This is a genomic window from Delftia sp. PX-1 (assembly GCF_055797465.1).
Genome location: NZ_CP184763.1, coordinates 1560020 through 1616577 on the forward strand (window position 1 = coordinate 1560020; position 56558 = coordinate 1616577).

The window sequence follows — 56558 nt, forward strand, 5'->3', positions numbered from 1 at the left end:
GCGTGCTGATGGACCTGGGGGTGAGCTCTCCCCAGATCGACAACCCCGAGCGTGGCTTCAGCTTCCGCTTCGAGGGTCCGCTGGACATGCGCATGGACACCACGCGCGGTCAGAGCGTGGCGGACTGGCTGGCGGAAGCCGATGCCCAGCAGATTGCGGAGGTGATACGTGACTACGGCGAAGAACGGTTTGCTGGCCCCATTGCAAAGGCGATTGTTGCTCGGCGCGAAAGCCAGGGGCCCCTTCGCAATACCGCGGAGCTTGCCGAGCTCGTGGCTGGCGCGGTCCGGACCCGCGAGGCTGGGCAGAACCCAGCGACACGCACATTCCAGGCTCTTCGGATTTTCATCAATGCCGAGCTTGAAGAACTCGAACAGGCGCTAGAGGCCAGCCTGCGCGTGCTCGCGCCGGGCGGGCGCCTGGTGGTGATCAGCTTCCACTCGCTGGAAGACCGCATCGTCAAGCAGTTCATTGCCAGGCATTCCAAGGAAGTCTATGACCGGCGCGCACCCTTTGCCGCGCCCACACCCATGCGCCTTGAAGCCCTGGGCCGCATCAAGCCCAGCGAGGCCGAGGTCGCCGCCAATGCGCGTTCGCGCTCGGCCGTGATGCGCGTGGCCCGCCGCACCGAGGTGCCTGCATGAAGCGCACGCACCGTCTGGCGCAAGAGGAGGGCGTGGCATGCTGCGCCTGAACCTCGTGCTGCTGCTGGCGGTGATGGCCAGCGCCATCTTCCTGGTGCACAACCAGTACGAGTCGCGCCGGCTGTTCACCGAACTGGACCGCGCCGTGGCCGAATCGCGCCGCCTGGCCACCGAGCAGCAGCGCCTGCAGGTGGAAAAGCGCGCCCAGGCCACGCCGCAGCGCATCGAGGTCATGGCGCGCGAGCGTCTGCAGATGAAGCCGGCCACGCCGGCCATCGCCCAGTACGTCAATGACGATGCGCGCACGGGAGTGGCTCCATGACGCGCAGCGTGCTCTACACCTCCAGCCCCTTGCTGGCGTCCAAGACACCCCTGTGGCGCAGCAAGATGATCGTGGCCATGCTGGGCCTGGGCTTTGTCGGCCTGGGTGCACGCGCGGCCTATGTGCAGGTGTTCGGCAACGACTTCTTCCAGCGCCAGGGCCAGGTGCGCTTTGCGCGCACGTTGGAGCTGCCGGCCAACCGCGGCCGCCTGCTGGACCGCAATGGACTGATCCTGGCCTCCAGCGTGCCGGCCGCCAGCATCTGGGCCATTCCCGAAGATGTCGAGCAGGACGACCCCGAGGTCAAGGCCAAGCTCAAGCAGCTGGCCGCGCTCATGGAGATGCCGCTGCCCGCGCTGATGGAAAAGCTGGCCGACGAGGACAAGACCTTCGTCTGGATCAAGCGCCAGCTCGACTGGGACGTGGGCCAGCAGATCCATGCCCTCAACATCAAGGGCATCTACCAGCGCAAGGAATACAAGCGCCAGTACCCGGAAGGCGAATCGGCCGCCCACATCGTGGGCTTCACCAATGTGGAAGACCATGGCCAGGAAGGCATGGAGCTGGCCTTCGACAAGGAGCTGGGTGGCAAGCCCGGCTCGCGCCGCGTGATCAAGGACCGCCTGGGCCGCGTGGTCGAGGGCGTGGGCGAGGAAGTGCCGCCGCAGGACGGCCGCGACATCCAGCTGTCCGTGGACAGCAAGGTCCAGTACTTCGCCTACCAGAAGCTCAAGGAGCAGGTCATCGCGCACAAGGCCAAGGCGGGCAGCGTGGTGGTCATGGATGCGCACACCGGCGAATTGCTGGCCCTGGCCAACTACCCCAGCTACGTGCCCGACAAGCGCAAGAACCTGACGGGCGAGCAGCTGCGCAACCGCGCCATCACCGACACCTTCGAGCCCGGCTCGACCATGAAGCCCATCACCATCGGCCTGGCGCTGGAGTCGGGCCGCTTCAAGCCGGAAACGCCCATCGACACCACGCCGGGCCGCGTCAACGTCACGGGCTCGACGATTTCCGACACCCACAACTACGGCCTGCTCACCGTGGCCGGCGTGATCCAGAAGTCCAGCAACGTGGGCACGACCAAGATCGCGCTGCAGATGCCGGCCAAGGAAATGTGGGAAACCTTCTCGGCCGTGGGCTTCGGCCAGAAGCCGCAGATCTCCTTTCCCGGCGCCGCCAGCGGTCGCCTGCGTCCCTACAAGACCTGGAGGCCGGTGGAGCAGGCCACCATGGGCTATGGCTACGGCCTGTCCGCCAGCCTGCTGCAGATGACGCGCAGCTACACCGTCTTTGCCAACGGCGGGCGCGTGATCCCGGCCACCATGGTCAAGACCGACGAGCCGCCCGTGGGCGTGCCCGTGTTCTCTCCGCGCACGGCCAACGAGGTGCGCAAGATGCTGGCCCTGGCGGCCGGCCCCGGCGGCACGGGCCAGCGCGCCCAGACCATCGGCTACTCGGTGGGCGGCAAGTCGGGCACGGCCCGCAAGCAGCAGGGCAAGGGCTATGCCGCCGGCAAGTACCGCGCCTGGTTCACGGGCATGGCGCCCATCGAGAACCCGCGCATCATCGTCGCCGTGATGGTGGACGAGCCCAGTGCCGGCACCATCTACGGCGGCACCGTGGCGGCACCCGTGTTCAGCGAAGTGGTGCAGCAGACGCTGCGCCTGATGGGCGTGCAGCCCGATATGGAAGTCAAGCCCTTGATCGTCGCCAATCCCGTGGAGGAGCCCTCGCTATGAGTTCCTCCCAAGCCCTGCTGATGCTGTCGTCGGCCACCGAGGCTGTCCAATGGCTGGCCGCCCGCCTGCAAGGCAGCGGCACGCTGCAGACCGACAGTCGCAAGGTCCGGCCCGGCGATGCCTTCATTGCCTGGCCCGGCGCGGCCACCGATGGCCGCGCCCATGTGGCCTCGGCCCTGGAGCGCGGCGCCGTGGCCTGCCTGGTCGAAGCGCAGGGCGTCGAGCCCTTCGGTTTTTCCGGCGAGCACATCGCGGCCTTGCCTGGCCTCAAGGCCGCCACGGGCCTGATCGCCGACCAGTGGTTCCAGCATCCCAGCGCCCGGATCGACGTGCTGGCCGTCACCGGCACCAACGGAAAGACCACCACGGCCTGGTGGCTGGCGCATGCGCTGGCCCAGGTGAAGCTGCAGGAACGCAGCGGCTGCGCCCTGGTGGGTACGCTGGGCGTGGGTATCCCGCCCGCCCTGGAATCCACGGGCATGACCACGCCCGACCCGGTGCGGCTGCAGCGCGCATTCCGCGAGTACGCCGATGCGGGCCTGGCGGCCTGCGCCATCGAGGCCTCGTCCATCGGCATCGTCGAGCACCGGCTGGACGGCACGCGCATCCGCGTGGCGATGTTCACCAATTTCACGCAGGACCATCTCGACTACCACGGCAGCATGCAGGCCTACTGGGATGCCAAGGCCGCGCTGTTCGACTGGCCCGGCCTGCAGGCCGCCGTCGTCAATGTGGACGACGCGCACGGCGCGCGCCTGTGGGCCACGCTGCAGTCGCGCCCATCCTCTGCCGCGCTCGATGTCTGGAGCATTTCCATCGAAGGCGCGGCGCGCCTGCAGGCCAAGGACATCGCGCTGGGCGCCGAGGGCCTGAGCTTCACCGTGATCGAGGCCGGCCACAGCCTGCGCATGCACACGCGCATGGTGGGCCAGTACAACGTATCCAACCTGCTGGGTGTGCTGGCAGCGCTGCGCTGCCTGGGCCTGAGCCTGGACCAGGCCGTCGCTGCCTGCGCCCACCTGGAGCCCGTGCCCGGCCGCATGCAGCAGATCGTCCAGCCCGGCCAGCCGCTGGTGGCCGTGGACTACGCCCACACGCCTGACGCGCTGGACAAGGCCCTGCGCGCCTTGCGCCCGGCCGCCGAGCAGCGCCAGGGCCGGCTGTGGTGCGTGTTCGGCTGCGGTGGAGACCGCGATGCCACCAAGCGGCCGCTCATGGGGCAGGCCGCCCAGAAGAATGCCGACTGCGTGCTGGTCACCAGCGACAACCCGCGCAGCGAAGTGCCCGACCGCATCATCGACCAGATCCTGGCCGGCATGCAGCCGGGCGAGAACCTGCAGTCCCAGGCCGATCGCGCGGCGGCCATCGCCCAGGCGATCGCGCACGCCAGCGAACGCGACGTGGTGCTGATCGCCGGCAAGGGACATGAGGACTACCAGGAGACGGCAGGCCAGCGCCATCCGTTCTCCGACATGGCCGAGGCGCGCAAGGCGCTGGCGGCCCGTGAAGGAAAGAAGCGGTCATGATGACCTTGCAACAAGCGCTGGAGCTGATCCAGTCGCATATCCCCCAGGCACGGCTGGTCGGCAACGGCCAGACCGTGCTCACGCGCGTGCACACCGACACCCGCACGCTGCAGGCCGGGGATCTGTTCGTCGCCTTGAAGGGCGAGCGTTTCGATGCCAACCAGTTCCTGGTCCAGGCCCGCGAGGCCGGTGCCGCCGCAGCCCTGACCCATGGCGGCCTGGAGGCTGCAGGCCTGTCCGGCATCGAAGTGCCCGATTCGCTGGCCGCCCTGGGCGCGCTGGCCACGGCCTGGCGCGCGCGCTTTGCGCTGCCGCTGATCGCCGTCACCGGCAGCAACGGCAAGACCACGGTCACGCAGATGGTGGCCTCCATCCTGCGTGCCCATGCGGGCGAGGCGGCGCTGGCCACGCGCGGCAACTTCAACAACTCCATCGGCCTGCCGCTGAGCCTGATGCGCATGACCGGCCAGCACCGCGTGGCCGTGCTGGAGATGGGCATGAACCATCCCGGCGAGATTGCCGAGCTGGCCGCCATCGGCCAACCCACGGTGGCCCTGGTCAACAACGCCCAGCGCGAGCACCAGGAATTCATGCACACGGTCGAGGCCGTGGCGCGCGAAAACGGCAGCGTGCTGCTGGCCCTGCCCGCCGACGGCGTGGCCGTGTTCCCCGCAGGCGACACCTACACGCCGCTGTGGCGTGAGCTGGCGGGCGCCCGCCAATGCCTGCTGTTCGGCGAGTCTGGCGACGGCGCCCATATCCACGCGCGTGACGCGCTGTGGCTGGGCGATGCCTGGCAGTTCACCCTGGCCACGCCCGAGGGCGAGGCGCCGGTGCGCCTGCACATTGCCGGCCGCCACAACGTGCGCAATGCGCTGGCCGCAGCGGCCTGCGCCCAGGCGGCCGGTGTGCCGCTGGCCGACATCGCACGCGGCCTGAGCGTGTTCGAGCCCGTGCAGGGTCGCTCGCGCGCGCTGAGCGTTTCGGTGCAAGGTCGCCCGGTCACCGTGATCGACGACAGCTACAACGCCAATCCCGATTCGGTGGCCGCGGCCATCGAGGTACTGCGCGAACTGCCCGCTCCCCAGCTGCTGGTGCTGGGCGACATGGGCGAGGTCGGCGACCAGGGGCCGCAATTCCATGCCGAGGCGGGCGCGCTGGCGCGCAGCCTGGGCATTGCCCGGCTGTTCACGCTGGGCGCGCAAAGCACATCCGCCGCCACCGCATTCGGTGCAGGTGCCCGGCATTTCGAAGACATGGCCTCGCTGCAACAGGCAGCCTGTGCCGCGCTGCCCGAGGTGGGTAGCATTCTGGTCAAGGGTTCGAGGTTCATGAAGATGGAGCAGGTGGTTCAGGCGGTCGAGGCGGCCGGCAAGGATGACGGTTGCAAGAAGGAGGCCGCATGCTGCTGATGCTGTCCCAATGGCTGCAGGGCCTGTCCCCCGAGTTCGGCTTTCTGCGCGTCTTCCAGTACCTCACGATGCGCGCCGTGATGGCCGCGCTCACGGCCCTGGTCATCGGCCTGCTGGCCGGACCGCGCCTGATCCGCATGCTGACCTCGCTCAAGATCGGCCAGCCCGTGCGCGGCTACGGCATGGAAACCCATCTGGCCAAGAGCGGCACGCCCACCATGGGCGGGGCGCTGATCCTGCTGTCCATCGCCGTGTCCACGCTGCTGTGGTTCGACCTGTCCAACCGCTTCGTCTGGATCGTGCTGCTGGTCACCCTGGGCTTCGGCACCATCGGCTGGGTCGATGACTGGCGCAAGGTGGTCAACAAGGACCCCGAGGGCATGCGCTCGGGCGAGAAGTATTTCTGGCAGTCCGTCATCGGACTGCTGGCCGCGCTCTACCTGGTGTTTTGCATTTCGGAGAACACCAATGCCCAGGTCTTCGAGCTGTTCGTGACCTGGGTGCAGTCGGGCTTTTCGCTGGACCTGCCGCCCAAGGCCGGCCTGCTTGTTCCCTTCTTCAAGGAAGTCAGCTACCCGCTGGGCGTGCTCGGCTTCGTGGTCATGACCTACCTGGTCATCGTGGGCGCCAGCAATGCGGTGAACCTGACCGATGGCCTGGACGGCCTGGCCATCATGCCTGTGATCATGGTGGGCTCGGCCCTGGGCATCTTTGCCTACGTCACCGGCAATGCCGGCTACGCCAAGTACCTGCTGTTCCCGCACATCCCGGGCTCGGGCGAGCTGCTGGTGTATTGCGCGGCCATGGCCGGAGCGGGTCTGGCCTTTCTGTGGTTCAACGCCCATCCGGCCCAGGTCTTCATGGGCGACGTGGGCGCGCTGGCGCTGGGCGCTTCGCTGGGCACCATCGCCGTGATCGTTCGCCAGGAAATCGTGCTGGCCATCATGGGCGGCATCTTCGTGGTCGAGGCGCTGTCGGTGATGCTGCAGGTCACCTGGTTCAAGTTCACCAAGAAGCGCTATGGCGAAGGCCGTCGCCTGCTCAAGATGGCGCCGCTGCACCACCATTTCGAGAAGAGCGGCTGGAAGGAAACCCAGGTCGTGATCCGCTTCTGGATCATCACCATGCTGCTGTGCCTGCTGGGCCTGTCCACGCTGAAGCTGAGGTGAGTCCATGAACACCGAAGACTTCAAGACCGAACCTCCTGCGCTGCCGGCTGGCGAGCCCGCTGTCCCGGCGCTGCATGCCGAACTGGCCAAGGGGGCCGACTTTGCCTCGGAGTCTGCCGGCGAGCGGGCGGACGAGCCGGTCGCGGATCCGGTCCTGGACGATTCGCCGGCTGCGGCTCTGGAAGGCGCAGAGCAGCCGCTGGCTGCGGAGCCTTCGCAGGCGCTTGGGCTTGAGGCAGCCCCGGCCCCTGCGGCGATGACCGAGCCTGTGCCCGACATCTCCACGCTGACGGCAGCCAGGGATGCCGCTGCCTTCGTGGCCCAGATCTTTGCCGACCCCAGCATCTCGGATTCCTCCGACGCCGAGGTCACCCCGGTCGCCACCGAAGAGGCGGTTGAAGCCGAACAGGTACTGCCACCCGTGGCTGCCGGCTGGCCCGGCGAGCAGGCCCAGCACCTGCAGGGCCAGCGCGTGCTCATCCTGGGCCTGGGCGCCTCGGGCCTGGCCATGGCGCGCTGGTGCGTGCGCTGCGGCGCCGAAGTCATCGTGGCCGATACGCGGCAGGCGCCGCCCCAGCTGCAACAGCTGTCCGCCGAACTGCCCCAGGCGCGCTTCGTGCCCGGAGATTTCACGGCCCAGCTGGTGGACGGCCAGAGCCTGGGGCTGGTCTACCGCTCGCCCGGCCTGAGCCCGGCCGCCGTGGCGCCCGTGGTCGACACGGCCCGGGCCCAGGGCCTGCCCGTGGGCGGCGAACTCGATCTCTTCGCCATGGCGCTCAAGGCCCTGGCCGCAGCCCATGGCTACCGTCCCACCGTGCTGGGCATTACCGGAACCAATGGCAAGACCACGGTCACCTCGCTGACCGGCCAACTGCTGGAGCATGCCGGCCTGCGCGTGGCGGTGGCGGGCAATATCGGCCCCACGCTGCTGGACACGCTGACCCAGGCCATCGATGCCGAAACGCTGCCCCAGGCCTGGGTGCTGGAGTTGTCCAGCTTCCAGCTCGACGGCGTGCAGATGTTCGAGCCCACGGCCGCTGCCGTCCTCAATATCACCCAGGACCACCTGGACTGGCACGGCAGCCTGCGCGCCTATGCCGATGCCAAGGCCTGTATCTTCGGCAGCAGCGGCATCATGGTGCTCAACCGCGAGGACCCCGAGGTCATGCGCATGCTGCCGGCACCCGTGGTGCCGCCGGGCAAGCGCCAAAAGCCCCAGCAGCGCGCCCACATCACCTTCGGCGGCGACATGCCGCGCCGCCCCGGCGACTTCGGTCTGGAAGTGGTCAGCGGCATGACGTGGCTGGTGCGCGCCCATGAGGCCGACGAAAACGCCAAGGGCAAGAACGCCGAAGACCTGTACATCCAGCGCCTGATGCCCGCCGACGCGCTGCGCATCCGCGGCCGGCACAACGCCATCAATGCCCTGTCCGCCCTGGCCCTGGCCAGCGCGGGCGGCTGCACGCTGGCGCCCCTGCTCTACGGCCTGCGCGAGTACCGGGGCGAGCCGCACCGCGTCCAGCCCATCGGCCGCGTCAACGGCGTGGAGTACTACGACGACAGCAAGGGCACGAACGTGGGCGCCACCGTGGCCGCGCTGTCGGGCCTGGGGCCTGACCACCGCATCGTGGTCATCCTGGGCGGTGACGGCAAGGGCCAGGATTTCTCTCCGCTGGCCGCACCCGTGTCGCGCCACGTGCGCGCCGCCGTGCTGATCGGCCGCGACGCGGGCCGCATCCGCGCTGCGCTGCAGGACTGCGGCGTGCCCCTGGTCGATGCCACCACCATGGCCGATGCCGTGGAGCTGGCCGCCTCGCGCGCCCATGAAGGCGACGCCGTGCTGCTGTCGCCCGCCTGCGCCAGCCTGGACATGTTCCGCAACTACGAGGACCGGGCCCACCAGTTCGTCGATGCCGTGCGCGCGCTGGCGCTGGATGCCGGGCATGAACTCGGAGGTGCTGCATGAGCGCGATGAACGCCATGAACCAGGCCCTGGGCCGCATGCGCTCCTGGTTCGGAGGCGCGCAGGAAAAGGCCATCGACGTGCTGCCCGTGCGCCTGGGCGGTCCCCAGTACCACCGGCCCACGCAGACGCCGGCCAGCGTGCTCGGCCTGGACCAGGCCCTGATCTGGGTGGTCATAGGCCTGCTGGCCTGGAGCCTGGTCATGGTGTATTCGGCATCGATCGCCATGCCGGACAATCCGCGCTTCGGCAAGATCGCGCCCACCCATTTCCTGATGCGCCATGCCATGTCCATAGGCATGGCCTTCGTCGGCGCGCTGCTGGCCTTCCAGGTGTCCATGGCCACCTGGGAGCGCATGGCGCGCAAGCTCTTCCTGGTGTCCCTGGTCCTGCTGGTGGCCGTGCTGATCCCGCATGTGGGCACCGTGGTCAACGGCGCGCGGCGCTGGCTGTCCCTGGGCATCATGAACTTCCAGCCGTCCGAGCTGGCCAAGTTCGCCGTGCTCATCTATGCGGCCGACTACATGGTGCGCAAGATGGAGGTCAAGGAGCGCTTCTTCCGCGCCGTGCTGCCCATGGGGCTGGCCGTGGTGCTGGTCGGGGTGCTGCTGCTGGCCGAGCCCGACATGGGCGCCTTCATGGTGATCGTGGTGATCGCCATGGGCATCCTGTTCCTGGGCGGCGTGAACGCGCGCATGTTCTTCCTGATCGCGGCCCTGGTGGTGCTGGCCTTCGTGCTCATCATCGCCACCTCCGAATGGCGGCGCGAGCGCATCTTTGCCTACCTCAATCCCTGGGATGAAAAGCATGCCCTGGGCAAGGGCTACCAGCTGTCGCATGCGTTGATCGCCATCGGGCGCGGCGAGATCTTCGGCGTGGGCCTGGGCCGCAGCGTCGAGAAGCTGCACTGGCTGCCCGAGGCGCACACCGACTTTCTGCTGGCCGTGATCGGCGAGGAATTCGGCCTGGTCGGCGTGCTCCTGATCGCCGTCACCTTCCTGTGGCTCACGCGCCGCATCATGCTCATAGGGCGGCAGGCCATTGCGCTGGACCGGGTGTTCTCCGGCCTGGTGGCCGAGGGCATTGCGATCTGGATGGGCTTCCAGGCCTTCATCAACATGGGCGTGAACCTGGGCGCGCTGCCGACCAAGGGACTGACGCTGCCCCTGATGAGCTTCGGCGGGTCGGCCATCCTCATGAATCTGATAGCGATAGCGGTGGTGTTAAGGGTGGACTACGAGAACAAGTTGCTGATGAAGGGAGGGCATGCATGACGCAGTCCACCTCTCAAGGCACGCAACGCCAGCGCACGGCCCTGATCATGGCCGGCGGCACGGGCGGCCATATCTTCCCGGGCCTGGCCGTGGCCCAGGCGCTGCGCGAGCGCGGCTGGAACGTGCGCTGGCTGGGCGCCCCCGGCTCCATGGAGTCCCGCATCGTGCCGGCCCAGGGCTTCCCGCTGGAGACCATCGAGTTCTCGGGCGTGCGCGGCAAGGGCATCATGACCCTGGCCTTTTTGCCCATGCGCCTGCTGCGTGCCTTCTGGCAGGCGCTGGCCGTGGTGCGCCGCGTCAAGCCCGACGTGGTCGTGGGCCTGGGCGGCTACATCAGCTTCCCCGGTGGAATGATGGCCGTGCTGGCCGGCAAGCCCCTGGTGCTGCATGAGCAGAACTCCGTGGCCGGCATGGCCAACAAGGTGCTGGCCAGCGTCTCCCACCGCATCTTCACCGCCTTCCCCAACGTGTTCCCCAAGGGCCGCTGGGTCGGCAACCCCTTGCGCCAGGCCTTCACCGAGCAGCCCGCGCCCGAGCAGCGCTTTGCGGGCCGCAGCGGTCCGCTGCGCCTGCTGGTGGTGGGCGGCAGCCTGGGCGCCAAGGCGCTCAACGAGATCGTGCCGCAGGCGCTGGCCCTGATTCCGGCCGATGTGCGCCCCGTCGTGCTCCACCAAAGCGGCGCCGCACAGATCGACGCCCTGCGCGCCAACTACGCGGCGGCAGGCGTGCAGGCCGAGCTGACGCCCTTCATCGACGATACGGCGCGCGCCTTTGCCGAGGCCGATGTCATCGTCTGCCGCGCCGGTGCCAGCACGGTCACCGAGATCGCGGCCGTGGGCGCAGCCGCCATCTATGTGCCTTTCCCGGCCGCTGTGGACGACCACCAGACCGCGAACGCGCGTTTCCTGGTCGATGCCGGTGGTGGATGGTTGATGCAACAAAGCGCACTGACTGCCCAAAGCCTGGCCGAAATGCTACAAAATATGCAGCGTGCGACGCTGCTGGAGCGCGCTGGAAAAGCCAAGAAAATGCAAAAGACCGAAGCCACCGCCGAGGTGGTCGCCGCCTGTGAGGAACTGGCCGCATGAAGCACGCCATTCATCACATCCATTTCGTCGGCATCGGCGGCGCCGGAATGAGCGGCATCGCCGAGGTGCTGCACAACCTGGGTTACGCCGTCTCGGGCTCGGACCTGTCCGACAGCGCCACGCTGCGCCGGCTCGCAGGCCTGGGCATTGCCACCCACGTCGGCCATGCGGCCGCGAACATCGAGGGGGCTGACGCCGTCGTCACCTCCACCGCCGTGCAGTCCGACAACCCCGAGGTGGTCGCTGCGCGCACGCACAAGATCCCCGTCGTGCCGCGTGCACTCATGCTGGCCGAGCTGATGCGCTTCAAGCAGGGCATCGCCATCGCAGGAGCCCACGGCAAGACCACGACCACCAGCCTGGTGACCAGCGTGCTGGCCGAGGCCGGGCTGGACCCGACCTTCGTCATCGGCGGCAAGCTCAACAGCGCGGGCGCCAACGCCAAGCTGGGCCAGGGCGACTACATCGTGGTCGAGGCGGACGAGTCCGACGCCTCCTTCCTGAACCTGCTGCCCGTGATGGCCGTCGTCACCAACATCGACGCCGACCACATGGAAACCTACGGCCATGACTTCGGCCGGCTCAAGGGCGCCTTCGTCGACTTCCTGCACCGCATGCCGTTCTACGGCCGCGCCATCGTCTGCGTGGACAGCCCGGCCGTGCGCGAGATCCTGTCCCAGGTGGCCCGCCCCGTGACCACCTACGGCTTTGCCGAGGACGCCCAGGTGCGCGCCCTCAACGTGCGCGCCGAGGCCGGCCGCATGCATTTCACGGTGCGCCGCAGCAACGGCCAAAGCTATCCCGACCTGGACGTGGTGCTGAGCCTGCCGGGCGAGCACAACGTGCTCAACGCGCTGTCGGCCGTGGCCGTCGCCATGGAGCTGGAGATTGCCGACGAGGCGCTGCTGCGCGCCTTCGAAAGCTTCAAGGGCGTGGGCCGGCGCTTCCAGCGCTATGGCGAACTCCCTGCAGCGGACGGTGGCATCTTCACCGTCATCGACGACTACGGGCACCACCCTGTCGAGATGGCGGCCACGCTGGCTGCTGCGCGCGGCGCCTTCCCGGGCCGCCGCCTGGTGCTGGCCTTCCAGCCGCACCGCTACAGCCGCACGCGCGATTGCTTCGAGGATTTCGTCAAGGTCATCGGCCTGGCCGATGCCGTGCTGCTGACCGAGGTCTATGCGGCCGGCGAGGCGCCGGTGGTGGCGGCCGATGGCCGCTCGTTGGCGCGCGCCCTGCGCGTGGCCGGCCGGGTCGAGCCGGTCTTTGTGGAAGACGTTGCCGAGCTGCCGGCGGCCCTGGCCGCCCACGCCCGCGATGGCGACGTGCTGTTGTGCATGGGGGCCGGCTCGATTGGCGCCGTGCCCGGAAAGTTGGTTGAAATGCTTCAGAAACAAACGCTGCAGGCGCAGCAGGGAGCTGCGCAATGAGCAGCTTCGGCACCCAGATCGATGTCAAGGCCCTGGGCAAGGTGGCCGTGCTGTTGGGCGGCCGCTCGGCCGAGCGCGAGGTCTCGCTGATGTCGGGCACGGGCGTGCTCAAGGCCCTGCTGTCGCAGGGCGTGGATGCCCATGCCTTCGACCCCGCCGAGCGGGACCTGGGCGAGTTGAAGAAGGACGGTTTCGACCGCTGCTTCATCGCGCTGCATGGCCGCTACGGTGAGGACGGCACGGTGCAGGGCGCGCTGGAGCTGCTGGGCATCCCGTACACGGGCCCCGGCGTGATGGCCTCCAGCATCGCCATGGACAAGATCATGACCAAGCGCATCTGGCGCTTCGAGGGTCTGCCCACACCCGACTGGCGGCTGGTCGCCAGCGCCGACGAGACCCGCGCCGCGCTGCAGGCGCTGGGCGCGCCCATGATCGTCAAGCCCTCGCGCGAGGGCTCGACCATCGGCCTGACCAAGGTCTGGACAGCCGAGGAATGTGAGCAGGCCTATGTGCTGGCCTCCCGGTACGACCCCGAAGTGCTCTGCGAAGAGTTCATCGAAGGCGACGAGACCACCTGCCCCGTGCTCGGAACCGGCGAGGGCGCCCACGCCCTGCCCGTGATCCGCATCGTCGCGCCCGAAGGCAACTACGACTACCAGAACAAGTACTTCACCGACGACACCCAGTACCACTGCCCCAGCGGCCTGCCTGCCGAGGAAGAGGCCGAGATCCGGCGCATCGTCGTGCGGGCCTTCCGCACGCTGGGCTGCCGCGGCTGGTCGCGCGCCGACATCATGATCCGCGGCAGCGACCGCAAGCCCTTCCTGCTGGAGATCAACACCTCGCCGGGCATGACGGGCCACTCGCTGGTGCCCATGTCGGCCCGCGCCATCGGCGTGAGCTACGAAAACCTGTGCCTGGGCATCCTGGCCAACGCCGCGCTGGACGCGCAACCGGAGCAGGAGCACGCATGAGCTACTCCCTGCCGGCCCCCTTCGACGTCAAGCTCATGAACGTGACCGCCACGGTCCTGTTCGTGGGCGTGGCTGCGCTGGGGCTGGCAGCGGTGAGCTGGTGGGCGCTGCGCCATCCGGCCTTCAATATCGGCCGCATCGTGGTCGAGGGCGAGCTGGTGCACAACAACGCGGTGACGCTGCGCGCCAATGTGGCGCCGGTGCTCACGGGCAACTTCTTCACCGTGGATCTCAAGGCCGCCAAGGCGGCGTTCGAGCAGGTGCCCTGGGTGCGGGAGGCGCAGGTGCGCCGCGACTATCCCAACAGCCTGCGCGTCATCCTGCACGAGCATGTGGCCGAGGCCTTCTGGGGGCCTGATTCGGGCACCGGCCTGGTCAACAGCTTCGGCGAGGTCTTCGAGGCCAACCTGGGCGAGCTGGACCGCGACGGCCTGCCGCGCCTGCAGGGCCCCGAGGACAGCGCCCCGCAGATGCTGCAGATGTACCGGCTGCTGGTGCCGGCGCTGGGGCCGCTGGATGTGGAGATCGACGGGCTGACGCTCAATGCGCGCGGCAGCTGGCAGCTCAGGCTGGCCAACGACGCACAGATCGAACTGGGTGGCGGCAGCGTGGAGGCCGTGCTGCAGCGCGTGCAGCGCTTCGTGCGCACGCTGCCCCAGATCACGACCCAATACAAGCGCAAGGCCGACGCCATCGAGTCGGCCGACCTGCGCTACGAAGACGGATATGCGCTGAGGCTGCGCGGTGTGACCACCGGCACGGCCAAGGCGCCGGCTGCAGTGCGTCCCCGACGCTGAAGACGAGGGAGGACAGACCTATGTACATGCACACCAAGCAGCGACACAGCGACAGGACAGAACCAACCGGGGGCGGATGCTGATATGGCAAGAGAATACAAAGATGTGATCGTCGGACTGGACATCGGCACGGCCAAGGTCATGGTCGTGGTCGCCGAGGTCCTGTACAACGGCGAACTCAAGCTCGCAGGCCTCGGCGTGGCCCCGAGCAACGGACTCAAGCGTGGCGTGGTGGTCAACATCGACGCCACGGTGCAGAGCATCCAGCAGGCGCTGAAGGAGGCCGAGCTGATGGCCGACTGCAAGATCCAGCGCGTGTGCACCGGCATCACCGGCAGCCACATCCGCGGCCTGAACTCCAGCGGCATGGTGGCCATCAAGGACAAGGAAGTCACGGCCACCGACGTGGCGCGGGTGATGGAGACGGCCAAGGCCATCAACATCTCCTCGGACCAGCGGCTGCTGCTGGTCGAGCCGCAGGAATTCGTGATCGACGGCCAGGAAGTGCGCGAGCCCATCGGCATGAGCGGCATCCGCCTGGAGGCCAAGATCCACATCGTCACGGGCGCGCAGAGCGCGGCCGAGAACATCATCAAGTGCGTGCGCCGCTGCGGCCTGGAGGTCGAGCAGCTGCTGCTCAACCCGCTGGCATCGAGCCAGGCCGTGCTCACCGATGACGAGCGCGAGCTGGGCGTGGCCGTGGTCGATATCGGCGCGGGCGCCACCGACGTGGCCATCTTCACGGGCGGCGCCATCCGGCACACGGCCGTGATTCCCATCGCGGGCGACCTGATCACCAGCGACATCGCCATGGCGCTGCGCACGCCCACCAAGGACGCCGAGGACATCAAGGTCGAAAGCGGCTATGCCAAGCAGCTGCTGGCCGACCCCGACGCCCAGGTCGAAGTGCCGGGCCTGGGCGACCGCAGCCCGCGCATGATCAGCAAGCAGGCGCTGGCCGGCGTGATCGAGCCGCGCGTGGAAGAGATCTTTTCTTTGGTGCAGCAGGTGGTGCGCGATTCAGGCTACGAGGAAGTGCTGTCCTCGGGCATCGTGCTGACCGGCGGCAGCGCCGTCATGCCGGGCATGGTGGAACTGGGCGAGGACATCTTCCTCAAGCCCGTGCGCCGCGGCATCCCCAAGTATTCGAGCGCATTGGCTGACATGGTGGCTCAACCCCGCGCCGCCACCGTGATGGGATTGCTCGAAGAGGCCCGCCTGGCTCGCCTGCGCGGTTTCAAGGTGGCACAAAAGAGTGGGTCGATGAAGACCGCTTTTGGCCGTTTCAAAGACTTCATCGTGGGGAACTTTTGATATGTGCTTTCATCGACTGCGCATTACCGGCCCGCCCACCGGCTTCCGAATACCGGACAGAAGACAGAATTTTCCCCAGACGGTGGTGACCACTTACAGAGAGCTACAGGAGAACCAACATGCCCATCGACATGATTGAAGTTGAAGAATTCAACCAGGGTACGCAGATCAAGGTGATCGGCGTTGGCGGCGGCGGCGGCAATGCCGTCGAGCACATGATTGCGCGCAACGTGCAGGGCGTGGAGTTCGTCTGCGCCAACACCGACGCGCAGGCGCTGCTGCGCAGCAGCGCCCACCGCACCATCCAGCTCGGTGGCAGCGGCCTGGGTGCGGGCAGCAAGCCCGACAAGGGCCGCGAAGCCGCCGAGCTGGCCGAGGACGACATCCGCACTGCCATCGAAGGCGCGCACATGCTGTTCATCACGGCCGGCATGGGCGGCGGCACGGGCACGGGCGCTGCGCCCGTGATCGCGCGCGTGGCCAAGGAAATGGGCATCCTCACCGTGGGCGTGGTCACCAAGCCCTTCGAGTGGGAAGGCGGCCGACGCATGGCCAACGCCGACAGCGGCCTGAGCGAACTCGAAGCCAACGTCGATTCGCTGATCGTCGTGCTCAACGAGAAGCTGCTGGACGTGCTGGGCGACGACATCTCGCAGGACGAGGCCTTTGCCCATGCCAACGACGTTCTCAAGAACGCCGTGGGCGGCATTGCCGAAATCATCAACGAGTACGGCCATGTGAACGTCGACTTCGAAGACGTGCGCACCGTCATGGGCGAACCCGGCAAGGCCATGATGGGCACGGCCAAGGCCGCCGGCCCCGACCGCGCGCGCATCGCTGCCGAGCAGGCCGTGGCCTGCCCGCTGCTGGAGGGCATCGACCTGTCGGGCGCCAAGGGCGTGCTGGTGCTGGTCACGGCCGCCAAGGGCAGCCTCAAGCTGTCCGAGTCGCGCCTGGCCATGAGCACCATCAATGCCTACGCCTCGCCCGATGCGCATGTGATCTACGGCGCTGCCTACGACGACAGCCTGGGTGACGAAATCCGCGTCACCGTGGTGGCCACCGGCCTGTCGCGCCCCAGCGCACGCCGCCAGAACATGCAGGTGGTGCAGGGCGGCCTGCGCACCGGTACCGACAACATGAGCTACCAGCTGCCTTCGGCCTCCATGGGTGCCGCAACGGCAGCCGGCGGCCTGGTCGGCGGTGCTGCTGGCGGCGCCGACTATGCCAACAACATGTCGGTGCCCAGCGTCTGGCGTACCAACCGCACGCAGGCCGCTGCCCGCGTCGATGCCCTGGCCTCCGGCGGCATGGACGATCTGGAAATCCCGGCCTTCCTGCGCAAGCAGGCTGACTGAGCAGCGGCCGATACGGTCGCTGCATGGTTGTGATAGCGAATGCCGTGCCAGGGCCATGCCCTGCGCACGGCTGCCGCACTTTAAAATAGCCGGATGCTCCAACAACGCACCATCAAGACGATCACCCGTGCCGTGGGCGTGGGTCTGCACAGCGGCCAGCGCGTCGAATTGACGCTGCGTCCCGCGCAGCCCGACACCGGCATCGTGTTCCGTCGCGTGGACCTGCCGGAGCCCGTGGACATCCCGATCTCCGCCGAAGCCGTCACCGACACGCGCATGGCCTCGACCATCGGCACGGGCGGCGCCAAGGTGCATACCGTGGAGCACCTGATGTCGGCCATCGCCGGCCTCGGGCTCGACAACATCTACATAGACATCACCGCCGAGGAAGTGCCCATCCTCGACGGCTCCTCCGCCTCCTTCGTATTCCTGCTGCAAAGCGCGGGCATCGAGCTGCAGAAGGCGCCCAAGCGCTTCATCCGCGTCATCCGCCCCGTCGAGGTGCGCGAGGGCGAGGGCCAGAACCTCAAGTGGGCACGCTTTGACCCGTACCACGGCTTCAAGCTGCGCTTCGAGATCGACTTCGCCCATCCTGCCGTGGACTCCACCGGCCAGTGTGTGGAGTTCGACATGGGCGAGGACAACTACACGCGCGACATCGCACGCGCGCGCACCTTCGGCTTCACCAAGGACGTGGAAATGCTGCGCAGCCACGGCCTGGCGCTGGGCGGCGGCATGGACAACGCCATCGTCATGGACGACTACAAGGTGCTCAACAGCGACGGCCTGCGCTACGACGACGAGTTCGCCAAGCACAAGATCCTGGACGCCATCGGCGACCTGTACCTGATCGGCAGGCCCCTGCTGGCCGCCTACAGCGCCTTCCGCTCGGGCCACGGCATGAACAACCAGCTGCTGCGCGCCCTGCTGGCCCAGCCCGACGCCTGGGAAATGGTCAGCTTCGACAGCGAGCGCCAGGCGCCCAAGGGCTTCGCCCAGCCCGCGCGGGCCTGGTGAGGCGGGCGCCGCCATGCTGATCTTCCGCTGGCTGGCCACCGTGCTGCTGCTGGCATCAGCCGTGTCCTTTGCGTTCTACCTGGGCACGGGCCAGCCCCGCTACAAGCGCTGGGGCTTCATCATCCTCAAGTGGACCGTGATTGCCGGCGTGACCTTCTTCGCCGTGCTGTTCTTTGGACGCATCGTCTGAGGTCCTGAATGGGCTGCGCTGCCGCCATTGCGGAGACTGCCGGGCCGCCATGAAGGTAATTCGGATCCGGGCCGGCGACGGCCACACCCTTGTGCTGGTGCGCAGCGGCTGCGTCCAGGGGCCTGTCGTGGCCATCACGCACGGCACCTTCTCCGGCACCGCATCCTGCGACCGGCTCGGCGCGTATCTGGCGGCGCAGGGATTCGGCACTTGGCTCTTCGACTGGCGCGGCCATGGACGGAACCCGGCCTGCGGCCATGGCCATGATCTGGAAGCCGTGGCCAGGCATGACATCGCCAGTGCCATCGAGGCCATCCGCAGCGAGGAGCAGGGCCGGCCTTTGACCCTGATAGGCCACAGCGGGGGCGGCATTGCGGCAGCCATCTGGGCCGCTCGCAATCCCGATGTGGCCCGGGACCATCTGGCCGGTGTCGTGCTGCTGGCCGCCCAGGCCACCCATGCTGCCTCCACGCCGCTGGCCTGGGCCAGGATCCGGGGTTACCTGGCGTGGATAGGCCGCCGGAACTGGCTGGCAGCCAACCGCATGGTGGGGCCCGAGGCGGAAAGCGGCCAACTGATGCGCCAGTGGTGTCAGTGGAATCTCCAGCGCCGATTTGTGGGACATGACGGCATGAACTACCTGCAGGCACTCTCCCAGGTGCGTATTCCCGTTCTGGCGCTGGCGGGTGCTGGAGACCGCCTGATTGCACCCTGGCAGGGGTGCGAAGCGCTGGCAAGCGCTTTCGGCGGGACGGATGTGGAGTTCGTGCTGTGTGGCAAGGCCACCGGTTTTGTCGAAGACTACAGCCACAGCAGGTTGCTGATGGCCGGCAACGCGCAATCCGATGTGTTCCCCCGGATCGCGCAATGGATCAGGCTCAGGGCCGAGCAGGGTGGCCAAGCACTGGTGTCCTAGTAGACGCGCCCACCTTTGTAGACCGCATGCTGGCGGCGCTGCAGCTGCGTGACCTCGGCCATCTTCGTCATGGCGGCGCCTGCATGGGCGTGGGTGATGGCCAGGCCCAGGGCGTCGGCGGCATCGGTGCCGGGCAGGCCGGGCAGTTGCAGCAGGCGGCGCACCATTTCCTGGATCTGGCTCTTGGCCGCGCGGCCATGGCCGGTCATGGCCTTCTTCATCTGCAGTGCCGTGTACTCGGCCACCGGCAGGCCGGCGTTGACCAGGGCCGTGAGCGCGGCGCCGCGTGCCTGGCCCAGCAGCAGGGTGGACTGGGGATTGACGTTGACGAAGACGATTTCCACGGCCGAGGTGTCGGGCTGGTAGCGGCTGGCGACTTCCGAGATGCCGTCGAACAGCAGCTTGAGCCGGCCCGGCAGGTCGCCGAGCGCGATGCCCGTGGTGCGGATGGTGCCGCTGGCCACATAGGCCAGGCGGTGGCCGTCGACGTCGATCACGCCGAATCCCGTGGTCTGCAGACCGGGGTCGATTCCAAGGATGCGCATGGGGTGAATGTAGCTGTTCAGGGGACGACGGCGCTGGGCATTCTCTGCATGACCGTGCGCGTGCGCTGCAGCAGATAGCCGGAGTTGGGCAGCTTCTCGAAGCGCTTGGGCTGGGGCAGCATCACGGCCAGGCGCGCGGCCTCGGCGGCGCTGAGCTGGGAGGCGCTCTTGCGAAAGTAGTGGCGAGCGGCCGCCTCGGCGCCGAACACGCCCTGGCCCCATTCCACGCTGTTGAGGTAGATCTCCAGGATGCGCTGCTTGCTCAGCATCAGTTCCAGCAGCTGGGTCAGCACCAGTTCCTGCCCCTTGCGCAGCAGGCTGCGTTCGCCCGACAGCAGCAGGTTCTTGGCCAGCTGCTGCGTGATGGTGGAGCCGCCATAGATCTTGGGCGCCTTGCCGTTGTCGGCCTTCATGGCCCGGGCTTCGGCGCGCTGGTTGCGCTGCCAGGCTTTCTCGATGGCTTCCCATTGCACCCCGTGGTGTTCGGTGAAGCTGTCGTCTTCGGAGGCAATGACGGCGCGCTTGAGCGTGGGCGCGATGCGGTCATAGGGCAGCCATTGCTGGCTCCAGTGCAGGCCTTCGGAGCTGCGCAGCATCTGCCAGGCTTCGGAGCGCTGGAAGGCCGTGGACTCGGGATCGACCACCACCATCAGCGCAATGCGCAGCACGAAGAACAGCTGCAGCAGCAGGCCGGCGCACAGCACCAGCAGCAGGGCGCGTGCCAGGGATTTCATGAAGCGCTCAGCCGCCTTGAGCAATATGGGCGCGCAGCTCGTTCAGCACCTGGGCCGAGGGCGGGCGCACGCCGCGCCACAGCGCAAACGATTCGGCCGCCTGCTCCACCAGCATGCCCAGCCCGTCGCGGGCCGTGGCGCCGTGCTGTTCGGCCCACTGCATGAAGCCCTGGGCCGCGGGGCCGTACATCATGTCGTAGGCCAGGCTGCCAGGGCGCAGCACGCGGGCCGGCACGGGCACCTCGGCACCGGCCAGGCTGCTGGCGGTGGCGTTGATGACCACGTCGAAATCCTCATCCACGGCCTGCTGCTCCAGCGCCACCAGTTCCACGCCATGTTGCGCGGCAATGGCGGCATGGCGCTGCACCAGGGCCTGGGCGCGCTCGAAGGTGCGGTTGACCACGGCGATGCGGCGCGGGCGCTCGGCAAGCAGCGAGCCCAGTGCGCCGGCTGCGGCGCCACCCGCGCCCAGCAGCAGCAGGTCGCGCCCGGCCAGCGGCACGCCTGCATTGCGCACGATGTCGGCCACCAGGCCCAGGCCGTCGGTGTTGTCGGCATGGATGCCGTCCGCCGCCAGCACCAGGGTGTTGGCGGCGCCGGCCAGTTGCACGCGCTCGCTGGAGGTGGTGGCCAGCTGTGCGGCTTCCAGCTTGAAGGGTACGGTGACATTGCAGCCGCGTCCGCCTGCCGTGACGAAGCCGCGCACGGCCTCGGCAAAGCCATCCAGCTCCACATGCTGGCGCTCGTAGTGCAGGTCCTGCCCGCACAGTTCGGCAAAGCGGGCATGGATCCAGGGCGAACGGCTGTGCGCGACGGGGTTGCCCATGACGCAGTAGCGGTCGGAGGAGGTGGCGGCAACGGAAGTCATGTCGAAAAAATGGAGTGCGAAGAGGGCGGGGCGCTACTGGGCTACTGGACCGTGGTCTGCAGCGTCTGCTCACGCGTGAACTTGAAGCGCGAGACCACGGCGATCTGGTCGGCCTTGGCGCGCATGGCGGGGCCGAAGTGGCCGAAGGGGCCGGCCGCACGCGCGATGGCTTCGGCGCGGGTGTCCAGCAGGCGGTTGCCCGAGCCCTGCACGATCTCGGTGGACAGCACGCGGCCGTCGTGGTTGACGGTGAGGATCATGACCAGCTCGCCATAGAGCTTCTTGCCGGCCTGCTCGGGAAAGTTCTCCGTGCCCTTGTCCTCGACCTTGCGGCGCAGGCCGTCGTAGTAGATGGCGTAGACGGCCTCGCGCGTGGACGGGCTGATGTAGCGCTTCTTGGGGCGGGCGTTTTCTTCGTTGATGCGTTTTTCGATCTCGGCCAGCAGCTTGACCAGCTGCTGGCGCTTTTCCTGCTGGGCCTGCTGCTCCTTGGTCTGCTTTGCCGCCTCGCGCGGGTCCAGCGGCGGCAGGGCCGCGACCTGCTTGCGCAACTGCGTCAGCAAGACGGTCTGCTGCTCCTGCATGGAGTCGATCTGGCGCTGGCGTTCCTCGAAGTCGTCGCCCACGGCGGTGAGCGCCGAGTAGGGCATGGGGCTGGAGGCCCGGCCCTTGTCGGCTTCGCCGCCGCCGGCCAGCGAGGTCTGCGCGATGGCCTGCGCCTTGTCGGGCTGCTCGTTGGCGCGGGCATTGACCAGGATGACTTCCAGCGGCGTGTCCTGGAACACGCGGTCGAAGCGTTCCGGATCGATGAACCGGAACGAGAGCAACCCGGCATGCAGGGCAATGGAGACACCCAGTGCCAACTGCAGCGTACTCAGGGAACGGAAGGCGGTAGGCAGTTTCACGTCAGATCTAAGGCAGTGGCTTGGATGCGAGGCAGGGGCGAGGGCAGATCAGGGCTGGGCAGGATCGGCCGCGGGCGTGCCGTCGGTCTCGTTCATGTCCACGGCGATGGCGATGGGGCCGGCCACGGCCTCCTCGTCGTCCTCCGCTCCATCGTCGGCAGCGGCGGCGTCGCTGTCCAGGCGCTCGATCAGCGTGCCCGAGACATCGAGCGCGATCTCGTCGATCTCGCCCAGGCGCACGCGCACATGGGCACCGCGCGGCAGGCCGGTGACGCCCAGCACGGGGAAGACCAGCGGCAGGTCGTCGGCGCGCACCAGCAGGCCGCCGCCCATGCCTTCCTTGATGACGGTGGCCGTCAGCTCGGTGATGGCGTTCTGCTGCAGGTACTTGAGCGTCCAGAAGCGCTCCATGCCTGCCTGGTAGCCGTTGTAGGCGCTGTAGGCGCCGTCAAAGCTGCTGATGATGCCGAACAGCTCGGCATCCTTGGGCTTGAACGGCGCGGCCAGTGCGGCGGTCTTGCCGTGGCGCGCGCAGGCAATGATCTGCCACTGGTTGACCAGGTCCACATAGCGGCGCAGCGGCGAGGTGGCCCAGGCATAGCTCTTGACGCCGATGCCCGCATGGGGAAGCGCCTTGGTGGACATGCGCACCTTGATGCCGGGGGCCAGGCTGGCCTGGCTGCGGTAGATGCCGGGCACGCCCAGATCGGCCATCCAGCCGCCCCAGGTGCTGTTGGCCACGATGGCGGCCTCTGCCACGATCAGGTCCAGCGGTGCGCCGCGCTTGCGCACGGTGATCTCGACCTGCTCGTTGCCGCGGGGCTCGGCGCTGCCGTTGCCCACCAGGCGGAAGTTGTAGTCGGGACGGTTGAAGTTCTCGGGCTTGCCCCGCACCAGTTCGCGCCCGGCCTTCAGGTGCCTGGCCCAGCGCTGCAGGAACGTCAGTTCGGCGCGCTTGCCCTGCAGCACTTCGGGCGTGCCCTCGACCTCGATGGACGGGTCGGCCAGCCACTGCTCGGTGACGATGTGGTCCAGCTTGTCATGGCGGAAGTTGACCTGCACGGGCACGCGTTCCAGGCGCGTCTCGCTGGCCGTGGTCTCCAGCGTGGCCTCGTCCACGGTGACGTACAGCGACACGGCGGGGTTGGCGCGGCCTTCGTCCAGCGTGTAGATCTGCACCACCTCGTTGGGCAGCATGGTGATCTTGTAGCCGGGCATGTAGACGGTGGACAGGCGCGAGCGGCCGAGCTGGTCCAGCGGCGTGCCCGGCACGATGGCCAGGCCGGGGGCCGCGATGTGGATGCCCACGGTGACCGTGCCCGTGCCCAGGCCGCGCACCGACAGCGCGTCATCGATCTCGGTGGTGGCCGAGTCATCGATGGAAAACGCCTGGACATCGGCCAGCGGCAGCTCTGCCGGAGGCTGGGGCGCCTCCAGCGGCGGAAATTGCGTGCCCTTGGGGAAGTGGTCGAAGAGGAAGCGCTTCCAGTGGAATTCGTAGGCCGATTCAATGGCGCCGGCCCTGTGCAGCAGATCCAGCGGTGCCAGGCGCGTGGCGCGGCTGGCCTCGACCACGGCCTTGTATTCTGCGGCGTTCTTGTCGGGGCGGAACAGGATCTTGTAGAGCTGTTCGCGTATGGGGCCGGGGCATTCGCCAGCGCCCAGCTGCTCGGCCCAGGCCGTGATCTGGGCCTGGATCTGCTTTTTCTTCTCTATGCCGGCCAGCGCCTGCTGCAGGATTTCGGCCGGCGCCTTCTTGAAGCGGCCCTTGCCGGCGCGGCGAAAGTAGTGCGGCGCCTCGTAGATGCGAAACAGCGCGCCGGCCTGCTGGGCCAGCGTGGCATTGTCCGAGAAATAGTCGCGTGCCAGGTCGGCGAAGCCGAATTCTTCCTCGGGGGCGAATTCCCAGGCCAGGTCCAGATCGATCTCGGCGGCCATTGCCTGGCCCTGGGCGATCAGCTCGGCAGGCGCCGGCTTGTCGAACTTGAGCAGGATGTTGGCGGACTTGACCTTGACCCGTTTGCCCGAGTCCAGTTCCACCTGGGCGGAGGTGTCGGCTTCGGAGAGGATGCGGCCGGCCAGGAACTTGCCGGCTTCTTCAAACAATGCGTGCATAGCCCGATATTCTCCCACGCTGCGGCTGGCAGCTGCCGCGCAGGCGTGTGCGGCATCAGGCCAGATTCAGGAACTCGTCGAGCTGGGGCAGGTACTCCTCGAAGTTGCTCAGCGCGTGATCGCCGCCTTCCTGGATGATCTGCAGCGCATGCGGGTAGCGCGCGCTCATCTCGCGCCAGTCCAGAACTTCGTCGCCCTCGGCCGCCAGCAGCATCTCGGGCGCGGCCGGTGTCATGGAGCGCGTGTCCAGCGCGCGCAGCTCTTCCATGTACTCGCGGCGAAAGAAAAAGCGTTCCTCGGGGTTGTGCCAGGACGTCTGCTCGCCAATGTACTTTTCAAGATCGCGCGCCGGGTTCACGGCCGGGTTGATCATCACGCTGCGGCAGCGCGCCAGCTGGGCCACCCAGCTGGCGTAGTAGCCGCCCAGCGAGGAGCCGATCACGGCCATGGTCTCTCGCGGCCAGCTGCCTATGCCGTCGGCAATCAGGGCGGCCGCCTCGCGCGGGGATGGCGGCAATTGCGGGCTCCACCAGCGCACATGGGGATGGCGCGTGGCCACATGTTCGGCCATGCGCCGGGCCTTGGTGGATTGGGGTGAGGAGCGAAAGCCGTGCAGATACAGCAAATGGGTGGTGGTCATGGCGGGCGCTCTCCTTTGCGTTGCTGGGGCCGGGCGCCGGATGCGGCCCGGACGGCTCATGGCCCATTGTGGCCGCTGCGGCGGGCGGCGCCCAGCAGGGAAGGCCCGGGCCGACAGCAGGATGACAACCGCCTCCGTGGGCAACCCTGCGCCGGGCTAGGCCGCATGCGCCACGGGATAATGGCGGCCCGTGCCCGCGACCGACCATCCCCGTGACCGAATTCGACAAGCCCTCCCTCTGGCAACGTGTTGCCCCGCTGCTGCGGGGCTTTGACTTCTGGTTGCTGCTGTTCGTGGGCATGCTGGCGTCGGCGGGGCTGATCGCCATGTACTCCTCGGGCTTCGACCACGGCACGCGCTTCACCGACCACGGGCGCAACATGCTGATCGCGGCGGCCATCCTCTTTGTCGTGGCCCAGATTCCCCCGCAGCAGCTCATGAAGGTGGCCGTGCCGCTGTACATGCTGGGCGTGGCGCTGCTGGTGGCGGTGGCGCTGTTCGGCATCACCAAGAAGGGGGCTCAGCGCTGGGTCAACGTGGGTGTGGTGATCCAGCCCAGCGAGCTGCTGAAGATCGCCACGCCGCTGATGCTGGCCTGGTGGTTCCAGCGCCGCGAGGGCCAGCTGCGCGGCACGGACTTCGTGATCGCCATGGTGCTGCTCATGGTGCCTGTCGGGCTGATCATGAAGCAGCCCGACCTGGGGACCTCCCTGCTGGTGATGGCGGCCGGCCTGTCGGTGATCTTCTTCGCGGGCCTGCCCTGGAAGCTCATCGTTCCGCCCGTGCTGGCCGGTGTGATCGGCATCACCCTCATCGTCTGGTACGAACCCCAGCTGTGCGCCGACGGCGTGCGCTGGCCCGTGCTGCATGAATACCAGCAGACCCGTGTCTGCACCCTGCTGGACCCCACGCGCGACCCCCTGGGCAAGGGGTTCCACATCATCCAGGGCATGATCGCCATCGGCTCCGGTGGCGTCTGGGGCAAGGGATTCATGGCAGGCACGCAAACCCACCTGGAGTTCATTCCCGAGCGCACGACCGACTTCATCTTCGCCGCCTATTCCGAGGAGTTCGGCCTGGTCGGCAACCTGTTCATCATCGTCTCCTTCCTGCTGCTGGTCTGGCGCGGGCTGGCCATCGCCATCCAGGCCAACACGCTGTTCGCGCGGCTCATGGCGGCGGCCGTGGCCATGATCTTCTTCACCTATGCCTTCGTGAACATGGGCATGGTCAGCGGCATCCTGCCCGTGGTCGGCGTGCCGCTTCCCTTCATCAGCTACGGCGGCACGGCCATGGTCACGCTGGGGCTGGCGCTGGGGGTGCTGATGTCGGTGGCGCGTTCGCAGCGGCAACTGCCGGGCGAGGGCGGCGGCCCGCTCTGAACACCAGTTTGCGGCGCCCAAGGCGCCTGCAAATGTCAAATAGTCTGGATGCCTGCTGCCGGAAAGCTCCGTTTCTTTCCATGATTTGGCGAGCAAGCCAAGCCTGCATGAGACTGGCATGCTCCTGTTTCCATAACGTCTGCGGGATGACCGTGCACTTGCCACGGACGCCGAGGCGCGCTACAAAGCAAGCGCGGACATGGGCCAGCATGTTCGCCATCCACGCGGATGCATGCCTACGGAATGCCGCTCAGCCTGGTGGGGCGGCATTCCGTTCTTTTTTGCAGGCCCATGAGCCGTTGGCTGCCCCCGTTGCACGGCGAGGGCATGGCCGGCTCTCTACAATGGGCGAATGATCTCCCGCGAACCCACCATTGAACGCCTGGCCACAGCGCGCCAGTTGCTGCTTGAGCCCTTCGGGCTCGATGAAACCCATCTCGCGCGCGCACTGGCCGAGATCCGCAGCCACCAGGTCGACGACGCCGACCTCTACTTCCAGTACACCCGCGCCGAAGGCTGGAGCCTGGAAGAGGGCATCGTCAAAACCGGCAGCTTCAGCATCGACCAGGGTGTGGGCGTGCGGGCGGTCAGCGGCGAGAAGACGGCCTTTGCCTATTCCGACGATATTTCCGAGGCCTCCCTGCTGGATGCGGCACGCACCGTGCGCTCCATCTCGGGCGCGGCCCAGAGCAAGCGCGTGCGCGCCAACGCGTCCAAGATCGCGCAAAGCCGCTCGCTGTATCCGGGGCTGGATCCCATTGCCACGCTGGACAGCACGGCCAAGGTCGAGCTGCTGGGCAAGGTCGAAACCCTGGCCCGCGCCAAGGACCCGCGTGTCGTCCAGGTCATGGCCGGCCTGGCCAGCGAGTACGACGTGGTGCTGGTCGCCCGCGCCGATGGCACGTTGGCTGCCGACGTGCGGCCGCTGGTGCGTCTTTCCGTCACCGTGATCGCCGAGCAAAAGGGCCGGCGTGAGGTGGGCTCTGCCGGCGGCGGTGGCCGTTTTGGCCTGGCCTATTTCAGCGATGAGCAGATCACGGAATATGTGGACGAAGCCGTGAGCGCGGCCCTCACCAACCTGCAGTCGCGCCCCGCGCCGGCAGGCGAAATGACCGTGGTGCTTGGCCCCGGCTGGCCCGGCGTGCTGCTGCACGAAGCCGTGGGCCACGGCCTGGAAGGCGACTTCAACCGCAAGGGCGCCAGCGCCTTCAGCGGCCGCATCGGCCAGCGCGTGGCGGCCAAGGGCGTCACCGTGCTGGACGACGGCACGCTGGCCGATCGCCGCGGTTCGCTCAACGTCGATGACGAGGGCTGCACCAGCCAGAGCAATGTGCTGATCGAGGACGGCATCCTCAAGGGCTACATCCAGGACGCAATGAACGCCCGCCTGATGGGCGTCAAGCCCACGGGCAACGGCCGCCGCGAAAGCTATGCCCACATCCCCATGCCGCGCATGACCAACACCTACATGCTAGGTGGCGACAAGGATCCGCAGGAAATCGTGGCCTCGATCAAGAAGGGCCTGTACGCCACCAACTTCGGCGGCGGTCAGGTCGACATCACCAGCGGCAAGTTCGTGTTCTCCGCCAGCGAGGCCTATTGGGTCGAGAACGGCAAGATCCAGTACCCCGTCAAGGGCGCGACCATCGTGGGCAGCGGCCCGGAATCGCTCAAGCACATCACCATGATCGGCAACGACATGCGCCTGGACAGCGGTGTGGGCACCTGCGGCAAGGAAGGCCAGAGCGTGCCCGTGGGCGTGGGTCAGCCTACGCTGCGCATCGACGGCCTGACGGTGGGCGGCACGGCCTGACCGTCGCATGCCCGCGCCCTGCATGGCAGGGGGCGGGTCCTCTGTCCTGCCTGACGCGGCCCGCCGCGCTCCGTGGGCGCCGCCCGGCGCCGATTCCATGACCCAGCTTTCCTTTCCTTCCCGGCCAGGCCTGCAGACTTCTGCCCATCCCCTGCGCAGCCTGCCGGAACACTGGCGCACCTGGGCCGGCGAGTCGCGGCTGAACCGCGTCTGGCTGAACGAGTTGATCGTGGGCGATCTGCAGCCCATGCACCAGCAACTGGCCTTGCTGGCCGTTGCGCTGGACGAGGCCGTGCGCGTGCGCTATGCGGGCAGTGCACGCCCTGCCGTGGAAGATGCCATACAGCAACTCGACCTGGCCGTGCTGGACCACCAGCACTTCCTCACCACGCTGGGGGCGGTATGGCACGCCCTCTACGAATTTCCCGCCTACCAGCGCCTGCTCAAGGGGTTCAGGGAGGTCGTGCACGCCTGGCAGCAGTCCGTGCTGGTGGGCGATGCCCAGGAGCCCGAGCATTTCCGCCGCTGCGAGCGTCTGGGCTGGCGCCTGCTGGGAGATGCATGCCTGTTGATAGACATGTTTGCGGAATCCGCCGCTGTGGCCAGCGGGTTCGATGCCGCCGCAATGCAGCCTTGGTACCGGACGCGTCGCTGGCGTCCCTGGAGCGCCCTGCGCCGAGCACTGCGCAGGCTGCGCGACTCCTTGCTGCGGCGTTGAGGCGGGCCTGCCGCGATGCGCGGAAGCGTCATTTTCTGGAGTTTGCACGTTTTCAAAGGTGAATGCAAGAAAACTGCATGCCATCGTGTTTTTATCCGTGATGACGAAATATTTTTGCGTTGAACGGTTAAAAAAGCAGTTTAAGTGCGTGGAGGATTTTGAGGTTGCTCTCTGTGGCACTGTGAAGTGCGCCCCCCGTGCTGCCATGGCCATGTTGCACTGCGAAAAATGACTGTGCTACATTCAGTTCCCATGCAAGCCCGTACCTCCTTCTACTTTTACTTTTGGTTCTCCTCCCCGGCGGAAGAGAGGTAAGCGCGCGCACCCGAACAAACCTCCCTCAGAACCGCCGAAGCTGCAGAGCCCGGCGGTTTTTTGTTTTTCCCCTCCCGATTCTTCGCTCCGTTTTCCACGATCCATCTTTCCTCACGAAAGCAAGCAATGACTGCTCATCAAGCTTCCCTCGCCGATTCCTGGTATCGCGGCGGTTCCCAAAAGACTGGCCAAACCGACGACGCACGTATCAAGGACATCACCGTGTTGCCCCCTCCCGAGCACCTCATTCGCTTCTTCCCCATCCGCGGTACGGCCGTCGAAACCCTGATCGGCGATACCCGCCGCACCATCCACAACATCATGGCTGGCGAGGATGACCGCCTGCTGGTCATCGTCGGCCCCTGCTCCATCCACGATCCGGCGGCCGCCATCGAGTACGCGCGCCGCCTGGCGCCCATACGCGAGCAGTACAAGGACACGCTGGAGATCGTGATGCGCGTGTACTTCGAAAAGCCGCGCACCACCGTGGGCTGGAAGGGGCTGATCAACGATCCCTACCTGGACCAGAGCTACCGCATCGACGAGGGCCTGCGCATTGCGCGGCAACTGCTGATCGACATCAACCGCCTGGGCGTGCCGGCCGCCAGCGAGTTCCTGGACGTGATCTCTCCCCAGTACATCGCCGATCTGATCAGCTGGGGCGCCATCGGTGCGCGCACCACGGAAAGCCAGGTCCACCGTGAACTGGCCTCGGGCATCTCGGCGCCCATCGGCTTCAAGAACGGCACGGACGGCAACATCCGCATCGCCACCGACGCCATCCAGTCGGCCAGCCGTGGCCACCACTTCCTGTCGGTGCACAAGAATGGCCAGGTTGCCATCGTGAACACGGCGGGCAACCAGGATTGCCACGTCATCCTGCGCGGCGGCAAGACTCCCAACTACGACGCCGCCAACGTGGCCGCTGCCTGCGAGGACCTCGAAAAGGCGGGCCTGACGCCCACGCTGATGGTCGACTGCAGTCACGCCAACAGCTCCAAGCAGCATGAGCGCCAGAAGGACGTGGCCCGCGACATCGCCGGACAGATCAGCGGCGGCTCGCGCAGCGTGTTCGGCGTGATGATCGAAGGCCATCTCGTGGGCGGCGCCCAGAAGTTCACGCCCGGCAAGGACGAAGTGGCTGCCCTGACCTACGGCCAGAGCATTACCGACGCCTGCCTGGGCTGGGATGATTCCCTGGCCACGCTGGCCGAGCTGTCCGACGCCGTGCTGCAGCGCCGCGTCAAGCAGACCGAGGCGGCAGCAGCCTTGGTGGCTGCCTGAGGCGCAAAAGAAAACGGGGCGTCTGCGCCCCGTTTTTCGTGCCTGGCCGCTCCGTGGTCAGTGAGACGATGTGGCGTCCGGCGGAGTCAGACCGCACTGGTTCAGCGTGTCGTCTATGCCCTGCAGCAGGGCCAGCAACTGGCGCTTGTCGAATTCCACGGGCTGGCTCCACTCATGTTCGGCCAGCGGATGAACGTGGCTTTGGCAGGGCAGCTGGCCGCCGGCCTCGATCACGGCACGCAGCCGGGGCAGGAAAACCCACTGCAGCCATTGCTGCAGCTTGAGCGTGTCGTACATGAAGGGCATGGTCGACGCCATGGCCTCGGGGCTTGGCGCCACGGCCGACCAGAGGCTCTGGCCGCGCAGCTCATCTTCGAGCTGCTGCAGCTGGTCAAGCAGTTTCTGGTGTGTGGTGTCGGTCGTCATGCGATGCGGTTGATGAAGATTCGGGGTCCAATCTGCAGGCGATTGTACGTTTGCACCTTGAAGCGGGCGCCGTGCCGCCATGAAACACCTGCTGCTGGCAGTGCCAGCCCCAGGCTGCGGCGCTTGCGCCATGTCAGCTTGCCCGGGGTGTGGAAAAGGCGCTTGCGGTTAAGCTCGCGGTATGAGTAACGGCCCTGTCCGCGCGAGCAGGCACGGGGTTGTATCCAGTAATGACGAGAGGAGTTCCATGCGCAGCGAAGTGATTGTGGTGTTGGATGCCGGAAAAGAGTACCGCACGGACACCAACGGGCTCACCCCCATGAGTTCCGATGAAGGACGGCATTGGCTGGACCAGCAGTTCATCTCCATGGACTGCGAACCCCTGCGTGCCAGCGGCAAGGTACTGCTGGCCGACAAGCTGGTGGTGGTGGCGCGCGCGGCGCGTTCGCGTGCCGGGCTGTTCGACGACGAGCAGTGGCGCAACAGCTATGCCGTTGCAGCCCAGGCCGTGCTGTCCAAGCCGCTGATCCGTGTCGACGTGCCCGCCATGTCCATCAGCTACTGACGGCTGACAGGCGAAGGCACATGAAAGAAGCCCGGGCATGTCCCGGGCTTCTTTCATTGGGGTGGGGCTTGCTTGCTCTTTGTTCAGCCTGCGGCCTGCAGGGCGGCCAGCAGCTTGGGGTGTATGCCGCCGAAGCCGCCGTTGCTCATGCACACCACATGGTCGCCCGGCCGGGCGGCTGCGAGGATCTGTCCGATCAGCGTGTCCATGTCGCCTGCCACCTGCGCCTTGCGGCCAGGGCCCACGCCCAGGGGATGCAGCGCCTCGGCGGCGTCCCAGTCCAGGCCGGCCGTGTGGCAGAACACCAGATCGGCGCTTTCCAGGGACCAGGGCAGTTGCGACTTCATGGTGCCCAGCTTCATGGTGTTGCTGCGCGGCTCGAACACCGCAAGGATGCGTGCCTGGCTGCCGAGTTTGCGGCGCAGGCCGTCCAGCGTGGTGCGTATGGCCGTGGGGTGGTGGGCGAAGTCGTCGTAGACGGATACGCCGCCCGCCATGCCGCGCAGCTCCATGCGTCGCTTGACGTTCTGAAAGCGCGCCAGCGCCTCGCAGGCCTGTGCCGGCGTCACGCCCACGTGCTCGGCTGCCGCAATGGCGGCCAGCGCGTTGAGCTGGTTGTGTTCCCCGGTCAGCGCCCATTCCAGGCGGGCCACCTTGCGGCCACGGTGCAGCACGTCGAAGGCGCTCGGATCGCCCTCTGCGCTGAAGTCGCTGACCACCGCCCCGAAGCTGGAAACCTCGCTCCAGCAGCCCTGGTGCAGCACGCGGGTGATGCTTTCCTCGATACCGTTGACAACAAGCCGGCCCGAAGCGGGGACGGTGCGCACCAGATGGTGGAACTGGCGTTCGATGGCACCGAGATCCTCGAAGATGTCGGCGTGATCGAACTCCAGGTTGTTGAGCACGGCCGTGCGCGGGCGGTAGTGCACGAACTTGCTGCGCTTGTCGAAGAAGGCCGTGTCGTATTCATCGGCCTCAATGACGAAGACGGGCTCCGCGCCGGCCGGGCCCTCGCCTGGCGTCGGGCGCCTGGATGCACCCAGGCGGGCCGAGACGCCGAAGTCCAGCGGCACGCCGCCGACCAGAAAGCCCGGAGCCAGGCCTGCGCATTCGAGAATCCAGGCCAGCATCGACGTCGTGGTCGTCTTGCCATGCGTGCCGGCCACGGCCAGCACATGGCGCGGGCAGGACGGATGGTGCAGCACATGTTCGCAAAGCCATTGCGGCCCGCTGGTGTAGGGAGCGCCGCTTTCGAGGATTGCCTCCATCAGCGGGAACTTGGGGCTGCCGTCGGGCAGGCGCGCGCGGCTGACCACGTTGCCTACGACATACATGTCGGGTTGCAGGGTCATCTGGTCGGCGCCGTAGCCCTCGATCAGCTCGATGCCCAGTGCACGCAGCTGATCGCTCATCGGCGGGTAGACGCCGGCGTCGCAGCCTGTGACGCGGTGCCCAGCCTCGCGCGCCAGCGCGGCCAGTCCGCCCATGAAGGTGCCGCAGATGCCCAGAATATGTATGTGCATGGCCGGGCATTCTACGGTTGCCGCCATGTCCGGGATGGCTGGCCTGCAAAAACAGGAGCTTGCGGCCCAGCAGGCACCGGGTCCCGGAAACACAAGGTTGCGAAATCGCCGGTGCAAGGCGCTGGCGGGAACATGCAAAGCCCGTCAGCGGCCGGCGTTGCCGCGGCTTGGGTCACAATGGCCCGGGGCCATCCGCAGGGACGGCCTCTTATATATATGTAGGGATACAGCGGATCGTAAAGCCATGGACCAAGCCACTGCCGAAATTGCCCAGACTGCGGCCCGCCTCGTGGTCGAGGAAGGTCTGGAATGGGGGCCTGCCAAGCACCGCGCTGTGCGCCAGCTGGGACTGCCCTCGCGCACTGCGCTGCCGGGCAATGACCTGGTGGAAGAGGCTGTGCGCGAATACATCGCCCTGTTCTGCGCCGACACCCAGCCCCAGGAACTGCAGGCCCTGCGCGAGCTGGCTCTGCAATGGATGGATCGCCTGGCCGAGTTCCGTCCCCACCTGGCCGGCGCCGTCTGGCGCGGCACGGCCACGCGCCTGTCCGATATTTATCTGCAACTGTTCTGCGACGACCCCAAATCGGCAGAGATCGCACTGATCAACCAGCATGTGAACTACGAACCCAGCACCGTGACGGGATTCACCGGCCAGAGCGTGGAGGCGCTGAGCATCCATGCCTTCTGCCGCCCGCTGAACGAGGATGTGGGTGTGCACCTGCTGGTCCATGATCTTGACGATCTGCGCGGCGCGCTCAAGCCCGATGGACAGGGGCGCAGCCCGCGTGGCAGCGCAGAGGCATTGCGCAAGCTGTTGAACCAGGGCGAAGGGGAGGCCGACCGTGGCTGATTCCGTGGATGCAGGTCAAAACACATCTTCCCGCCGCCGCTGGCTGATGGGCGGCGTTGCCGCCGCTGCGGGACTGGGTGGCGCCGGATTGGCCTGGTGGCGATTTCAGCCCCATGCCATGGAGTCCAGCGCCGAAGAGCAGCTGTGGCAGCAGCGTTTCATCACGCCGGATGGCTCGGCCATGACGCTGTCGCGCTGGCGTGGCAAGCCGGTGCTGGTCAATTTCTGGGCCACCTGGTGCCCGCCGTGCGTGCGCGAACTGCCCATGCTGGATGCCTTCTCGGCACGCCAAGACCAGCATGGCATTCAGGTCATTGGCCTGGCCGTGGACAAGCCCGAGGCAGTGCAGCGCTTTCTGGGCCGCACACCCCTGCGTTTCCCCGTGGCGCTGGCGGTGGAAGGCGGTCTGGGCCTGACCCGCTCGCTCGGCAATCTGCAGGGTGGACTGCCCTTCACCGTGCTGCTCGGCGAGGATGGCCTGGTGCGGCAACGTAAAATAGGTGAGCTTACTACCGAAGATCTGGCTTCCTGGAGCGTAAAAGGCTGATTTCCGCAGCGACCGAGCCTGTGCAGGCTCAGGAAATCCCCCGAATTCCATGGCGACGTTGATGAAAAATATGCCTCAAAGCACGCAGAAGGGCGAAATTGGAGTAAATTCGCGCCCTATTTAGTTGTTAGCCGCTGGAGCTCCCATGGATTTGCGAAAACTCAAGACCCTCATTGATCTGGTGTCCGAATCGAACGTGTCGGAACTGGAGATCACCGAAGCAGAGGGCAAGGTCCGGATCGTCAAGAGCGAAGGCGCCGTGGTGCAGCACTACGTGGCTGCGCCCATGCAGGCTCCGATGGCTGCGCCCGTGGCAGCACCTGTGGCCGCTCCTGCAGCAGCGCCCGTGGCAGCCCCTGCCGAGGCAGCCGTCGCGGGACATGTGGTGAAGTCGCCCATGGTCGGCACCTTCTACCGCGCATCCAGCCCTGGCGGCAAGCCTTTCGTGGAAGTGGGCAACCAGGTCAAGGAAGGCGAGACCATCTGCATCATCGAAGCGATGAAGATTCTCAACGAGATCGAGGCCGACAAGAGCGGCACCATTACCCGCATCCTGGGTGAAAACGGCCAGGCCGTCGAGTACGGCCAGCCCCTGTTCGTGATCGAGTAACCTGCAGGCGAGCGATGCCGCAAGCGGCACGACGCCCTGGCGCGAACGCATGCCGCGGCGCGACAGAGCAATTGGCTCAACTGACGGCTTCGGCCTGCGTACCGCCGCAGGCACCAAGCCGCGAGGACCTTCATGTTTAAGAAAATTTTGGTTGCCAACCGGGGCGAGATCGCCCTGCGCATCCAGCGCGCCTGCCGTGAACTGGGCATCAAGGCGGTGATGGTGTATTCCGAGGCCGACCGTGACGCAAAGTACGTCAAGCTGGCCGACGAGGCCGTGTGCATCGGCCCCGCTCCTTCGCCGCTGAGCTACCTCAACATGCCGGCCATCATCTCGGCCGCCGAGGTGACCGACGCCGAGGCGATCCACCCTGGCTACGGCTTTCTCAGCGAGAACGCCGACTTTGCCGAGCGCGTGGAAAAGAGCGGCTTCACCTTCATTGGCCCCACGCCCGACAACATCCGCACCATGGGTGACAAGGTCTCGGCCAAGCAGGCCATGATCAAGGCGGGCGTGCCCTGCGTGCCGGGCTCGGACGGCGAACTGCCCGACGATCCGGTGCAGATCCGCCGCATCGCCAAGGCCGTGGGCTATCCGGTGATCATCAAGGCCGCAGGCGGCGGCGGTGGCCGTGGCATGCGCGTGGTGCATACCGAGGCGGCGCTGATCAATGCCGTGCAGATGACCAAGGCCGAGGCCGGCGCGGCCTTCGGCAATCCGGCCGTCTACATGGAGAAGTTCCTGCAGAACCCGCGCCATGTGGAAATCCAGATCCTGGCCGACAACCATCGCAATGCCGTCTACCTGGGCGAGCGCGACTGCTCCATGCAGCGCCGCCACCAGAAGGTCATCGAGGAAGCGCCGGCTCCCGGCATTCCCCGTCGCCTGGTCGAGAAGATCGGCGAGCGCTGCGCTGCAGCCTGCAAGAAGCTGGGCTACCGTGGCGCAGGCACCTTCGAGTTCCTCTACGAAAACGGCGAGTTCTACTTCATCGAGATGAACACGCGCGTGCAGGTGGAGCATCCGGTGACGGAACTGATCACGGGCGTGGACATCGTTCGCACCCAGATCATGGTGGCCGCAGGCGAGAAGCTGCCTTTCACCCAGCGCCAGATCAATGCCCAGCTCAAGGGCCATGCGATCGAATGCCGCGTGAATGCCGAGGACCCCTACAACTTCATGCCTTCGCCAGGCCGCATCACCATGTGGCATGCGCCCGGTGGCCCGGGCGTGCGCGTGGACTCGCACGTCTACAACAACTACTTCGTGCCGCCGAACTACGACTCCATGATCGGCAAGATCATCGTTCACGGCGACACGCGCGAGCAGGCGCTGGCACGCATGCGCACTGCGCTGCTGGAGACCGTGGTCGAAGGCATCAAGACCAACATCCCGCTGCACCAGGACCTGATGGTGGACGCCAAGTTCATGGAAGGCGGCACCAACATCCACTATCTGGAAGAGTGGCTGGCGCACCGCAACGCCAACAAGCGTTGAGCGGGTCACCCGATCGACCATGCATGCTGGCCCCCGGCGACGGCGGCCGGCATTTTTCATTGATTGCTTAGAAAAGGATGGGCCCATGTTCGAGTTGAGTCTGCTGTGCCCGGAAGACCGGGTCGAAACCATCAGCGATGCACTGGATGCGCTGGACGCCCTGAGCGTATCGGTCGAGGACGCCGACGCGCAGACCGAGGCCGAGCAGGCCCTGTTCGGCGAGCCCGGCATGCCGCCACCCAAGGACGGCTGGCAGCGCAGCCGCCTGGTGGCGCTGTTCCCCACGCAGCAAGCGGCCGAAGAGGCACGTGATCTGCTGCTGCCCCAGGACTTCTTCGAGGGCTGCAGCATCATCGCCGTCAAGCAGGTGCCCGAGCAGGACTGGGTGCGCCTGACGCAGTCGCAGTTCGCCCCCGTGGACATCACCCCCGAATTCTGGATTGTTCCCACCTGGCACGAACTGCCGCCGCAGGCGCGCGTGAGCATCCGCCTGGACCCGGGCCTGGCCTTCGGCACGGGTACGCACCCGACCACGCGCATGTGCCTGCGCTGGATCGCACGCCAGCCCGAGGGCAGCCTGGGGCGCACGCTGGACTACGGCTGCGGCTCCGGCATCCTGGCCATCGGTGCGGCCAAGTTCGGTGCCACCGACATCGACGCGGTGGACATCGACCCGGCTGCCGTGGAGTCCACGCGCTACAACGCCGATGCCAACGCCGTGCAGTTGAAGGCCGGCCTGCCCGATGCCGTGACGGGTGAATACAGCACCGTGCTGGCCAACATCCTGGCCACGCCGCTCAAGGTGCTGGCGCCGCTGCTGTGCGCCCGCGTGGCGGAGGGTGGAAGCCTGGTGCTGGCCGGCATCCTGGAGCGCCAGGCCGACGAACTCAAGCAGGCCTACGCGCCGTACCTGGCACTCGAAGTCGCCGACAGCGAAGATGGCTGGATCCTGATGACCGCGCGCCGCGCGGCCTGATTTGCGCCACGAGTCCCTGCGCGGCTGCCGCCTTCATGGCGCGTGCCGCGAGCAGCTGCCTACAATCGATCGCTGATGAGCCAAGTCACCCGCTGTCCTGCCTGTGGAACCCGCTTCAAAGTGGTGGCCGACCAGCTGCGAATTTCGCAGGGGTGGGTGCGCTGCGGCGTCTGCCATGAAGTGTTCGATGCCTCCGAGGATCTGCAGCCCCTGCCGGCCACGCCTGCGCATGCCGCCGGCAATCCCGTGGCGGGCGGGGCATCGCTCGATGGGCCGGAATTCGAGGACGATGACATCCGCGAATTCCGGGAGTCCATGTGGCTGCCGACGGCGCCCGTGGGGCTGCCGGGGCGGGGTGCTCCGGCACCGGCTGCAGCCACGGCAACTGCTGCAAGCACGGCGCCTGCTGCCAGGGTCGAGCCTTCGCCTGCCGTGCCGCCTGCCGAAGCTGCGGCTCCGCAGGCGCCCGCGTCCACGTCCACGGCACCGCCTGCGCAGACCCCTTCGGCTTTTGCCGCCGACGATCCGGGCCGCGAGCTGCCTGGCGCGTCGCTGGTGGACGAGATCCTGGCGGCGTCCGTGGCTGCACCAGCGGCGCAGCCCCAGCCTGACGCGCGGCATGGGCCGGCGGTGGCGTCCCCGCCCGGCCTGGAGCCCGAAACCCAGCCTGAACCCCAGCCCGAGCCTGAACACAAGCCTGTTTCCGCGCCATCGCCGCACAAGGTGGATGGTGCCGTGCCGTCCCAGAAAGCCGATGCGCCTTCGCTGTCCGTCCCGACGGGCCTGGTCCGTGAATCGGAGCGGCAGGCGCAGGTATCCGTGCCTTCGCCGGAGTTCTCCCGCTGGCCCGACAGCGACGGCGAGGGTGGCAGCGACGACCAGCCTGCGCTGGCCGAGGCCGAGCCCGGCTTTGTGCGTCAGGCGCGGCGCAAGGCCTTCTGGCGCCGGCCTGCCGTACGCGTGGCCCTTGTGCTGGGCTGCCTGCTGGGCGCGGGCGCTTTGGCAGGCCAGGTGATGTGGGGCCAGCGCGATGCGCTGGCCGTGCAGCATCCTTCGCTGGCGCCCACGCTGCAGACCCTGTGCGCCATGGCGGGCTGCGAGCTGCAGCCGCGCCGACAGATCGGCGATGTGGTGATCGGCAGTTCGGGTTTTCGGCAGCTGCCGCGCAACGGCCAGTACCAATGGAGCCTGAGCCTGGAGAACCGCTCGGACTTCGCCGTGGCCATGCCGGCGGTCGAGCTCACGCTCACCGATGCGCAGGACAAGCTGCTGCTGCGGCGCGTGATCCGGCTCGACCAGTTCGGTGCCCCCGCGCAGATCGAGGGCCATGGCGAATGGAGCGTGACCGCCCCGGTCGAAGTGCAGGGCCTGGAGTCCGCCGTTGCCGGTTACCGCGCCCTGGTTTTTTATCCCTGATTCCCCTGACTCTTCAAGAAAGCCGAGACACACCATGGCCGCTCTCATCTGCGGATCGCTTGCGTTCGACAACATCATGACCTTCGACGGAAGGTTTGCCGACCAGATCCTGCCTGACCAGTTGCACATCCTCAATGTGTCCTTCCTGGTGCCCACGCTGCGCCGCGATTTCGGCGGGTGCGCGGGCAACATCGCCTATGCGCTGAGGCTGCTGGGGGGCGATGCCTGGCCCATGGCCATGGTGGGCAGTGACGGTGCCGACTATGTGCAGCGTCTGCAGGAGCTGGGCGTGCACACGGCGCACATCGGCCAGTTGCAGGACACGCACACGGCCCAGTGCATGATCATGACCGACCGCGACAACAACCAGATCACGGCCTTCCACCCGGGCGCCATGATGCAGGCCCACGGCAACCGCATCACGCCCGAACTCAGGGAGCAGGTGCGCGTGGGCATCATCGCTCCCGATGGCCGCGAGGCCATGATCGAGCATGCCCAGCAGTTCAAGGCTGCAGGCATTCCCTTCGTCTTCGATCCGGGCCAGGGCCTGCCCATGTTCGACGGGCAGGATCTGCGCCGCTTCATCGAGCAGGCCGACTGGGTGGCCGTGAACGACTATGAAGCCCGCATGCTCAGCGAGCGCACGGGCTGGAGCCTGGAGCAGATTTCAGGGCAGGTGCAGGGCCTGGTGGTGACGCTGGGCGCGCAAGGCTGCGAGGTCTGGGTGCAAGGCACCAAGACCCCGGTGGCGCCTGTGCAGCCCGCTGCCGTGGTCGACCCCACGGGCTGTGGCGACGCGTGGCGTGGCGCCCTGCTGTTCGGCCTGGAGCGTGGCTGGGATCTGGTGCGTTGTGCAGAACTGGGCAACCGCCTGGGTGCGCTCAAGATTGCCAGCCGCGGCCCGCAGAACTACGTGCTGGACTTCGCCAAGCCCTGAGGCGGTGATCGCCGGGTGGCGGTACAGCCGCCATCGTCGCAATGAAAAAAGCCCGACTCGAAAGAGCCGGGCTTTTTGCTTTGAGACCGGAGAAGTCTCAGGGCTTGCTGCCTGTGGGGAAGGGCCATGCGGCTTGGGGTGCCAGGCGGGTTTGCGCGATGGGCGCGGGTGCGGCAGCGGGAGCTGCAGGCGCGGCAGCGGCGGGAGCTGCTGCGGCCTTCTTGGGAGCAGCGGCCTTCTTCGGCGCTGCAGCCTTCTTGGCGGGAGCGGCAGGAGCTGCTGCAGCCTTGGCGGGTGCTGCTGCGGGCTTGGCAGCCGGTGCAGCGGCGGGCTTCTTGGCCGCAGGAGCTGCAGCCTTCTTGGCGGCAGGAGCAGCAGCCTTCTTGGCAGGCGCGGCAGCCTTCTTTGCAGCAGGAGCAGCAGCCTTCTTGGCGGGCGCTGCGGCCTTCTTGGCAGCAGGTGCAGCAGCCTTCTTGGCAGGAGCTGCGGCCTTCTTTGCAGCAGGCGCAGCAGCCTTCTTGGCGGGAGCTGCGGCCTTCTTTGCAGCAGGAGCAGCAGCCTTCTTGGCAGGAGCGGCGGCCTTCTTTGCAGCAGGCGCAGCAGCCTTCTTGGCGGGAGCGGCGGCCTTCTTGGCAGCAGGAGCAGCAGCCTTCTTGGCGGGAGCAGCGGCCTTCTTTGCAGCAGGAGCAGCAGCCTTCTTTGCAGCAGGAGCAGCAGCCTTCTTGGCGGGAGCAGCGGCCTTCTTTGCAGCAGGAGCAGCAGCCTTCTTGGCAGGAGCGGCGGCCTTCTTGGCAGCAGGAGCTGCAGCCTTCTTGGCGGGAGCAGCGGCCTTCTTCGCAGCAGGCGCAGCAGCCTTCTTGGCAGCAGGAGCAGCAGCCTTCTTGGCGGGAGCGGCAGCCTTCTTTGCAGCAGGAGCCGCAGCCTTCTTGGCGGGCGCTGCCTTGGCAGTGGCCGTGGCTTTCTTCACGGCTTCAGCCTTGGGGGCGGCCGCCTTTTTGGCGGTGGTCTTCTTGTCGGTGGGGGCCTTGGTAGAGGCCGTCTTCTTCGCAGTTGCCATCATCTTCTCCTTCGTTGATTTGCACAAAACACTTCGGGGTACGGGGCTCCGAAGCGATTCAATGCGATGTGGAGTGACGCATCGCAATGAACACGGAGACGCCCCACGCCGCAACACCATCGGTATTGCAAAAGCGTGAAGCGCGTCATGGTTCGCATTGTGCCTGCAGAGAAGCGATTAATCCCAGGAAAGTGCGCCTCCGGTTTGATACTCGATGACGCGTGTCTCAAAGAAGTTACGTTCCTTCTTCAAATCGATCATCTCGCTCATCCAGGGGAACGGGTTTTCCTCGTTCGGGAACAGGGCCTCCAGGCCGATCTGCGTGGCGCGGCGGTTGGCGATGTAGCGCAGGTAGCCCTTGAACATCGATGCGTTCATGCCCAGCACGCCGCGCGGCATGGTGTCTTCTGCGTAGCGGTATTCCAGCTCGACGGCCTTGACGAAAAGCGCCGTGATTTCTTCCTTGAATTCGGGTGTCCACAGCTGCGGATTTTCGAGCTTGAGCTGGTTGATCAGGTCGATGCCGAAGTTGCAGTGCATGGACTCGTCGCGCAGGATGTATTGGTACTGCTCGGCAGCGCCGGTCATCTTGTTCTGACGGCCCAGGGCCAGGATCTGCGTGAAGCCCACGTAGAAGAACAGGCCCTCCATCAGGCAGGCGAAAACGATGAGCGACTTCAGCAGCGTCTGGTCGGTCTCGAAGGTGCCGGTCTTGAAGCTGGGGTCCATGATCGCCTCGATGAAGGGGATCAGGAATTCGTCCTTGTCGCGGATGGAGGGAACCTCGAGATAGGCGTTGAAGATCTCGCCTTCATCCAGGCCCAGCGACTCCACGATGTACTGGTAGGCGTGGGTGTGGATGGCTTCCTCGAAGGCCTGGCGCAGCAGGAACTGGCGGCACTCGGGTGCGGTGATGTGGCGGTAGGTGCCCAGCACGATGTTGTTGGCAGCCAGCGAGTCGGCCGTCACGAAGAAGCCCAGGTTGCGCTTGACGATGCGGCGCTCGTCCTCGGTCAGGCCGTTGGGGTCCTTCCACAGGGCGATGTCGCGGTTCATGTTCACTTCCTGCGGCATCCAGTGGTTGGCGCAGGTGGCCAGGTACTTTTCCCAGGCCCACTTGTACTTGAAGGGCACCAGCTGGTTGACGTCGGTCTTGGCGTTGATGATTCGCTTGTCGGCGGCGTTGACGCGCTGGTGTGTGCCGGTGGCGGGGGCAGCTCCTGCGCCGGTCGGCGTGTTCGAGAGGGTGGCGTCGTCGTCAAAGGTCAGCATTGCAATTTTCTCCGGCATGCCCTGAGGCATATGTTCAGTTCATTCGGTGCGAAAGAGGCCTCTCTTTCTGCTCCGGTCAATGTAGGACCATGGGTGGCCTGGCATGTTGAGCAGGCCCAAGGTCCATGGCGAAGATCCTGCGCATGGCGCTGGCTGGCGGGCAGGGCGCGGGGCCTGCGCCGTGGCGAGGCCCCGCGCTGCGCGGCTTACTGGCAGGCTTCGCAGCCGGGATCGTCGATGGCGCAGAACTTGATGTCCGTCGCCGGGGCCTGGGCGCGTGCGGCGGCTGCCGCGGCTTCCAGGGCGCTGGAGGTGCTCACGGCAGCGGGCTGGGCGGCAGCCGTGGGCACTGCGTTGAGCACGCGGCTTTGCACCGTGGACTTCTCGATGTTGGTGGCGCTGGTGGTGCGCAGGTAGTAGGTGGTCTTCAGGCCACGCAGCCAGGCCAGCTTGTAGGTGTCGTCCAGCTTCTTGCCCGAGGCGCCGGCCATGTAGATGTTCAGGCTCTGGGCCTGGTCGATCCACTTCTGGCGGCGTGCAGCGGCCTCGACCAGCCAGGTGGGCTCGACCTCGAAGGCGGTGGCGTACAGGTTCTTGACGTCCTGGGGCACGCGGTCGATGGGGCGCAGCGAGCCGTCGAAATGCTTGAGGTCCATGACCATCACGTCGTCCCACAGGCCCAGGCGCTTCAGGTCGCGCACCAGGTACTGGTTGATGACGGTGAACTCGCCGGACAGGTTGGACTTGACCGACAGGTTGCCGAACGAAGGCTCGATGGAGGCATCGACGCCGACGATGTTGGAGATGGTCGCCGTGGGCGCGATGGCCACGCAGTTGGAGTTGCGCATGCCGTGCTGGCCGATCTTGGCGCGCAGCGCATCCCAGTCCAGGCGCGAGGAACGGTCCACTTCCACGTAGCCGCCGCGGGCCTTCTCCAGCAGGTTCAGCGTGTCCAGCGGCAGGATGCCCTGGTCCCACAGCGAGCCCTTGTAGCTGGAGTACTGGCCGCGTTCCCTGGCCAGTTCGGTGGAGGCCCAGTAGGCGTAGTAGCAGATGGCTTCCATCGACTGGTCGGCGAACTCGACGGCCGCGTCGCTGGCGTAGGCGATGCGCATTTCATAGAGCGCATCCTGGAAGCCCATCAGGCCCAGGCCCACGGGGCGATGGCGCAGGTTGGAGTCCTTGGCCTTCTGCACGGCGTAGTAGTTGATGTCGATCACGTTGTCCAGCATGCGCATGGCCGTGGTGATGGTCTTGCGCAGCTTGCCGTGGTCGATGGCGCCGTTGGTGATGTGGCGCGCCAGGTTGACCGAGCCCAGGTTGCAGACGGCGGTCTCGGTGTCGCTGGTGTTCAGCGTGATCTCGGTGCACAGGTTGGACGAGTGCACCACGCCGGCGTGCTGCTGGGGCGAGCGCACGTTGCAGGGGTCCTTGAAGGTGACCCAGGGGTGGCCGGTCTCGAACAGCATGGACAGCATCTTGCGCCACAGGTCCACGGCCGGGATGCGCTTGAACAGCTTGAGTTCGCCGGTGTCGGCCTTGGTTTCGTAGGCCGTGTAGGCGCGCTCGAAGGCTGCGCCGAAGAGGTCGTGCAGGTCGCCGACATCGGAGGGCGAGAACAGGGTCCACTGGCCCTTTTCCATGACGCGCTTCATGAACAGGTCGGGAATCCAGTTCGCCGTGTTCATGTCGTGCGTGCGGCGGCGGTCGTCGCCCGTGTTCTTGCGCAGCTCGAGGAATTCCTCGATGTCCAGGTGCCAGGTCTCCAGGTACGTGCAGACGGCGCCCTTGCGCTTGCCGCCCTGGTTCACGGCCACGGCCGTGTCGTTGACCACCTTGAGGAAGGGCACCACGCCCTGCGACTCGCCGTTCGTGCCCTTGATGCGCGAACCCAGGGCGCGCACGCGCGTCCAGTCGTTGCCCAGGCCACCGGCGAACTTGGACAGCAGGGCGTTTTCCTTGATCGACTCATAGATGCCGTCCAGATCGTCGGGCACCGTGGTCAGGTAGCACGAAGACAGCTGCGAGCGCAGCGTGCCGCTGTTGAACAGCGTGGGCGTGCTGCTCATGAAGTCGAAGGAAGACAGCAGTTCGTAGAACTCGATGGCGCGCGCGTTGCGGTCCTCTTCCTGCAGCGCCAGGCCCATGGCCACGCGCATGAAGAAGGACTGGGGCAGCTCGATGCGCGTCTTGCGCACGTGCAGGAAGTAGCGGTCATACAGGGTCTGCAGGCCCAGGTAGTCGAACTGCTGGTCGCGTTCGGCCTTGAGGGCGGCAGCCAGGCGGGGCAGGTCGTAGTTCAGCAGCTCGGGGTTGAGCAGCTCGTTGTCCACGCCCTTCTGGATGAAGCCGGGGAAGTAGGCGGCGTAGGCCGACTGGATGTCGGCAGGCTGCACGTCATGGCCCATGACCTCGCGCACGATGGTGTGCAGCAGCAGGCGGGCGGTGACGTAGGTGTAGTCGGGGTCCTTTTCGATCAGCGTGCGCGCGGCCAGGATGGAGGCCTTGAAGACTTCTTCGATCGGCACGCCGTCGTACAGGTTGCGCAGCGTCTCGGCAACGATGGGCGCGGCCTGGATGTCGGCATTGAGGTTGCGGCAGGAGGCCTCGATCAGGGCCAGCAGGCGGGCCTGGTCCAGAGGAACGCGCTGGCCGTTGTCGGTCACATGCAGCACGGGGGCGGGCGCGGCCGCAGCGGCGGCAGCGGCCTCGGCGGCCTTCTTCTGCTCGGCACGCTCCTGGTTGCGGCGGTCGCGGTACAGCACGTAGGCGCGCGCCACGTCGTGGTGGCCGCCGCGCATCAGGCCCAGCTCGACCTGGTCCTGCACGTCTTCAATATGGAAGGTGCCGCCGCCCGGACGCGAGCGCAGCAGGGCGCGCACCACGGCCTGGGTGAGCTCGTCCACGGTCTCGCGCACGCTGGCGGAGGCAGCGCCCTGGGCGCCGCGCACGGCCAGGAAGGCCTTGGTCAGCGCGACGGCGATCTTTTGCGGGGTGAAGGGCACCACGTCGCCGCTGCGGCGGATGATCTGGTAGCCGTCCTGCACGGACAGGTGATGGGCGGAGGAAGGATTGGCAGCATCACCGTGCGCAGCGGGAGCCAAAGAATTCAGTGCTTCTTGCATGAGTTTCCTCAACGGGTGTTTGTGGATAGAACGGACGCGGACCTGCACTGGGGGCAGGCTTGCTGGGATATGGAATCGATGGCCGGATGTGCACACCGTTTTCACAGGGTGTGCACAGCTTGTGAACACTAGATATGGTGTCCGGCGTGCTCTCAGGCACTACCTGTAGTGTATCGCCGTCTCATGTACACGGGGTACTCACGGCCGGAAAACCGCTGTTTGCGCTGCGCCAAAACAGTGCCCAGCATGCAAGCCCATAGCAGCAGATCACCGCTGCGCGGTGGCTGGCGGGCGATGGCCTGTCGCAAGCCGCTACAGCCTTGCCGCTGCGCCGGTCGGACCGCCGAAAGCCCCATGAACAGTGGGGCTGCGACACATGCGTGAATTTGTAAAAAAAGATCAGGCCGGCCCGGCGTGCGCCTGCGCGCCACATGGGTTGCTTTCTGGATTGACAGCGCACTTTTCCTGGGCCTGTGGACAAGCCGGCCTGCGTGCAAGGCCTGGCGCAGTCCGGCAGGAGGGTGTGTGCTTACGTGGAGGGCTGGCCGGCGCGGGGCGGCAGCTGCCAGTTCGCCGTGGCCTGGTGACGGGACAGCAGCCCGCGCAGCCGGGGCCAGTCGAAGCCGGGGCCGGGATCGCGTTTGCGGCCGGGCGCAATGTGCTCATGGCCTGCGAGATGGGCGACGGGGTAGCGTGCGGCGATGGCTTCGCACAGGTTCTCCAGGGCCGCATATTGCGCCGGCTCGAACGGCAGTCCCTCCAGGCCCTCCAGCTCTATGCCGATGGAGTCGTCGTTGCAGCGGTCCTTGCCGCGCCAGCTGGAGGCGCCCGCATGCCAGGCGCGCGCGTCACAGTCCACAAATTGCCAGACCTCGCCCAGGCGCGTGACGAAGAAATGGGCCGACACCTCCAGGCCGCGTATGCCCTGGTAGTAAGGATGGGCGTCCCAGTCGAGCTGGTTGGTGAACAGTTGCTGGACCGCCCCCGTGCCGTACTCGCCGGGGGGCAGGCTGATGGAGTGCACGACGACCAGATCGACCAGGGCCTGGGCCGGGCGCTCGCCGAAGTTGGGCGAGGGCAGGTGGCGTGCCTGTTGCAGCCAGCCGCCTTGCCAGGTCCAGGCCGGGCCCATGGTCGTGGTGGCTGGTGCCTGCGGATCAGGCTTCGCCATGGCCGCCTCCGTCCGCCTCGGCGCTGGCGTCGCCAGGCAGGGCGATGTTCAGCCGGTCGATGCGGTAGCGGATCTGGCGCAGGCTCAGCCCCAGGCGTGCGGCCGTGGCCGTGCGGTTGAAGCCGTTTTCCTGCAGCGCCTGCACCAGGATGCCGCGCTCGCGCTCGTCCAGCCAGGCCTGCAGGTCGCGGGGCAGCTCCATGTCGGCAGGCTCCGGCGGCGGTGCGGCGCCGTCGTGCGCCTGGGTCTGCGCCGATGCGGGTGGAGCCGGCGGAGTGCCGCAGGGCAGCTGCATCTCGGGGTCTATGCGCAGCGGCCCTTCCTCGCCCAGCGTGATGGCGCGGTGCAGCAGGTTCTCCAGTTCACGCACATTGCCGGGCAGGGGCAGGCGGGCGATCTGCTCCAGGGAACGCTCGTCGATCTCGGGCATGGGCAGGCCCGACTCCTGCGACAGCCGTGCCAGCAATGCACGGCACAGCGCGGGCAGGTCTTCGCGGCGCTCGCGCAGCGGCGGAAGAAGTACTTCGATGACGTTGAGGCGGTAGTACAGGTCCTGGCGAAAACGTCCTGCCTGCACGTCGGCGGCCAGGTCGCGGTGGGTGGCGCTGACGATGCGCACGTCGGCCGCTTCCTCCTGCGCCGAGCCCAGGGGGCGCACGCGGCGTTCCTGGATGGCGCGCAGCAGCTTGGCCTGCATGGGCAGCGGCAGGTCGCCGATTTCGTCGAGGAACAGGGTGCCGCCGCGTGCCGCCTGGAAATAGCCGTCGCGGTCCTGGGTGGCTCCGGTATAGGAGCCCTTGCGGGCGCCGAAGAACTCGGCCTCCAGCAGGTTTTCGGGGATGGCGCCGCAGTTCACGGCCACCATGGGGCCGTGGGCGCGCTGGCTGCAGGCGTGCAGGGCGCGCGCCACCAGTTCCTTGCCCGTGCCCGACTCGCCGTGCACCAGCACCGGCGCCATGCCGCGCGCCACCTTGGCAATGCGCTGCTTGACGGCCTGCATGGCGGGCGACTCCCCAACCATGGCGTCGAGCGCCCCGCCGCCGCTGAGCACGGGGCTTGCAGCCGACGCCGCCGAGGGGCTGCGCGCCGGCATCACGCCGGGGGGCGGCACGCCGCCCACGCCCTGGGCGGCCGAGGCCACGACCAGGCGGAACTGCTTGAGGTCCACGGGCTTGGTCAGATAGTCGAAGGCGCCCGAGCGCAGGGCTTCGACGGCATTTTCGGCCGAACCGTAGGCGGTCATGACCACGCAGCGTTCTCGCCGCTGCTGGTTGCGCAGGTCCTGCAGCAGCTCCATTCCCATGCCGTCGGGCAGGCGCATGTCGGTGATGACCACGTCGAAGCGCTGGGTCTGCAGCTGTTCGCGCGCCTCGCCCACGCTGGCGGCGGTTTCCACGCGGTAGCCTTCGCGCAGCAGGGTCAGTTCATAGAGGGTGCGCAGATCCGGCTCGTCGTCCACGACAAGAATCGATGCGGCAGCGGGCAGGGAGTTCAAGGGCATCACACCACAATCTGGTCAAACAGGGAGGCCGGCAGAGCCGATGCGGCGCCGGCGCGGAACACGATGCTGAAGGCATTGCCCTCGACAGGGCCGTGCGGCGCGGGCCGCGACAGCCGCTGGTAGCTGATGCCTGCATCGTAGCGCTGGCACAGCTCGCGGCAGATGTACAGGCCCAGGCCGCTGGAGCGGCTTTCCGACGAGAAGAAGGGCTCGAACAGATGGCGCTGCACCGTGGGCTCCAGTGCGGCGCCGTCGCTCCAGACCTGCAGCCAGATCTGGCCTGCGGCCGGCGCGCCGGTCAGCACCTGCAGCGTATGCGGCTGCTGGGCGTTGCTGCGGTAGCGCTGGGCGTTGTCCAGCAGGTTCACCAGGATGCGGCGCAGGTGCTCGCCGTCGAACACCACGGTCCTTGCGCGCGCGTCCAGCAGCAGCTGGATGCTGCGCGCAGGCTGGCCCTGGGCCTGCCACTCCTGGCAGGCCTGGGCCACATGCTGGTCCAGGTCCAGCAGGCCGGCGTGGGCCTCGCCAATGTGCTGCTGGGCCCGCGCGATGTTGAGCACGTCCTCGACGGTGCGCGCCAGCCGCTCGGCGTTCTGGCCCACGATGCGGCACAGCTGCTGCTGGGCCGGGTTCTGCGCCAGATCTTCTGCCAGCAGGGCGTTGGCCTGGGTGATGGCAGCCAGCGGATTGCGGATCTCATGGGCCACGGCGGCGGACATGCGGCCCATGGAGGCCAGCTTTTCCGTGCGCAGCCGCGCCTCCAATTCGCGCAGGTCGTGCAGAAAGACCACGCACAGCTGCTGCAGCAGCGCGGGCTCGGCGGCATCGGTGGCGTCGGACGGGGTGGCGACCTCGGTCAGCCAGGTGCGCAGATGCAGTCCCGTCATGCCTTCCTGGCCGATGGACTGCAGATGGATGGCGGCCGATATCGGCAGGTTCTGGGCAAAGCTCTGGGCCACGGCATCCTGCAGCCGCTGCCAGCCGGCGTGCTCCTTGAGGGCGAAGGGCAGGGCATGCGCGTCGGCCAGTCCCAGCAGGTGCAGCGCGGCCGGGTTGGCCTGCTGCACGCGGAATTGGGGATCAACCACCAGCACGCCTTCGCCCAGGTGGCGGATCACCAGGGCATTGACCTGCTCCTGGGCCTGGGCCTTGCGGCTGCTGTGCTGTGCCAGGTGCCGCTCGCGCCGCACGCGGCGCGCCAGCTCGTGCGTCAGATAGGCCACGGCGAAATAGCCTGCGCAGGCAAAGCTGGCCTGGTAGTAGGCCTGGGTATTTTCTATGCGGCCCGCCAGGTCCTGCCATGCGACCCAGCCCAGGGTCAGCAGCGTGACGCTGGCCGTGGTGGCCAGCGCCAGCGTCAGATTGCCCAGCACGGCCGAAATCAGGATGGGGATGGCCAGCAGGGCCGAGTAGTTGAGCGGGCCTGTCTGCAACACCTGCAGCAGGCAGATGGCCGCGATGTCCACGCCGATCACGGGCAGCCAGTGCACGCCGGCGCGGGCAGAGGGCGGCTGCTCGCGTGCGGTCAGCCGCACCAGCAGCGTCAGCCCCAGGTAGCCCAGGCAGACCAGCCAGACCAGGGGATTGCCGCCGGGCTGCACGCTGAGCAGCGCCAGCTGCAGCAGCAGCAGCGCGGTGGCGATGAGAACGCGGCCCGTCAGAAATCCCTGCCACAGCCGGACGAAGGGGGCGTTGGCGTCGTGCGGCGACTGCGCCGTGGCCTCGTCGATGGTGGGCGGCGGGGAGCGGGCGGCGTCCTGCATGCTCAGCGCCGTTGCGCCAGGGCCCGGTGCTCGGCGCTGCAATAGCTGCTGCCTGCGGCCTCGATGGCTTCGCTGCGCGGCAGGTGCAGTCCGCAGTGCGCGCATTCGACCATGTCCTGCGGTGCCGCCAGCGGCGCGTTGGCCGGGTCGGCCGGGTTGCGAGGCGCAGCCGCCTGGCGCCACTCACGGGCCTCGGTGCGGCGCTGGCCGCGCCAGACGCCGACGGCAATGACGATGACGATCAGGACCAGCAGGTACTTCATGCGGCGCGCTCCAGCAGCACTTCCATTACGAAGCGTGATCCCGCATAGGCCAGCAGCAGCAGCGCGGCGCCTGCGTAGAGCACGCGCACGGCGCTGCGGCCACGCCAGCCAAAGCGCGCACGGCCGATCAGCAGCACGGCAAAGGTCAGCCACGACAGCAGCGAGAACACCGACTTGTGGTTCCAGACCCAGGCCTTGCCGTAGAGCTGTTCGCCGAACAGCCAGCCTGCGGCCAGCGTGGCCGTGAGCAGCACAAAGCCTGCGGACACGAAGCGGAAGGTCAGGCGCTCCAGCGTGAGAAGGGGCAGGCCGCTGTCATGCCCGCCGCCGCCCAGCCGCATGTGCTGCTCGGCGCGTGTCATCAGCGAGGCATGGACCACGGCGGCGGCGAACAGTCCGTAGGAGGCAATGCCCAGCGCCAGGTGCAGCGGCAGCCAGGGCGAGGCGTTGACATGCAGGGGCGTTCCCGGAAACAGCGCGGCCAGGAGCACGGCGGCCGTGCCCAGCGCTGACAGCGCCAATTGCGCGCGCATCTTGGGGAACAACTGCTGTTCGACCCCATAGACGGTGAGCACCAGCCAGGCCGTCATGGACAGTGCTGGCGCGAACCCGAAGTGCGGCTGTTCCCCGAGCAGGCCCCAGGCCAGGGCCAGGGCGTGGAGCACCCAGGCCAGGCGCAATGCGGCGCGGGCGCCGGCATGGCTGATGCGTCGGGCACCGGCGGCCGGCACGGCATAGGCCACGGCTGCGGCAAGCGCCAGCATCCAGCCCAGGGGCGATGCGTTGGCGGAAATCAGGGGGACGGAGAGCATCTTTCTATGATAGCTGTGGCTTTCCTGCCGCCGGTTGTGCAGGCTCAGAATCAGGGCGCCGTGCCGTGGTTCGGAGCGCATTTTCTTCAGGGCTCGATGGCTGCCTCGATGCGATTGCGCCCCAGGGCCTTGGCCTGGTAGAGCAGGCCGTCCACCTTCTGCAGCCAGGTTTCCAAAGGCGCGGCAGACGGCTGCCGCACGGTGAGTACGCCGCAACTGACGGTGAGCAGCGGCGCCGTGGGAGAGGCGGCGTGGGCGATGGACAGGCGCAGCACTTCCTGGCGGAAATTCTCGGCCATGACCTGGGCGTCGCTTTCGCCGGGGAGGATGAGCGCGAATTCCTCGCCGCCAAAGCGCGCTGCCAGGTCGTAGGGCCGGCGCGCATGGCGCTGCAGCGTGGCGGCCACTGCCTTGAGCGCCTCGTCCCCCTGCACATGGCCATAGCAGTCGTTGTATTGCTTGAAGTGGTCTATATCAATGAGGGCCAGGCCCACGGACTCGCCCGTGCGCAGGCTGCGGCGGTGGGAGCGCTCCAGCATGTCGTCGAAGTGGCGGCGGTTGGCCAGCCCTGTCAGCCCGTCCACCATGGCCAGGCGCTCCAGGGCCTGGCGCTGCAGGGCCAGGCGTATCTGGTTGCGCACGCGCACCTCGACCACGGCGGGACGTATGGGCTTGGAGACATAGTCGGCCGCGCCCAGGCGCAGGCCGTATTCCTCGGCCTGGGCATTGCTCTGGCCGGTGATGAAGATGACGGCGATATGGGCGGTGCGCTCCTGGGCGCGCAACGCACCCAGCACCTCGTAGCCGTTCATGCCGGGCATGGCCAGGTCCAGCAGGATCAGCTGCAGCCGGTGGGCTTCGCGCTGGGCGATCACCAGCGCACCCGGGCCGTCCTTGGCCAGCAGCACACGGTAGTGGGGGCTCAGCAGCTCGGCCAGCATGCTGCGGTTCAGCCGTTCGTCGTCAACGATGAGGACCGTGGGCAGTTCCGGCCCGGTCAAGGCTTCAAACATCTGCAGCTCCCTGTAGAACCGTCCGGTTCACGGCCATGCTCCGCGCCAGCTGTTCGAGCGCCTGCAGCGCCGCCTCGGTTTCCAGGGACTCGGTGCAGCGCTGGATGCGCTGCAGCACGGACGCATGGCGCCCGTCGACCAGGGGCCGCAGCCGATCCAGTTCGGCCATGGCGGCATAGTCGCTGTCGGCAATCTGCAGCCGCAGCCGAGCCAGGGTGGACGAGACTTCTTCCGCGGTCATCGGCTGCCGCTGCGGGGGGGGCGCGGCAGTGGTCACGGCGGTCACGGCGGCCGCGGACGCCACGGCCACTACGGCCGTCTGCCCGGACCGCCGGGCGATTTCCGCCAGCAGGCCCTGCAGTCCATCGGCCAGCGCCTGGACCAGGGATTGCAGATCGCCGCCGGGCCGGGCGTTGCCGCCATTGCCGTCGCCTGACAGGCAGGCTTGCGCACCGGTCTCGGCCATGGCCGACCATTGCTCCAGCAGGTCCGCGCCCAGGTAGCCCAGACTGCCCTTGAAGGTGTGCACCAGCGTTGCCACGGTGTCCCAATGGCCGCTGCGCACGGCATCGCGCAGCCGTTGCGGCGCATCGGCAAAGTCCTGGGCAAAGCCTTCGATGGCGTGGAGCATGCGCGGCGATTGGCCGGCAAGGCGTTGCCGCAGCCGTGCCGGATCCCAGGCCTGGGCAGGGCTTGACGGCGTCGGCTGCAAGGGCGCGGCCGGCGCAAGCGCTGCCGTTGGAGGAGGGCCCGCGCGCAGGCAGCGCTGCAGTGTCTCGTACAGCAGCACATCGTCAACGGGTTTGGTCAGGTGGGCATTCATGCCTGCGGCCTCGATCCGGGCGCGCTCCTCGACATAGGCCTGCGCAGTCAGCGCGATCACCGGAAGATGCCGCAGCGCGCTGCGCGTGCGGATGGTGCGCGTGACACTGAGGCCGTCCATGCCGGGCATGTGCACGTCCATGAGCACGGCATCGAAAGGCTGGGTGTCCAGCAGCTGCAGCGCCTGCAGACCGTCCTGCGCAGTCTGTACCGATATGCCGGCCTGCTCCAGCAGCTCGGTGGCCACCTCGCGGTTGAGTACGTTGTCATCCACCACCAGCACCCTGCGCCCAGGCAGGCCCGGGTAGCGCTGCTGTGGCGAGGGGCCGGCCGCCGGGCTTTCCGGCGGGGGCGATTCGGGGTCCCGCAGTGCCTCCCGGATGCACGAGCGCAGTGCCGATGCGGTCAAGGGCTTGATCAGCAGGCCCCGCGGGCCCAACTGCGCGGCCTGCAGCTGCACTTCGTCGCGCCCGAAGGCCGTGACCATGAGCGCAGCCGGGGTCTTGGCCAGGTCCTGCTGCTCGCGCATGCGGCGTGCCAGGTCCAGCCCGTCCATGCCGGGCATGCGCCAGTCCAGCAGGGCCAGGCCGTAGGGGGATTCCTGGCGTGCGGCCTCTTGCAGCATGTGCAGCGCCTGCATGCCGTCCGCCGCCGTATCGCAGCGCATGCCCAGTTTGCGCACCATGGCGGCCAGGGCCTCGCGCGCGCTGGCGTTGTCATCGACGATGAGAACGCCGGTGCTGCCCAGGTTGTCGTGGCCGTCCAGCGGCGCATCCGTGGCAGGCCGGACCTTGGCCGTGAAGCGGAAGTTGCTGCCCTGGCCTGGCTGGCTGCAGACGCTGATCTCGCCGCCCATGAGCTGCACCAGCCTGTGGCAGATGGCCAGGCCCAGGCCGGTGCCGCCGTGGCGGCGCGTGGTCTGGATGTCGGCCTGGGTGAAGGGCTGGAACAGCCGTTCGGCCCGCGATGCATCCAGGCCTATGCCGGTGTCGCGCACGTTCACGCACAGGTGGTGCAGGGGCGCTGCCGTGGCGTGCGCGCCGGCCTCCACCGGCGCGCACGCCAGCGGCGGCTCCAGATGCAGGGAGATCACCACCTCGCCATGCTCGGTGAACTTGATGGCATTGCCGACCAGGTTGGTCAGCACCTGGCCCAGGCGCAGCGGGTCGCCGCGCAACCGGGGCGGCAGGTGCGGGTCCAGCGCATAGACCACTTCCAGCCCCTTTTCCTCTGCGCGCAGCGCCGTGGAGGCCGAGACGGTCTCCAGCACATCGTCAAGGGCGAAATCCACTTCCTCCAGCGCCAGCATGCCCGCCTCTATCTTGGAAAAGTCGAGGACGTCGTTGATCACGGCCAGCAGGGCGCTGGCCGAGCGCTCCACCTTCTCCAGGTAGCCGCGCTGTCGTGATGTCAGCGCGGTCTGCTGAACCAGGCGCGTCATGCCGATGACGGTGTTCATGGGGGTGCGGATTTCGTGGCTCATGATGGCCAGGAAATCCGACTTGGCCCGTTCGGCCGCTTCTGCGGCCTCCTTGGCCTGCTGCAGCGCCTGCTCGGCCTCGCGCTCGCGGGTGATGTCCAGCATGATGCCGTCCCAGACCATGCCCTCGTGGCTGCTCCGGGGGGCCGATCGGCAGCGCAGCCAGCGGACCTCACCATCGGGCCTGATCACGCGAAAGCGGCAGTCGAAGACCCGCAGCGTATCGACCGAGCACTGCAGCATCTGCTGGTAGTGCGGCAGGTCCTCGGGATGGATGGCATTCAGGTAGGCCTGACGGTCGGCCATGATGGCGTGGGCCGGCACGCCGATCAGGTTCTCTATGCCGGCACTGATGTAGCTGAGCCGCAGTTGCGCCAGGCCGCCTTCCAGGCGGTAGATGGCGCCGCTGGGCAGGTTGTCGGCCAGGGCTTCGAGGCGCATGCGTGCGTCCTCGCGTTCGGACAGGTCCTGCAGCGTGCCGCTGAGCGCGACGATGCGGCCTTGCTCGTCGCGCAGGGCGCGGCCCATGAGGCGGGCCGCGAACCTCCGTCCGTCCGGGCAGTGGTGCACGACATCGAGGCTGTAGGACTGGCCGGTGCCGATGCACAGCTGCACGGCAGCGGTGAGCCGGGCAAGATCCTGCGGTCCGAGCATGGCGCGCAGGGCATGGCGCGTCAGCGGCGGACCCTGGGGGTCCAGGCCGTTCATCACATACATCATCTCCGAGGCCTGGAAGTGCTCGGTGTCCAGCTCCCATGTCCAGCTGCCCAGGCGCGCCAGCTGTTCGGCCTGGCGCAGCACGTCGTAGCTTTTTTGCAGCTGGGACTCGGTCTGGCGCATGAGGGTGATGTCGCGCGCAATGCCCAGCACGCCCACGGTCCGGCCCTCGTCATTGCGGTAAGGAATTTTGGTGGACTGGAAGAGGCGGCGCTGCCCGTTGACCAGCAAATGATCCTCCGACACCACGGGGGCGTCGCTGTCCAGCACCCGGCGGTCGCTGTGGGTGAAGCTGCTGTCGGGGAACAGTTCCTGGTCGGTCTTGCCCACGATGTCTTCGGGCGTGCGCCCGGAAAAGCGCGCGGCGGCGGGGTTGACGAAGGTGTAGCGGCCCTGCCGGTCCTTGGCGAAGACCAGGTCGGGCGTTTCGTGCATCACGGCCTCCAGCAGGCGCGTCGAATCCTGCCACGGCCCGGTGCTTTTTCGCAGGAGCGGCGCCAGCTGCGCATCGGGCTGGCCTGTCGGCTCGTCCTGGCCGGTGCGCTCGCTGAGCTCGTGCCAGGTGGTGAAGAAAAGCCGCCTGCCCGACAGCGACTGGCAATAGATATGGAGTTCGGCGGGGAAGCTGGTGCCGTCGCGGCGGATCAGTCGGCCGCAGAGATGGGCCTGGCTGTCCACGGCCATGTCCTGCCAGGGACCGCGCCGAAGTCCGTCCGCGTCGGGCCACACGTCCATGATGCCCAGCCCCAGCATGGCGGCCTTGTGATGGCCCAGGCTGGCGCAGGCATGGGCATTGGCATCGAGCAGGCAGCCCTGCTCGTCAAACAGAAGAAAACCGTCGGGCACACGGTCCAGGAACTGGCCATACGGCGTATCGGGCATGAAGACTCCTAGGCGGTAGCAAGCCGGCACTGCACAGGGCGATAGCCATAATCTATGGAAACAGTGTGGATGTTACTGCCGGCCGGTGCCCGCTGCGCGGCAGGGAAGGCCGGTACTTACCCCTGCAGGGGCAGCGGGTAGAATCGTCGGGATCTGCAGGGTCCGTGCCGCGACCCGGCCCCGCCTGGCCCCATTCGGCAACCTGGCCCCGGCTGGCTCGCTGCAGCACACCTTTTCCTTTCCGACGACTCCAGTTCCTCCCCGCTTATGGCCTCCGCTCTGACCGACAAACTTTCGCGACTCGTCAAGGAGATGCGCGGCCAGGCCCGCATCACCGAATCCAACGTACAGGACATGCTGCGCGAAGTGCGCATGGCCCTGCTCGAGGCCGACGTGGCCCTGCCCGTGGTGCGCGACTTCGTTGCGCGCGTCAAGGAAAAGGCGCTGGGCCAGGAGGTGCTGGGCTCCCTGCAGCCCGGCCAGCTGCTGGTGTCCATCGTCAACAAGGAACTGGCCGCCACCATGGGCGAGGGCGTGGCCGACATCAATCTCAACGCCCAGCCGCCTGCCGTCATCCTCATGGCCGGCCTGCAGGGCGCCGGCAAGACCACGACCACGGCCAAGCTGGCCAAGCACTTGATTGAAAAGCGCAAGAAAAAGGTGCTGACCGTGTCGGGCGACGTGTACCGCCCGGCCGCCATCGAGCAGCTCAAGACCGTGACAGGCCAGGCTGGCGCCGAGTGGTTCCCCTCCACGCCAGACCAGAAGCCCCACGACATTGCCGTGGCCGCGCTGGACTACGCCAAGCGCCACTTCTTTGACGTGCTGCTGGTCGATACGGCCGGCCGCCTGGCCATCGACGAGCTGCTGAT

General features: G+C 67.3%; 48 protein-coding genes (2 of these 48 running past the window's edge). 30 read left to right on the plus strand and 18 right to left on the minus strand.

The features are described 5' to 3' along the window. From rsmH to ACN20X_RS07250, 17 genes are all read left to right on the plus strand, one after another. A protein-coding gene (gene rsmH / locus ACN20X_RS07170) for a 16S rRNA (cytosine(1402)-N(4))-methyltransferase RsmH (protein WP_016448037.1) crosses the window boundary here: on the plus strand, nt 1–644 show its 3' portion. Its footprint begins 286 nt before the window's first position; only the last 644 of its 930 coding nucleotides appear in the window; the start codon falls outside the window, past its left edge; the stop codon is at nt 642–644. 37 nt (nt 645–681) lie between these two features. After that, nucleotides 682–966 carry a cell division protein FtsL gene (gene ftsL, locus ACN20X_RS07175; RefSeq protein WP_012203393.1) on the plus strand — a complete coding sequence of 95 codons (285 nt, stop codon included), beginning with the start codon at nt 682–684 and terminating at the stop codon, nt 964–966. Then, a complete protein-coding gene (locus tag ACN20X_RS07180; RefSeq protein WP_013804112.1) occupies nt 963–2711 on the plus strand; it encodes a peptidoglycan D,D-transpeptidase FtsI family protein in 1749 nt (582 codons plus the stop codon). Before ftsL ends, ACN20X_RS07180 begins: the two co-directional genes overlap by 4 nt. After that, nucleotides 2708–4237 carry a UDP-N-acetylmuramoyl-L-alanyl-D-glutamate--2,6-diaminopimelate ligase gene (locus tag ACN20X_RS07185; RefSeq protein ID WP_016453129.1) on the plus strand — a complete coding sequence of 510 codons (1530 nt, stop codon included), beginning with the start codon at nt 2708–2710 and terminating at the stop codon, nt 4235–4237. The genes ACN20X_RS07180 and ACN20X_RS07185 overlap by 4 nt, the downstream gene beginning before the upstream one ends. After that, nucleotides 4234–5649: a UDP-N-acetylmuramoyl-tripeptide--D-alanyl-D-alanine ligase gene (locus tag ACN20X_RS07190; protein WP_473210399.1), complete on the plus strand. Its 1416-nt coding sequence runs from the start codon at nt 4234–4236 to the stop codon at nt 5647–5649. Before ACN20X_RS07185 ends, ACN20X_RS07190 begins: the two co-directional genes overlap by 4 nt. Beyond that, the gene (gene mraY / locus ACN20X_RS07195) at nt 5640–6818 is read left to right on the plus strand and encodes a phospho-N-acetylmuramoyl-pentapeptide-transferase (RefSeq protein WP_016448034.1); all 1179 of its coding nucleotides are present in this window, start codon (nt 5640–5642) and stop codon (nt 6816–6818) included. The genes ACN20X_RS07190 and mraY overlap by 10 nt, the downstream gene beginning before the upstream one ends. Nucleotides 6819–6822: 4 nt before the next feature. Further along, nucleotides 6823–8784 (plus strand): UDP-N-acetylmuramoyl-L-alanine--D-glutamate ligase, encoded by a 1962-nt coding sequence (gene murD / locus ACN20X_RS07200; protein ID WP_473210400.1) that lies wholly within the window; start codon nt 6823–6825, stop codon nt 8782–8784. A gap of 5 nt (nt 8785–8789) precedes the next feature. Then, nucleotides 8790–10055: a putative lipid II flippase FtsW gene (ftsW, locus tag ACN20X_RS07205; protein ID WP_017404612.1), complete on the plus strand. Its 1266-nt coding sequence runs from the start codon at nt 8790–8792 to the stop codon at nt 10053–10055. Further along, nucleotides 10052–11143, plus strand: a complete 1092-nt coding sequence (gene murG / locus ACN20X_RS07210) for an undecaprenyldiphospho-muramoylpentapeptide beta-N-acetylglucosaminyltransferase (RefSeq protein ID WP_016448031.1) — start codon at nt 10052–10054, stop codon at nt 11141–11143. The genes ftsW and murG overlap by 4 nt, the downstream gene beginning before the upstream one ends. Then, entirely contained in the window at nt 11140–12573 is a 1434-nt protein-coding gene (gene murC / locus ACN20X_RS07215) for a UDP-N-acetylmuramate--L-alanine ligase (RefSeq protein ID WP_473210401.1), read from the plus strand. The genes murG and murC overlap by 4 nt, the downstream gene beginning before the upstream one ends. Then, a complete protein-coding gene (locus ACN20X_RS07220) occupies nt 12570–13547 on the plus strand; it encodes a D-alanine--D-alanine ligase (RefSeq protein ID WP_252653254.1) in 978 nt (325 codons plus the stop codon). Before murC ends, ACN20X_RS07220 begins: the two co-directional genes overlap by 4 nt. After that, nucleotides 13544–14344 (plus strand): cell division protein FtsQ/DivIB, encoded by an 801-nt coding sequence (locus ACN20X_RS07225; protein ID WP_016448028.1) that lies wholly within the window; start codon nt 13544–13546, stop codon nt 14342–14344. The genes ACN20X_RS07220 and ACN20X_RS07225 overlap by 4 nt, the downstream gene beginning before the upstream one ends. A gap of 84 nt (nt 14345–14428) precedes the next feature. After that, nucleotides 14429–15658 carry a cell division protein FtsA gene (gene ftsA, locus ACN20X_RS07230; RefSeq protein WP_012203404.1) on the plus strand — a complete coding sequence of 410 codons (1230 nt, stop codon included), beginning with the start codon at nt 14429–14431 and terminating at the stop codon, nt 15656–15658. 119 nt (nt 15659–15777) lie between these two features. Continuing rightward, on the plus strand, nt 15778–17016 hold the full coding sequence (gene ftsZ, locus ACN20X_RS07235) for a cell division protein FtsZ (protein WP_016448027.1): 1239 nt from the start codon (nt 15778–15780) through the stop codon (nt 17014–17016). Between the two features lie 93 nt (nt 17017–17109). After that, entirely contained in the window at nt 17110–18033 is a 924-nt protein-coding gene (gene lpxC / locus ACN20X_RS07240) for a UDP-3-O-acyl-N-acetylglucosamine deacetylase (RefSeq protein ID WP_016448026.1), read from the plus strand. A gap of 13 nt (nt 18034–18046) precedes the next feature. Next, nucleotides 18047–18223, plus strand: coding sequence for a hypothetical protein (locus ACN20X_RS07245; protein ID WP_016448025.1), 177 nt, complete (start codon nt 18047–18049; stop codon nt 18221–18223). A gap of 127 nt (nt 18224–18350) precedes the next feature. Beyond that, entirely contained in the window at nt 18351–19139 is a 789-nt protein-coding gene (locus ACN20X_RS07250; RefSeq protein WP_262984738.1) for an alpha/beta fold hydrolase, read from the plus strand. Here ACN20X_RS07250 and ruvC read toward each other — a convergent pair. From ruvC to ACN20X_RS07280, 6 genes are read right to left on the minus strand one after another with little or no spacing between them, the layout of a single operon-like run. Further along, nucleotides 19136–19684: a crossover junction endodeoxyribonuclease RuvC gene (gene ruvC, locus ACN20X_RS07255; protein WP_016448023.1), complete on the minus strand. Its 549-nt coding sequence runs from the start codon at nt 19682–19684 to the stop codon at nt 19136–19138. The two genes, ACN20X_RS07250 and ruvC, sit on opposite strands and share 4 nt — an antisense overlap. A 17-nt stretch (nt 19685–19701) precedes the next feature. Then, a complete protein-coding gene (gene mtgA / locus ACN20X_RS07260) occupies nt 19702–20418 on the minus strand; it encodes a monofunctional biosynthetic peptidoglycan transglycosylase (protein WP_016448022.1) in 717 nt (238 codons plus the stop codon). Nucleotides 20419–20425: 7 nt separating this feature from the next. Beyond that, nucleotides 20426–21286: a shikimate dehydrogenase gene (gene aroE / locus ACN20X_RS07265; protein ID WP_473210402.1), complete on the minus strand. Its 861-nt coding sequence runs from the start codon at nt 21284–21286 to the stop codon at nt 20426–20428. Nucleotides 21287–21327: 41 nt separating this feature from the next. Beyond that, nucleotides 21328–22191: an energy transducer TonB gene (locus ACN20X_RS07270; protein ID WP_016448020.1), complete on the minus strand. Its 864-nt coding sequence runs from the start codon at nt 22189–22191 to the stop codon at nt 21328–21330. A gap of 48 nt (nt 22192–22239) precedes the next feature. Further along, nucleotides 22240–24306, minus strand: coding sequence for a ribonuclease catalytic domain-containing protein (locus ACN20X_RS07275; RefSeq protein ID WP_046983931.1), 2067 nt, complete (start codon nt 24304–24306; stop codon nt 22240–22242). 55 nt (nt 24307–24361) lie between these two features. Then, nucleotides 24362–24946 (minus strand): YqiA/YcfP family alpha/beta fold hydrolase, encoded by a 585-nt coding sequence (locus ACN20X_RS07280; RefSeq protein ID WP_016448018.1) that lies wholly within the window; start codon nt 24944–24946, stop codon nt 24362–24364. 212 nt (nt 24947–25158) lie between these two features. Between ACN20X_RS07280 and rodA the strand changes: the two genes are divergently transcribed. The 4 genes from rodA to ACN20X_RS07300 all read left to right on the plus strand — a co-directional run bounded on the left by rodA (nt 25159) and on the right by ACN20X_RS07300 (nt 30458). Then, nucleotides 25159–26328: a rod shape-determining protein RodA gene (gene rodA / locus ACN20X_RS07285; RefSeq protein WP_016448017.1), complete on the plus strand. Its 1170-nt coding sequence runs from the start codon at nt 25159–25161 to the stop codon at nt 26326–26328. A 352-nt stretch (nt 26329–26680) separates the two neighbouring features. Next, the gene (gene tldD, locus ACN20X_RS07290) at nt 26681–28141 is read left to right on the plus strand and encodes a metalloprotease TldD (RefSeq protein ID WP_016453137.1); all 1461 of its coding nucleotides are present in this window, start codon (nt 26681–26683) and stop codon (nt 28139–28141) included. A gap of 97 nt (nt 28142–28238) precedes the next feature. Further along, nucleotides 28239–28859 (plus strand): hypothetical protein, encoded by a 621-nt coding sequence (locus ACN20X_RS07295; protein ID WP_016453138.1) that lies wholly within the window; start codon nt 28239–28241, stop codon nt 28857–28859. Between the two features lie 441 nt (nt 28860–29300). Next, nucleotides 29301–30458, plus strand: a complete 1158-nt coding sequence (locus ACN20X_RS07300) for a 3-deoxy-7-phosphoheptulonate synthase (RefSeq protein ID WP_016453139.1) — start codon at nt 29301–29303, stop codon at nt 30456–30458. Between the two features lie 57 nt (nt 30459–30515). Here ACN20X_RS07300 and ACN20X_RS07305 read toward each other — a convergent pair whose 3' ends face one another. Further along, nucleotides 30516–30884: a YqcC family protein gene (locus tag ACN20X_RS07305; RefSeq protein WP_016453140.1), complete on the minus strand. Its 369-nt coding sequence runs from the start codon at nt 30882–30884 to the stop codon at nt 30516–30518. 247 nt (nt 30885–31131) lie between these two features. Here ACN20X_RS07305 and ACN20X_RS07310 point away from each other — a divergent pair, with 247 nt between their 5' ends. Beyond that, nucleotides 31132–31449: a hypothetical protein gene (locus tag ACN20X_RS07310; RefSeq protein ID WP_016448012.1), complete on the plus strand. Its 318-nt coding sequence runs from the start codon at nt 31132–31134 to the stop codon at nt 31447–31449. A gap of 83 nt (nt 31450–31532) precedes the next feature. On the opposite strand, the gene mpl is transcribed toward ACN20X_RS07310, so the two are convergent. Beyond that, nucleotides 31533–32972 carry a UDP-N-acetylmuramate:L-alanyl-gamma-D-glutamyl-meso-diaminopimelate ligase gene (mpl, locus tag ACN20X_RS07315; protein ID WP_061288105.1) on the minus strand — a complete coding sequence of 480 codons (1440 nt, stop codon included), beginning with the start codon at nt 32970–32972 and terminating at the stop codon, nt 31533–31535. A 244-nt stretch (nt 32973–33216) separates the two neighbouring features. On the opposite strand from mpl, the gene ACN20X_RS07320 reads away from it, so the two are divergent. The 7 genes from ACN20X_RS07320 (at nt 33217) to ACN20X_RS07350 (ending at nt 39808) form a co-directional block, all read left to right on the plus strand. Further along, entirely contained in the window at nt 33217–33825 is a 609-nt protein-coding gene (locus tag ACN20X_RS07320) for a hypothetical protein (RefSeq protein WP_392450436.1), read from the plus strand. Nucleotides 33826–33871: 46 nt separating this feature from the next. Beyond that, complete coding sequence (locus ACN20X_RS07325; protein WP_392450445.1) at nt 33872–34372, plus strand: TlpA family protein disulfide reductase; 501 nt, start codon at nt 33872–33874, stop codon at nt 34370–34372. Nucleotides 34373–34517: 145 nt separating this feature from the next. Beyond that, nucleotides 34518–34982, plus strand: a complete 465-nt coding sequence (accB, locus tag ACN20X_RS07330) for an acetyl-CoA carboxylase biotin carboxyl carrier protein (protein WP_016448008.1) — start codon at nt 34518–34520, stop codon at nt 34980–34982. 132 nt (nt 34983–35114) lie between these two features. Next, nucleotides 35115–36479: an acetyl-CoA carboxylase biotin carboxylase subunit gene (gene accC, locus ACN20X_RS07335; RefSeq protein ID WP_016448007.1), complete on the plus strand. Its 1365-nt coding sequence runs from the start codon at nt 35115–35117 to the stop codon at nt 36477–36479. Between the two features lie 85 nt (nt 36480–36564). Next, nucleotides 36565–37455 (plus strand): 50S ribosomal protein L11 methyltransferase, encoded by an 891-nt coding sequence (prmA, locus tag ACN20X_RS07340; RefSeq protein WP_047217452.1) that lies wholly within the window; start codon nt 36565–36567, stop codon nt 37453–37455. A 75-nt stretch (nt 37456–37530) separates the two neighbouring features. Then, nucleotides 37531–38871: a DUF3426 domain-containing protein gene (locus ACN20X_RS07345; RefSeq protein WP_473210403.1), complete on the plus strand. Its 1341-nt coding sequence runs from the start codon at nt 37531–37533 to the stop codon at nt 38869–38871. A 34-nt stretch (nt 38872–38905) separates the two neighbouring features. Then, on the plus strand, nt 38906–39808 hold the full coding sequence (locus ACN20X_RS07350) for a carbohydrate kinase family protein (protein ID WP_016448004.1): 903 nt from the start codon (nt 38906–38908) through the stop codon (nt 39806–39808). A gap of 97 nt (nt 39809–39905) precedes the next feature. On the opposite strand, the gene ACN20X_RS07355 is transcribed toward ACN20X_RS07350, so the two are convergent. The 10 genes from ACN20X_RS07355 to ACN20X_RS07400 all read right to left on the minus strand — a co-directional run bounded on the left by ACN20X_RS07355 (nt 39906) and on the right by ACN20X_RS07400 (nt 55686). Continuing rightward, nucleotides 39906–40865, minus strand: coding sequence for a hypothetical protein (locus ACN20X_RS07355; RefSeq protein WP_267178914.1), 960 nt, complete (start codon nt 40863–40865; stop codon nt 39906–39908). A gap of 177 nt (nt 40866–41042) precedes the next feature. Further along, on the minus strand, nt 41043–42137 hold the full coding sequence (locus ACN20X_RS07360; protein ID WP_016448002.1) for a ribonucleotide-diphosphate reductase subunit beta: 1095 nt from the start codon (nt 42135–42137) through the stop codon (nt 41043–41045). Between the two features lie 206 nt (nt 42138–42343). After that, a complete protein-coding gene (locus tag ACN20X_RS07365; protein WP_016448001.1) occupies nt 42344–45262 on the minus strand; it encodes a ribonucleoside-diphosphate reductase subunit alpha in 2919 nt (972 codons plus the stop codon). Nucleotides 45263–45791: 529 nt separating this feature from the next. Next, a complete protein-coding gene (ampD, locus tag ACN20X_RS07370; RefSeq protein WP_016448000.1) occupies nt 45792–46433 on the minus strand; it encodes a 1,6-anhydro-N-acetylmuramyl-L-alanine amidase AmpD in 642 nt (213 codons plus the stop codon). Beyond that, nucleotides 46420–47934: a sigma-54-dependent transcriptional regulator gene (locus ACN20X_RS07375; RefSeq protein ID WP_016447999.1), complete on the minus strand. Its 1515-nt coding sequence runs from the start codon at nt 47932–47934 to the stop codon at nt 46420–46422. Before ACN20X_RS07375 ends, ampD begins: the two co-directional genes overlap by 14 nt. Next, nucleotides 47934–49697: a sensor histidine kinase gene (locus tag ACN20X_RS07380; RefSeq protein WP_473210404.1), complete on the minus strand. Its 1764-nt coding sequence runs from the start codon at nt 49695–49697 to the stop codon at nt 47934–47936. The genes ACN20X_RS07375 and ACN20X_RS07380 overlap by 1 nt, the downstream gene beginning before the upstream one ends. Nucleotides 49698–49699: 2 nt before the next feature. Next, complete coding sequence (locus tag ACN20X_RS07385; protein WP_473210405.1) at nt 49700–49960, minus strand: PP0621 family protein; 261 nt, start codon at nt 49958–49960, stop codon at nt 49700–49702. Then, the gene (locus tag ACN20X_RS07390) at nt 49957–50772 is read right to left on the minus strand and encodes a cytochrome C assembly family protein (RefSeq protein WP_017407444.1); all 816 of its coding nucleotides are present in this window, start codon (nt 50770–50772) and stop codon (nt 49957–49959) included. Before ACN20X_RS07390 ends, ACN20X_RS07385 begins: the two co-directional genes overlap by 4 nt. Before the next feature lie 86 nt (nt 50773–50858). Next, a complete protein-coding gene (locus ACN20X_RS07395; protein WP_016447995.1) occupies nt 50859–51785 on the minus strand; it encodes a GGDEF domain-containing response regulator in 927 nt (308 codons plus the stop codon). After that, nucleotides 51778–55686 (minus strand): response regulator, encoded by a 3909-nt coding sequence (locus tag ACN20X_RS07400; protein WP_473210406.1) that lies wholly within the window; start codon nt 55684–55686, stop codon nt 51778–51780. The genes ACN20X_RS07395 and ACN20X_RS07400 overlap by 8 nt, the downstream gene beginning before the upstream one ends. 267 nt (nt 55687–55953) lie before the next feature. Between ACN20X_RS07400 and ffh the strand changes: the two genes are divergently transcribed. Then, nucleotides 55954–56558: the start of a signal recognition particle protein gene (gene ffh / locus ACN20X_RS07405; protein ID WP_016447993.1), read on the plus strand. It continues 790 nt past the right edge of the window; 605 of the gene's 1395 nt are visible here — the first part of the coding sequence; it begins with the start codon at nt 55954–55956; the stop codon falls past the right edge of the window.

Excerpts from the sequence above, each read along its gene's own strand:
- ACN20X_RS07355 (WP_267178914.1), bottom strand. The coding sequence starts at position 40,865 with ATGGCAACTGCGAAGAAGACGGCCTCTACCAAGGCCCCCACCGACAAG.
- mtgA (WP_016448022.1), bottom strand. The coding sequence starts at position 20,418 with ATGAAATCCCTGGCACGCGCCCTGCTGCTGGTGCTGTGCGCCGGCCTG.
- ruvC (WP_016448023.1), bottom strand. The coding sequence starts at position 19,684 with ATGCGCATCCTTGGAATCGACCCCGGTCTGCAGACCACGGGATTCGGC.
- ACN20X_RS07245 (WP_016448025.1), top strand. The coding sequence starts at position 18,047 with ATGCTGATCTTCCGCTGGCTGGCCACCGTGCTGCTGCTGGCATCAGCC.
- ACN20X_RS07180 (WP_013804112.1), top strand. The coding sequence starts at position 963 with ATGACGCGCAGCGTGCTCTACACCTCCAGCCCCTTGCTGGCGTCCAAG.
- ACN20X_RS07395 (WP_016447995.1), bottom strand. The coding sequence starts at position 51,785 with ATGTTTGAAGCCTTGACCGGGCCGGAACTGCCCACGGTCCTCATCGTT.
- ftsW (WP_017404612.1), top strand. The coding sequence starts at position 8,790 with ATGAACGCCATGAACCAGGCCCTGGGCCGCATGCGCTCCTGGTTCGGA.
- ACN20X_RS07365 (WP_016448001.1), bottom strand. The coding sequence starts at position 45,262 with ATGCAAGAAGCACTGAATTCTTTGGCTCCCGCTGCGCACGGTGATGCT.
- ACN20X_RS07350 (WP_016448004.1), top strand. The coding sequence starts at position 38,906 with ATGGCCGCTCTCATCTGCGGATCGCTTGCGTTCGACAACATCATGACC.
- ACN20X_RS07385 (WP_473210405.1), bottom strand. The coding sequence starts at position 49,960 with ATGAAGTACCTGCTGGTCCTGATCGTCATCGTCATTGCCGTCGGCGTC.
- ACN20X_RS07325 (WP_392450445.1), top strand. The coding sequence starts at position 33,872 with ATGGGCGGCGTTGCCGCCGCTGCGGGACTGGGTGGCGCCGGATTGGCC.
- mraY (WP_016448034.1), top strand. The coding sequence starts at position 5,640 with ATGCTGCTGATGCTGTCCCAATGGCTGCAGGGCCTGTCCCCCGAGTTC.
- tldD (WP_016453137.1), top strand. The coding sequence starts at position 26,681 with ATGATCTCCCGCGAACCCACCATTGAACGCCTGGCCACAGCGCGCCAG.
- ACN20X_RS07375 (WP_016447999.1), bottom strand. The coding sequence starts at position 47,934 with ATGCCCTTGAACTCCCTGCCCGCTGCCGCATCGATTCTTGTCGTGGAC.
- ftsA (WP_012203404.1), top strand. The coding sequence starts at position 14,429 with ATGGCAAGAGAATACAAAGATGTGATCGTCGGACTGGACATCGGCACG.
- ACN20X_RS07190 (WP_473210399.1), top strand. The coding sequence starts at position 4,234 with ATGATGACCTTGCAACAAGCGCTGGAGCTGATCCAGTCGCATATCCCC.
- ACN20X_RS07390 (WP_017407444.1), bottom strand. The coding sequence starts at position 50,772 with ATGCTCTCCGTCCCCCTGATTTCCGCCAACGCATCGCCCCTGGGCTGG.
- ACN20X_RS07185 (WP_016453129.1), top strand. The coding sequence starts at position 2,708 with ATGAGTTCCTCCCAAGCCCTGCTGATGCTGTCGTCGGCCACCGAGGCT.
- ACN20X_RS07280 (WP_016448018.1), bottom strand. The coding sequence starts at position 24,946 with ATGACCACCACCCATTTGCTGTATCTGCACGGCTTTCGCTCCTCACCC.
- ACN20X_RS07400 (WP_473210406.1), bottom strand. The coding sequence starts at position 55,686 with ATGCCCGATACGCCGTATGGCCAGTTCCTGGACCGTGTGCCCGACGGT.
- accC (WP_016448007.1), top strand. The coding sequence starts at position 35,115 with ATGTTTAAGAAAATTTTGGTTGCCAACCGGGGCGAGATCGCCCTGCGC.
- ACN20X_RS07275 (WP_046983931.1), bottom strand. The coding sequence starts at position 24,306 with ATGCACGCATTGTTTGAAGAAGCCGGCAAGTTCCTGGCCGGCCGCATC.
- ACN20X_RS07300 (WP_016453139.1), top strand. The coding sequence starts at position 29,301 with ATGACTGCTCATCAAGCTTCCCTCGCCGATTCCTGGTATCGCGGCGGT.
- ACN20X_RS07225 (WP_016448028.1), top strand. The coding sequence starts at position 13,544 with ATGAGCTACTCCCTGCCGGCCCCCTTCGACGTCAAGCTCATGAACGTG.
- ACN20X_RS07295 (WP_016453138.1), top strand. The coding sequence starts at position 28,239 with ATGACCCAGCTTTCCTTTCCTTCCCGGCCAGGCCTGCAGACTTCTGCC.
- ACN20X_RS07305 (WP_016453140.1), bottom strand. The coding sequence starts at position 30,884 with ATGACGACCGACACCACACACCAGAAACTGCTTGACCAGCTGCAGCAG.
- ACN20X_RS07360 (WP_016448002.1), bottom strand. The coding sequence starts at position 42,137 with ATGCTGACCTTTGACGACGACGCCACCCTCTCGAACACGCCGACCGGC.
- murG (WP_016448031.1), top strand. The coding sequence starts at position 10,052 with ATGACGCAGTCCACCTCTCAAGGCACGCAACGCCAGCGCACGGCCCTG.
- ampD (WP_016448000.1), bottom strand. The coding sequence starts at position 46,433 with ATGGCGAAGCCTGATCCGCAGGCACCAGCCACCACGACCATGGGCCCG.
- ACN20X_RS07220 (WP_252653254.1), top strand. The coding sequence starts at position 12,570 with ATGAGCAGCTTCGGCACCCAGATCGATGTCAAGGCCCTGGGCAAGGTG.
- mpl (WP_061288105.1), bottom strand. The coding sequence starts at position 32,972 with ATGCACATACATATTCTGGGCATCTGCGGCACCTTCATGGGCGGACTG.
- ftsL (WP_012203393.1), top strand. The coding sequence starts at position 682 with ATGCTGCGCCTGAACCTCGTGCTGCTGCTGGCGGTGATGGCCAGCGCC.
- murD (WP_473210400.1), top strand. The coding sequence starts at position 6,823 with ATGAACACCGAAGACTTCAAGACCGAACCTCCTGCGCTGCCGGCTGGC.
- ACN20X_RS07320 (WP_392450436.1), top strand. The coding sequence starts at position 33,217 with ATGGACCAAGCCACTGCCGAAATTGCCCAGACTGCGGCCCGCCTCGTG.
- ACN20X_RS07310 (WP_016448012.1), top strand. The coding sequence starts at position 31,132 with ATGCGCAGCGAAGTGATTGTGGTGTTGGATGCCGGAAAAGAGTACCGC.
- murC (WP_473210401.1), top strand. The coding sequence starts at position 11,140 with ATGAAGCACGCCATTCATCACATCCATTTCGTCGGCATCGGCGGCGCC.
- prmA (WP_047217452.1), top strand. The coding sequence starts at position 36,565 with ATGTTCGAGTTGAGTCTGCTGTGCCCGGAAGACCGGGTCGAAACCATC.
- ACN20X_RS07380 (WP_473210404.1), bottom strand. The coding sequence starts at position 49,697 with ATGCAGGACGCCGCCCGCTCCCCGCCGCCCACCATCGACGAGGCCACG.
- lpxC (WP_016448026.1), top strand. The coding sequence starts at position 17,110 with ATGCTCCAACAACGCACCATCAAGACGATCACCCGTGCCGTGGGCGTG.
- accB (WP_016448008.1), top strand. The coding sequence starts at position 34,518 with ATGGATTTGCGAAAACTCAAGACCCTCATTGATCTGGTGTCCGAATCG.
- ACN20X_RS07345 (WP_473210403.1), top strand. The coding sequence starts at position 37,531 with ATGAGCCAAGTCACCCGCTGTCCTGCCTGTGGAACCCGCTTCAAAGTG.
- aroE (WP_473210402.1), bottom strand. The coding sequence starts at position 21,286 with ATGACTTCCGTTGCCGCCACCTCCTCCGACCGCTACTGCGTCATGGGC.
- ftsZ (WP_016448027.1), top strand. The coding sequence starts at position 15,778 with ATGCCCATCGACATGATTGAAGTTGAAGAATTCAACCAGGGTACGCAG.